This is a genomic window from Streptomyces sp. NPDC043861 (assembly GCF_056435905.1).
The window spans coordinates 114,387-172,057 of sequence record NZ_JBWKDP010000020.1 but is presented as its reverse complement, the minus strand read 5'-3'; the positions used below and the strand labels follow the sequence as shown (position 1 = coordinate 172,057).

Below are 57,671 nucleotides of genomic sequence, written 5' to 3'. Positions count from 1 at the left end.
AAGGGTGTCCAGCTGCTGCTCCATGCGGAGCATGTTGAGGGTGGTGACGCCCAGGATCTGGGTCTCGCCACGCTCGAACAGGGCGGAACCGTGCACCCGCGGGATCGCCTCGACCTCGGCGGCGAGCGTACGGATGTCCGTGACGCCGCGGCCGTCGATGCGCTTCTTCTCCTTGATCACGCGCTCACGGACCAGGGACTTGGTCAGCGAGCGGTAAGCGGCGGAGATCTCCTTCTCGCGGCCCTCGAACTCCGGCAGGAGCTTCTCGGCGGCGAGCGCCTTGACGCGGTCCAGCTCGGCCTCGCGCTCCTGCTTGCCGGCAATGGTGAGCGCCTGGGTGAGCTCGCTCTTGACGGCGGCGGTGAGCGCCTCCAGGACGTCGTCCTGGTACTCGAGGAAGACGGGGAACTCACCGGTCGGCTTGGCAGCCTTCGCGGCGAGGTCCGCCTGGGCCTTGCAGAGGACCTTGATGAAGGGCTTCGCGGCCTCGAGACCGGCGGCGACGACCTCCTCGGTCGGCGCCTCGGCGCCGCCCTTGACGAGCTCGATCGTCTTCTCGGTGGCCTCGGCCTCCACCATCATGATCGCGACGTCGCCGTCCTCCAGGACGCGGCCCGCGACCACCATGTCGAAGACGGCGTCCTCGAGCTCGGTGTGGGTCGGGAAGGCCACCCACTGGCCGTTGATCAGCGCGACACGGGTGCCGCCGATCGGGCCGGAGAAGGGCAGGCCGGCCAGCTGCGTGGAGCAGGAGGCGGCGTTGATCGCGACCACGTCGTACAGGTGGTCGGGGTTGAGCGCCATGATCGTCTCGACGATCTGGATCTCGTTGCGCAGGCCCTTCTTGAAGGACGGACGCAGCGGGCGGTCGATCAGGCGGCAGGTCAGTACCGCGTCCTCGGACGGGCGTCCCTCACGGCGGAAGAACGAACCGGGGATCTTGCCCGCGGCGTACATCCGCTCCTCGACGTCGACCGTCAGAGGGAAGAAGTCCAGCTGGTCCTTGGGGTTCTTGGACGCGGTGGTGGCCGACAGCACCATGGTGTCGTCGTCCAGGTACGCCACGGCGGAACCGGCGGCCTGCTTGGCCAGGCGGCCCGTCTCGAAGCGGATGGTACGGGTGCCGAAGGAGCCGTTGTCGATCACGGCTTCGGCGTAGTGGGTCTCGTTCTCCACCAGCGATATCTCCTCGTATGCGTCCCCCCACCCGTGTGGCGCGGGGACGGTGGCGGAGAAGCGCGCCTTGTGTGCGGGCCGGTCTTCGATCGAAGCACCCGGGTGAATGTCTTCCGGGGGCCACTACCGAGGACCGGCGGCGGAGGGGCGCTCCTCCTCGTCTTCATTGCGTTCTTTACTGCGTTTTCGGGTACTGCGCTGTCACCAGGTTACTGAGGTTCGGCGCAGGACCGCACGTACAGCAAAGGGAGCGGCCCCCTCAGTGTGGGAACCGCTCCCTTCACGGCGTCTTACTTCGCGCCCGCCGCACCGCGGCGGATGCCGAGGCGGTCGACCAGCGTACGGAAGCGCTGGATGTCCTTCTTGGCCAGGTACTGCAGCAGACGGCGGCGCTGGCCGACCAGGATCAGCAGACCACGGCGCGAGTGGTGGTCGTGCTTGTGGGTCTTGAGGTGCTCGGTCAGGTCCGAGATGCGGCGGGAGAGCATCGCGACCTGGACCTCGGGGGAGCCGGTGTCGCCCTCCTTGGTGCCGAACTCGGCCATGATCTGCTTCTTCGTAGCGGCGTCGAGAGACACTCGGTACTCCTCTTGGTGTTCGATGCGCCCGCGAGTGCCCCTGGTCTTGGTCTCAGGGGAACTTCCGTGACTCGGAGGCGAAGGCGCGATGGGCGCTGCTCCCAGCTGGCGCAGAGCCGGGGCTGGGGGCGCGTACACAAACGGCCGTCACACAGCGTACCAGTCCGGATGACCGGCCCGGGACGGGGCCGGTCCTGAGCGGTCCGGAGGAGGCTAGCCGGTCAGGGACCGGGCGGCGTCGAAGACATCCAGGACCGCCAGGCAGAGCGGGACCAGGGAGAGCAGCACCGCACCCTCGGCGAGGTCGAGCAGCCGGCCCCAGAGGGGCGAGAGGCCCTTCCTCGGGATGATCAGGCCGATCGCGACGACCAGCGCGACTCCGGCGGCGACGGCCGCGGAGAGCCAGATGGTACGGATGTCCAGGCCACTCCGGTCCCCGAAGACCAGCAGGTCCTTGACCGAATCGGCCGGGGGGTTCAGGGACAGACCGAGGATGAGCAGGGCGATCGCACCGATTCCGGCCACCAGGGTGCAGGCCACCTGGGAGGTGTAGCGGAAGAGGCGGGCGCGCAGCAGCATCGCGAGGCCCGCGGCGAGCCCGAGGATCCGGCCCCGGACGTCGCCGGAGAAACCGAGGACGGCCGCGGAGCCGATCACGACGCCGGCGCACCCGCAGACCAGGCCGAGCAGCATCTCGTGGCCGCGGCGGGCCTGGGCGGCGATCCGGCCCACGTCGACGGGCCGGGCTGCGGGGAGCTGGTTCGGATCGGCGTGGAAATCCTCCTCGGCCGCACTGCGCGGCGGGGCGTATCCGATGGGCAGCCGGGCGAAACGGGCCGAGAGCCCCGGCAGGAACGCGACCGTCCCGACGGCCACGGGGGCGCAGACCGCCGCGGCCGCGGTCGCGTCGGCCCCGGTGAGGATCGCGACGAAGGTGGCGAGGGTGCCGACGGTCGCCAGGAAGGTGGCGGCGACGAAAGGGGCATCACCGCTCGGGGTGAGCACCACAAGGACGACGGCGGCGACCAGGACGGTCACACAGCCGAGCAGGAACTGCAGCCGGCCGGGTCCCTGACCGGCGACCGCGCCGACGATCCCGGAACCTGCGATCAGCAGCAGCGGGAGTGCGCCGAGGCCGACGGCGACGGCCGTCGCCCGGTCGCCGTAGACCCGGGCGCGGACGCCGGCGAAGGCCGTCAGCAGCACGCCGGCCGCTCCCGCGATGACTCCCGGGAGGCTGTGCATGTCGTGGTGCACGGGGTCGGCGAACCAGAGCACGAAGCCCATGAGGACGAGCAGCAGCACCCCGCCGACGAGTGCTGCGCCGCGCAGCAGGTCGTCGCTCCACAGATGCCGGTCCCGGACGACGGCCGCCGCGACGGCCTCGGACACATCGTCGAAGACCGCGGGCGGCAGCGAACGGGCGAACGGGCGCAGGCTGAGCACCTCGCCGTCGAGCACCTGCTGGGCGGCGAGCGTGCGGGCGCCGTCGAGGACGGTGCCGTCACGGCGGACCAGGTGGTACCCGGTGGGAGTCCCCGAGGACTGCGTCTGACCGGTGAGCCGCAGGATCTCCGGGTAGACGTCGGCGACGGCGAAGTCCTCGGGGAGGGCGACGTCGATCCGGCCGTCGGGCGCCACGACAGTGACGCGGCAGAAGCCCGTCGCTGCGGTCGTACTCACGTGTCAGGACCCCCTGAATGGCGATGGCGCACAGACTGATTCGCGGTTGCGCAGGGTGCGCGGACACCTTATCGGCAGGTCGTGACACCACCGGCCAGTAGGATCACCGTCGCGTGCGGGAGGTCCGCGCAGCAAAGGCGGTCATGGGGGCGCCGGTGCGGAATCCGGCGATGTCGCAGGCGGACCCCGGCTTCCGTCCGTATCCGAGGGATTGATGTTCCGGTGAGCCAGATCGTCGTCAAACGCCCGCCGCGCTCCCTTCCCCCGGACGTTCCCACGGAGGAGCTGGCTCTGAAGCCCCCTCCGGAACTGCCCCGGGGACAGCAGGAATCGGTGCTGATGCAGCTTCTGCCGATGCTCGGCATGGGCTCCTCGGTGGTCTTCTTCTTCATGCCGAACGCCCATCCGTTCATGCGGATCATGGGCGTTCTGATGCTGGTGTCGACTGTCGCGATGGCGATCGCCCAGCTCGTCAGATTCCGCAGGGGCACGCAGGGACGGCTTGCCGATGTCCGGCGCGACTACCTCAAATACCTCGCGCAGACGCGGCGCACGGTGCGCCGGACCGCGCGGGCGCAGCGCGATGCACAGTGGTATCTGCACCCCGCTCCCGACCAGCTGTGGTCGGTGGTGGCCGAGGGCTCGCGGGTGTGGGAACGGAGGATCGGCGACCCGGACTTCGGGCAGCTGCGCATCGGCCTCGGGATCCAGGAGCTGTCGACGCCTCTGATCGCGCCGGACACGGCGCCACTGGACGAGCTGGAGCCGCTGTGCGCGGGGGCGATGCAGCAGTTCCTCGCGGTGCACGGCTCCTTGGACGGGTTGCCGATGACCGTGTCGATGCGGGCGTTCTGCCGCATGACGGTGTCCGGGGAGCCGGAGTCGGCACAGTCGGCGGCCCGTGCGCTGGTGTCGCAGCTGGTGACGCTGCACTCCCCCGAGGATCTGATGGTCGCCGTGGTCGCGGCGCCGGGCGCGGTGGCGCGCTGGGACTGGACGAAGTGGCTGCCGCACACCCAGGTTCCGGGAGAGCTCGACGGGGCCGGTACGAAGCGGCTGTTCAGCGGCGATGCGGGCGAAGTGGAGCAGTTGCTGCGCAGCAGGCTCGACGGCCGGCCGCGGTTCGGCGGGGACAGCCGGCCGGTGCTCGACCAGCCGCACATCGTGGTGGTGCTGGACGGCGGGACGGTGCCCAAGGACTCGCTGTTCGCGGCGGCCGAGGGCCTGCAGGGGGTCACCGTCGTCGAGGTGGTGTCCGGGGAGCCGGACCAGCCTCGGGGCGGGCTTTCGATCGTCGTACGGTCCGGGCGGCTGCGGCTGGAGTCGGGTTCGGGTTCCGGCGGTACGTACGAGGGCGTCGCGGACGGGATCTCGCTGCCGGCGGCCGAGGCGCTGGCGCGGCAGCTCGCACCGCTGCGGATGGGCGGGGGCGACGGCGACGAGCCGCTGCTCGCCAACCTGGACTTCACCGATCTGCTGAACCTGGGCGATGCGGCGTCGTTGGATGTGACGCGCACCTGGCGGCCGCGTTCGACGGCGGAGCGGCTGCGGGTGCCGATCGGTGTCGGCGAGGACGGCCGGCCGGTGATGCTGGACCTCAAGGAGGCCGCGCAGGAGGGCATGGGGCCGCACGGGCTGTGCGTCGGTGCCACGGGTTCAGGAAAGTCGGAACTGCTGCGGACGCTGGTGCTCGGGCTTGCGGTGACGCATTCGTCCGAGACGCTGAACTTCGTGCTCGCCGACTTCAAGGGCGGAGCGACCTTCGCGGGCATGGCGCAGATGCCTCATGTGGCCGCCGTCATCACCAATCTCTCCGAGGACCTGACCCTGGTCGACCGTATGGGCGACGCGATCCGCGGTGAGCTGCAGCGCCGTCAGGAGCTGCTGCGCTCGGCGGGCAACTACCCCCATATCCACGACTACGAGAAAGCACGCGGGGCAGGTGCGCCGTTGGAGCCGCTTGCCTCGCTGGTCCTGGTCATCGACGAGTTCTCCGAACTGCTCACCGCCAGGCCGGACTTCATCGACATGTTCCTCCGGATCGGTCGTATCGGCCGGTCGCTGGGTGTCCATCTGCTGCTCGCGTCGCAGCGCCTGGAGGAGGGCAAGCTGCGCGGCCTGGACACCTATCTCTCGTACCGGATCGGCCTGCGGACGTTCTCGGCCACCGAGTCGCGTACGGCGATCGGCGTGCCCGACGCCTACCACCTGCCCCCGGTGCCGGGCTCCGGCTATCTGAAGTTCGGCACGGAGGTGATGACCCGCTTCAAGGCGGCCTATGTCTCGGGGGTCCACCGTGCGGGCGGGCCGGAACTCTCCGCCGGTCGGCTGCCGATCGAGCGTCGGCCGGCGGTCTTCACCGCGGCGCCGGTACCGGTGGTGTACGCGGCGCCCGACCCGGCGCATCCCTCCGCGTCCCGGGAGAGCGGGGACGACGCGCCTGCGGACACCGTGCTCGATGTGATCGTGCGCCGCCTGGAGGGCCAGGGCGTGCCCGCACATCAGGTGTGGCTGCCGCCGCTGGACCAGGCACCTCCGCTGGACCAGCTGCTTCCGGGTCTCGGGCACACAGCGGACCGCGGCCTGACGGCGACCGAGTACACGCGGCCGGGCGGTCTGGTCGTCCCGCTCGGGCTGATCGACAAACCCTTCGAGCAGCGCCGCGACGTCCTGTACTGCGACTTCTCGGGCGCTGCGGGCCACATGATGGTGGTCGGCGGTCCGCAGTCGGGCAAGTCGACGATGATGCGCACGCTGATCTCGTCGTTCGCGCTCACCCACACTCCGCACGAAGTGCACTTCTACGCACTGGACTTCGGCGGCGGAAGTCTCGCATCGCTGGCGGACCTGCCGCATGTGGGCGGGGTCGCGTCCCGCCTCGATCCCGAGCGGGTGCGACGTACGGTCGCCGAGGTCGCCGGTGTGCTGAACCAGCGGGAGGAGTTCTTCCGTTCACACGCCATCGACTCGATCGCCACGTACCGGCGCAAGCGTGCCTCGGGCGAACTGCCCGGCGGTGCGTGGGGCGATGTGTTCCTGGTCATCGACGGCTGGGGCGGCTTCAGGAACGATCACGAGATGCTGGAGCCGGTCGTCGCGGACATCGCGGCGCGCGGTCTCGGCCACGGAATACATGTCGTCATCACGGCCGCGCGGTACATGGAGGTGCGCGCGGCTCTCAAGGACCAGATGCTGGGCCGGCTCGAGTTGCGCCTCGGGGACGTCATGGACTCCGAGTTCGACCGCAAGGTCGCGGCGAACGTGCCGGCGGGTGTGCCCGGTCGCGGCCAGGTGCCGGAGAGGCTGCACTTCATGGGTGCGCTGCCGAGGATCGACGGCTCGAGCAGCCCGGTCGACCTCGCGGACGGCACGGCGGCGTTCGTGCAGGCGGTGAAGGGGAGTTGGACGGGCGCGGCGGCTCCGGGCGTACGCCTGCTGCCGCGCATGCTGCGCGCGGACCAGCTGCCGAAGGGCTTCGAGTTCCCGCAGCAGGGCATCGCGATCGGCATCGACGAGACCGGCCTGGAGCCGATGTTCGTCGACTTCGAGTCCGACCCGTTCTTCGTGATCTTCGGTGAGAGCGAATCGGGCAAGACGGGGCTGCTCCGGCTCATCGCCAAGCAGCTCTCCGAGCGGTACACGCCGGAGCAGGCACGGATCGTCGTCGGTGACTACCGGCGCACCATGCTGGAGGCGGTGCCCCCGTCGCATCTGCTCGAGTACGCGCCGATGGCTTCGGCGATGCAGATGCACATGGACGCCATCAACACGGTGATGGTGAAGCGGGCCCCGAAGCCGGACATCACCCCGCAGCAGCTTCGCGACCGCAGCTGGTGGAGCGGTCCGCAGCTGTTCGTCCTCATCGACGACTACGAGCTGGTCGCCACGAACTCAGGTAACCCCATGCAGGTGCTCGTGGAGAACCTGCCGTTCGCGAGGGACGTCGGCATCCGCTTCATCGTCGCCCGAAGCGCGGCGGGAGCCTCGCGCGCACTGTACGAACCGTTCATGCAGCGGATGAAGGAGCTCGGGGCACAGGGCGTGGTCCTCTCCGGCGACCCGGGCGAGGGCGACATTCTGGGCCATGTCCGGGCCCGACCGATGCCCCCGGGGCGCGGCACGTTCGTCTCGCGCAAGCGGGGAACGCCACTGGTGCAGCTGGGCTGGCTGCCGGAGCGCTGAGCACGACCGTGAGGGAGTGCACGGGCAACTCCGGCGAACGGTGGGGCCGGACGGTGTTCGAGGCCGTCCTGCCCGGCGCCGGGCAGGACGGCCGGTCACTCGGGCGAGGGCTGCGGGGACGGGGGCTGCGGACGGACCGCAGGGGCCTGGCGTCCATGGAGCCGGCACGCACCGGTTTCCGGTCAAAGCGGGATGGGAGCGTGATGAGCGGCTCGACGTCGACCGTGACCGGTCTCGAGCACGTGGTGGCCACGCGTTTCATCCGATCCGGTACCGGTGATCACCGCTCCCGGGCCGGTGGCCGCCGAGTAGGGTGAATCCGTAGCTCGCTCGCACAACCCGGACTTACCCGGAGGGGATCGCGCATGGCCGACGCCGCCGACAAGGAACGCCAGAAGGAAGAGCTGTACGCGCTCGACATCTCGGACGTCGAATGGCACGGTGCGCCGGGAACGAGCCCGGACGAGGAGCGCGTGGAGATCGCCCATCTCCCCGGCGGAGCGGTGGCGATGCGCTCCTCGCTCGATCCGGACACGGTGCTGCGGTACACGGAGGCGGAGTGGCGCGCCTTCGTACTGGGCGCGCGGGACGGGGAGTTCGACCTCAGATAGGGCGGCCGGAACCTGCAGAGGGAGTACCCGCCGTGCGGTGGGTCCCCCCTCTCGGGCATCCGGATGCCGGCCCGGCCGGGGCTCAGTCCATCAGCATGCGGAAACGGGCGGCGTTGCCCTTGTCGGTGTCCCGGTAGCCCACCACTGACTCGTCGAGAAGCCGGGCGATGCGGGAGAGGTCCTGGTTCATGCCGGCCATGTCCCTGGTGAGGATGTCCTGGCTCTCGCGGTAAGCCAGTTTGGCCTCACCGTCCCAGCTCTCGGCGACACGGTTGACCTGGGTCATCAGGTCCTGCAGCTTCAGGGAGAGCTCCGACGCGGTGAGGCGGACGTCGCCGGCCGCCTGCGTGACGGTGTCGTAGTTGACGGCAGTGGTCATTGCCTTGCTCCTATGTGCCTCTGTGGCGGGATTCAGCGGAGGACGGGGGTCCGGTCGGCTGCGGGCCGCTCAGGCCATGCCGAGGATCGCGCTCCGGCCGGAAGGCGAGTCGTCCATCTTCCGGAAGGCGGCGATACGGTCCTCTTCCTGCTGTGTGAAGCCGTCGGCGCTCATCCGCATGATCTCCTCGAGCTTGACGAGCTGGAGACGCATGCTCTTCAGGCGCTGGTTCACGTGGAACTGAACCCTGTCGTACTCCTGGCTGGCCGCGCCCTGCCAGCCTGCCTGGATGCGGTCCACCACACCGTTGAGGGACGTGATCCGGGCCTGCAACTCGTCGTGAAACTCCTGGATCCGGTTGGCAAGGCCGATCTGATCATCACTGGTTACCTTCAGGTCCTTCGACACCTGTTGCCCCTTCTTCATGCGCAGCGGACGCAAAGCCCTCGACGCCGCCCGCGCCGGGCCCGTGATCCGGGTCCGGTCACTCTAGCCACTGGACACGAGACGATTCCCGCTGCAAATGCTCCGAGGACGCTTGCTCATCGGCCGGTCCGCCGGCGACCGTCCCGCACCACGGTCGCGATGCCGGCGATCACTGCGACCAGCACTCCGCCGATGCCGATCGCGTATGTCGCGTACCGCTCGTCGCGCTCCTGCGGTGTCTCCGAGAGCGTGAGCCGCGCCGGCTCCGGAGCAGGCGGCTTCGGAGGCCCCGGGTCCGGACTCGGGGCCTCGGGAGGGGGGCCGTCGTCGTCCAGTGCGCGGACGGGGTCCACTACACCCCAACCGATGAAGTCGTCACGCCCGTTGACGCCGCGTTCCGCGGTCTGTTCGATCTGGGCGATGATCTGGTGTGCCTTCCAGCGGGGGTACTTGGCACGCAGCAGCGCGGCGACACCGGCGACGTACGGCGCGGAGAAACTGGTCCCGTTGTCGACGCACTGCCCGCCACCGGGAACGGTGGAGACGATGTCCACGCCAGGTGCCGCGACGCCCACGAACTCGCCCGCCTGGGAGAAGGCCGCACGTTCGTTGTTGCGGTCCGACGCGGCGACGGCGAGCACTCCGTCGAAGGCGGCCGGATAGGTGTTCTTGAGCTTTCCGTCCATGCCGTCGTTGCCCGCGGACGCGACGACCACGATGTCCTGCCCGACCGCCCGCGCCACGGCCATGCCGAGATCGGACGCCGGAGTCAGCGCCTGGGTGGTGTCCTGCGAGAGGTTGATGACATCGGCCTTGTGGGCGATCGCATGGTCGATCGCAGCTGCCATCGTGTGGGAGTTGCCGCTGTTCTTCTCGTCGTTCTGGCGGATGGGGATGATCGTCGCCTCGGGCGCAAGGCCGACGAAACCGGTTCCCTCGCGAGGGCGGGCGGCGATGATGCCGGCGACCTTGGTGCCGTGCCCGACCTCGTCGACCGTGCCGTCGGTCCTGCCCCGCCGGCCGTCCATGTCGTCCGCTTCGGGCTCGAGGAAGTCCTTGCCTGCGGAGGCGTCGACGGCGGGCTTCAGCTGCGGGTTGACGTCGTCGACACCGGTGTCGATGACGGCGACGCGGACACCTTTGCCCTGGGTGTCCTGCCACAGTTCGTCGAGGAGCACGCGCTGGAGCGACCAGGGGATGCTCGCGATCTGCTTCTTCATCGGAAAGGTGCACTCCCCGCTGCCGTCGAGCCCGACAGGAGCGGGGAGTTCGTCCGCGCATGCGGCAGGGGGCGCGGACGACAGGGCTGCGAGTGCCGCAGCCGCCAGCAGTGCAGTCTTCCGGTACATCGCCTTCTCCCCCTATGAACCCTGGGGCCGGCGCGCACTGTCGGTGTCGAGCCTCGGGCCCTTCGACAGGAACTCCGACCAGGTGATCGGGACGAGCGTGGGGGTGACGTTCTCGTAGCCGAGACGGACCTGGGCGTTGCTGGGTTCGGGGCGGCCGTCACGCTCCTTCTTCCGGTCACCGGCGGCGGTGTCGGAACGGGCAGCATCACTGTCGCCGTTCGCCCGGACCGCGTACCGCAGCCCCGTGTCCGTCACCAGGAAGAGCGACCCGCCGGGACTCGTCTGCCTGCCCTGGACCTGCCTGTAGAGCAGACCGCTGCCCGGTGTGACATAGGTGCTGGCGCCCCCCGCGGTGATCTCGGCCGGGTACGTGGTGCCCGCCCAGGTGGACAGCGTCGTGCGGCCCTTGTCGTCGACCTTGCGCAGAACGCTGCAGACCGTGTCGCGTGCCCCCGCGCCGCCGGTGGAGTTGACCTGGCGGGGAGGCTCCGACGGCCAGCGCAGCTCCGCGCCGAATACCTCCGACTCCGGCTCGAACGATGCCGCGTCCACGGTCGTGGCCTTGCCGTCCATGTCAAGGGATTCGGTCTCCGGGGAGTTGATGAGCAGCCGCGCGGTGAAGCCCGATACCGGCCGCACCCCTCCGCGCAGCACGACATAGTGCTGCGGCCCGGATCCCGTCTGCGCCAGCAGGACCATGCCCACCCGGTCCTCGGTGCCGGTGAGTCCGCCCCCTGCACCCGCGTCCTCGCCGACCTGACCGGGAATGTCGGGGAAGTGGACCGGACTTCCGGTGTGGAGTGTGGCCAGCCAGTCGTCGGTGACGGACTGCGGATTCCCGTTGCCGAACAGTGCACGGGTGAGGATGTGCCCCTCCGAACCCTTCTCACGCACCGGGTGCTTGGTGCCTCCGGGGTCCACCAGATAGCGGGCACCGTCCTGCCCCTTGACATAGAGGGACTGTCCGCCGGACAGCCGTTCCTTGCCCTCGGTCCTGGAGGCATCGCGTTCGGCGAGGACGAACGTCGCCTTCTGCACGCTGGCACCCTTGCCGCCGCCCGGCTGCTCGCAGACCGCCCAGCGCTTGGGCTTGGCCGCCTCGGAGGCACTGGGGAGACGGTCGGGCGCGTACGGGATGCCCAGGGTCGGCCCGCGGGGAGGTTCGCCGGCGTCGAGTATGTCGTCGCTGACCTGGATCACCTCGAACTCCTGGGGATTCAGCAGCAGTCGGGCGGACGCCAGGTTGAGCACGGGGTGCAGCAGCTTCTTCGTGCCGGTGGTGAGCACCACGTAACGCGTCGTGGATTCCTTGCCCACGATCACTTTGTAGCCGGGCTTGTCCCAGTCCCTGGGCGCCTTGGGCTCGACCATGCCCCAGGCACCGAATCCGGCGACCATGAGTGCGCCGACGACGAGGCTCGGGAGGACGGCACGCAGCGGGCGTGGCGCTCCCTCCTCCGTGCCCGTGGGGGAAGGTCGGAGGAATGCCGCCACCGTGCGCTTCTTCGCGAAGGTGTACGCGTTGAGCTCGTCCCGCCGCGATGCCATGAGTCCCCATCGGTCGAAAAGCCGCAGTCCTCGCCACAGGCCCGAGGCGAGTACTCCCCCGAAGCCGACTGCCGGGCCGGCCCCTACTATGCCCGTTGATCGACGGGGCTCGTGGCGCGGGTAGGGTGATGCCGCCACCCAGGCCCCGGCAGGCCGGGGCGATCGGGACAGAGGGGTTTCTCCATCATGGCTTCCGCGACGCGCACATGGGCAGCCGCTGCCGCGCCGTCCTCGGCCCCTGGCCCCGGATCGTCCCCGCAGCCCCGAACCACAGGGGCGGCGACGTCCTCTCGGGGAACGGTCTCGCCGCGCCCCAAGGCCCGCGCCGGACAACTGGGTTCGTTCCGATTGCAACAACTCGTACTGATCGAGTGCGCGGCGGCGCTGCTGCTCGTCGCCTGGGTCATGGACCCCCTGCTGCTCCTGCCGGCGGGTGTGGTGGCGGCGACGCTGGTGCTGCTGGCTCTGCTCCGCCGTCGCCGGCGCTCGCTCCCGGAGTGGATCTCGACGGTTCTCGCACTGCGCGCCCGGACGCGCAGGGCGGCGTCGTTCGTCCTCCCTCCCGGCACCGAGCCGGGGCTCGCACCCGCCGTCGAGTGCGAGCCGGCGCTCCAGACGTACTCGTACAGCGACCGTGACCGGCGCCCCATCGGAATGATCGGCGACGGTACGTTCCTGACGGCCGTGCTCCGGGTCGAGTCCGACGCGACGGCGCTGCGCCCCGACCGCGGCGCACGACCGCTTCCCGTGGGTCTCGTACAGGAGGCACTGGAGGTCGACGGAATCCTGCTGGAGTCGGCGCAGATCGTGCAGCACACCCAGCCCGCCCCTGCGCCGCATCTGCCGCAGCAGTCGGTGGCCGCGCGGAACTATGCACCGCTGCAGGCACGGAGCGGCGCTCCCTCGGTCCGCATCACCTGGATCGCGCTCAAGCTCGACCCCGAGCTGTGCCCGGAAGCGGTCGAAGCGCGCGGCGGCGGACTGGCCGGTGCGCAGAAGTGCGTGGTGCGGGCGGCGTACCAGCTGGCGAGCCGACTGACCGGTGCCGGGTTCGGTGCAACCGTGCTGACCGAGCAGGAGCTCATCGGGGCCGTCGCGATCTCCACATGCGCCAACCCGTCGGCGACAGCCCGGGCGAGCCGGGCCGATGTGCAGGGACGGCGGACCGAGGAGACCTCGCGCACATGGCGGTGCGACGACCGCAGGCATACGACGTACTGGGTGGGGCGCTGGCCGCAACTGAGCGGCCCCGGGGCCTCGGGCGGTGCGTCGCTGCCGCAGCTCGTCGCGCTGCTCACCTCGCTGCCCGCACTGGCCACGACCTTCAGCCTCACGCTGGGGCACGCCGACCGCCAGGAGGTCACGGTCACCGGGCATGTGCGGATCGCCGCGCGCAGCGACGAGGAACTGGTGAGCGCGCGTCGTGAACTGGAGCATGCGGCGCGCGGGGTGAAGACGGATCTGGTCCGGCTGGACCGTGAACAGCTGCCGGGGATGCTGGCGACGCTGCCGCTTGGAGGTGCACGCTGATGTCGATGTCTTCTTCGGCACCTTCCGCCACACCTGCATCGGGTCCGCCCGGAACCTCCGCGTCTTCTGCGTCCGGCGGGCGCGTCGTGCGGCGGGCGGGCGGGGCAATCGGATCGCGCATCGGGTTCGGGCTGATCGGGCCGCGCCGCGACCGGCACACCATTCCGCTGGATCAACTGGACGCCCTGGCACTGCCGGTGGGCGACGACGGCATGGTGATCGGAGTGGACTCCGACGGGCGGCCGGCGGTGCTCGGCATCAACCGGCCCACACCGTACGACGTCACGCTGATCGGCGGCCTGTGGACGGCACAGGTCATGGCGCTGCGAGCGGCCGCGACGGGTGCGCGGATTGCGGTGGAGACGGGCCGGGCCCCGGCCTGGGCGACTCTGGCGCAGGCCGTCGGCGGCGACCAGCCGTGCATCAGCCTGCATGATGTGGGCCGGATCCCGCCCCAGGGCGCGTCGGCAGGCAGTCCTGTCGTCGTGGTGCGCGACTGCGGGATGCGACCGCCGCGCGGCAGAGTGGGCTCGGGTCCCTGGCAGTCGGTGGTGACGCTGCTGCCGTATCTCAGCCCGGTGGCGCCGAGGCTGATGGAGAAGTCGGCCCTGGTGGGCGTTCAGCGGGTGTCCCCCGACGAGGCCGCAAGGATCGGTTGCGCCATGAACCTGTCGCCCGGCGAGACGGAGGCACTCTCCACTCTTGCTGATGGTGTGACGTTGTGGTGTACGGCAGGTGACCGCCAGTTCGTCATGACGCAGCCCACGGATGCCGAGACCGGTCTGCTGGGTGGCGCGCGCCGGATGGACTGACGGCATTCCATGCGGTTTTGACCGTTTCAGACCCGCCCATGTGTCGTATCTCGGTCGCTTCGTGGCCACTTGAGACCTGGACGTGACGCCGGGGGCAACCCATGGCGGGAGGTCCACCCTGCCGTACTGACGGAGTTGACGATTAGGGTGGGAGTGGGCGCGGCAAGAACCTGCGGGCAGGTGCGCGGCGTCACAAGGGGGAGAGCCGGGCGGCGGATCGCACGACGGTTACGGTCGCCCCCCACCCACGACGGCACAAGGGTGCTCGACCACAGGAGGCAAAGTGAACGGCGATCGGGACGAGATCCGCGGGGGCTGGAACACACCCGGCGACGATCAGTCCGACGCGGAGCCCGCGGAGATGTCGGGTGAGTTCACCATCGATTACACCCCGCCGGCCTGGTACACGCAGAACGCGTCGGGGGACTCGGGGGTGGGTACGCCCGCAGGCACGGGGACAGGAGCACAAGGCGGAACGCTCCCGCCGCCGTCGGGCGCACCTGTCGGGGTGCCCGGGCTCCCCGCGGGGAGCGGCTTCGAGCCCAACTGGGCGCCTGCGCAGCCTGCGCCCGCCTCGGCGCCCGCCCCTGCGGCCACTGGTCCCTCGAGTCCCGTTGCTCCCGCCGCCGCGGCCGAGCACGGGACCGGTGCGTCCCAGCCGTTCGGGGGCGGGGACCTGGAGAGCGGTGCCACGATGCGCTTCTCCCCCGCCGCCCTGAAGCGCGAGATCGCCGAACGCGAAGCCGCTGACGCTGCCGACGCCCAGGCGCCCGGCGGGGCGGGCACACAGGATGCCGGTACGCAGGCCGGGGAGACCGCGACCACGGAAGCCGATCCCACAGAGGCCGCAGACGGAACGGCCGGGACAGAGGAAACGGACGAAGCGGTCGACGCCGCGACCGCGGCGGACACCCCGTCGGCCGAAGCCACGTCGGACCACGCGGACAACGGGGACCACGCGGACCCCCGGGATGCCGACGAGCCCCAGGCAGCCGAAGGACCCGAGGACGCTGCAGTCGGGGTGATCACGAACGCAGACGAGCACGCGCACGATGCCGGGAGCACGAGCGCGAATGCGCCCGTGGAGGGGGATTCCGCCCCCGAGGACGCGGTACCGGACGCGGAGGGGAACGCGGTGGTGGAGCCGGCCGACGCCGTGCCCGCCGACGCGCCTTCGGACGCCGTTCCGCAGGACGCGCCGCCCGTTCCGGCCCCGGCCCAGCCGTGGTCTCCCCCGCCGGTCGCACAGGGAACCGGCCTGCCGCCTCTGCCGCCCGCGTTCCAGCCCGCCGGGCCGATCGCCGCGCCGCAGTGGCCCGCGCCGGCGCAGGACACCGCCAGGCCCGCTCTCCCCGCGCAGGAGACCGCCAGGCCCGCTCTCCCCGCACCGGCGGCAGACACGGGTCCTCGGCCGGGTGAGGCTCCGAGCCTGCCCGCACAGCAGGGTGGGTACGGCTTCCCCCAACCCGGACAACCGGGCCACCCCACAACCCCAGCACCCCAAACACCCAACCCGCCCGCACCACACAGCGGATACGGCTTCCCCCAACCCGGACAGCCAGGCCACCCCACAACCCCAGCACCCCAAACACCCAACCCGCCCGCACCACACAGCGGATACGGCTTCCCCCAACCCGGACAACCGGGCCACCCCACAACCCCAGCACCCCAGGTACCGAACGCACCGCACCTGCCACCGGGGAGTCCGCAGGGAGCGCAGCCGGGAGCGCCCGTGCCCCCGACGGCGACTGGGCCCGGCCCCCAGTTTCCGCAGCCCGGCATGCCCGCGCCCGGGGCGCCGAATCTCCCCGCACAGCAGGGTCACGGTCAGCCACAGCCGCCGGCGCCCGCTGCTCCCGTCGACCCCAGGACCGGCGCGGCCTGGCCCACGCCCGTCACCCACGACCAGCGTGAGCGTTCCGTACCGGGCGCGCCGCTCGGGTACACCGCGGCCGTCGAGCTGTCCTCCGACCGCCTTCTGCGCAACAACAAGCAGAAGGCCAAGTCGAGCCGCAACCCGTCCGGTGCAGCTGCCCGCTTCAAGCTCGGCGGCAAGAAGGAGGAGGCGGAGCGGCAGCGCAAGCTGGAGCTGATCCGCACCCCGGTGCTGTCCTGCTACCGGATCGCGGTCATCAGCCTCAAGGGTGGCGTCGGCAAGACCACGACGACCACCGCGCTCGGCGCGACCCTCGCCACCGAGCGGCAGGACAAGATCCTTGCGATCGACGCCAACCCGGACGCCGGCACGCTCGGCCGCCGCGTGCGCCGCGAGACCGGGGCGACGATCCGCGATCTGGTGCAGGCGATCCCGTATCTGAACTCGTACATGGACATCCGCCGCTTCACCTCGCAGGCGCCCTCCGGACTGGAGATCATCGCCAATGACGTGGACCCGGCCGTCTCCACGACGTTCAACGACGAGGACTACCGGCGCGCGATCGACGTACTGGGCAAGCAGTACCCGATCATCCTCACCGACTCCGGCACCGGCCTGCTCTACAGCGCGATGCGCGGGGTGCTGGATCTCGCCGACCAGCTGATCATCATCTCCACCCCGTCGGTGGACGGCGCGAGCAGTGCGAGCACCACGCTGGACTGGCTCTCGGCCCACGGCTATGCGGAGCTTGTGCAGCGCTCGATCACCGTCATCTCGGGAGTCCGGGAGACCGGAAAGATGATCAAGGTCGAGGACATCGTGCAGCACTTCGAGACCCGCTGCCGCGGTGTCGTCGTGGTGCCCTTCGACGAGCATCTCTCGGCCGGCGCCGAGGTCGACCTGGACATGATGCGCCCCAAGACGCGTGAGGCGTACTTCAACCTGTCGGCGATGGTGGCCGAGGACTTCGTACGGGCACAGCAGGCACAGGGCCTGTGGACGTCGGAGGGCCAGGGTCACCAGCCTCCGCATCTGGCGCCGCCGATGCCGGGTGGCCAGCCGCCCCACGGTCAGCCCGTGCCCGGCCAGCCGTACGCCCCGAACCCGCAGCAGCCCTACCACGGTGGACAGCAGCCCTACGCCGGCCAGCCACCGCACGCCGGACAGCAGCCCTATCCTCCGCAGCCGCAGCCCGGTGCCCAGCAGGGCTGGCACCAGTCACCGCCGTCCCAGGCGCAGTCGGCGGACGGTCCGGCCGGCGCGCCCCCGGCAACACCTGGCGGCCACGGTCAGCCCGAGCCGGGCCGGCCCGGTCTTCCCGGCGCCCCCGTGCCGCCCGCGGGTCAACCCCATCCGCAGTATCCGCAGCAGCCCCCGCAGGCGCCGCCAGCGCCTCAGCAGTAGGGCGTCAAGGGTATGGACCAATGAGGGCCCGCACCGATCTCCTCGGTGCGGGCCCTCCCGCATTCCCGCAGCCCACAAGGGGGTTTGACGCCCCGCCAGGGCATCGTTGACATGTCTAGACCGCGCTGATAAATCTCGCTTCACCAGTGGGCGCCCACTGAAGATCCACGTGCCTTCTCCGAGCGAGCAACGACGCGAGGTCAACGTCTCATGGTCACCAACGCTCCATCACGCAGCGCACGGCAGCACCACCCGATCGTACGAATCCTCCTCGCCTCCGGTGTCGCCGCCTCCGCCCTGGTGGCCACCCCTCAGCCCGCACAGGCGGGCCATGCCGGCGAGCACGACGACAAGAACGGCGGCAAGTACGTCCTCACCGTCGCCGTGTCGCAGAGCGTGGACTCGCTGAGCCCGTTCCTTGCACAGCGACTCCTCTCCACCAGTCTCCATCGGCTGATGTACGACTATCTGACGAACTATGACGCCAAGGATGCCCGCCCCATTCCGGGCCTGGCCACGGAGTGGAGCACGTCGCCGGACAAGCTGACGTGGACGTTCAAGATCCGCAACAACTCCACCTGGTCCGACGGCAGGCGGGCCACCGCCGAGGACGCCGCCTGGACGTTCAACAAGATGATGGCGGACGAGAACGCGGCCACCGCCAACGGCAGCTTCACCGCCAACTTCAGGAAGGTCACGGCCCCCGACCCCGGGACGCTGGTGATAGAGCTGAAGAAGCCGCAGGCCACGATGGCCGCGCTCGATGTCCCGATCGTGCCCAAGCACATCTGGCAGAAGGTCGGCGACTTCTCGAAGTTCAACAACGACAAGCAGTTCCCCGTGGTCGGCAACGGACCGTACGTCCTGACCGACTTCAAGGTCGATCAGTACATCAAGCTCAAGCCGAACAAGAGCTTCTGGCGCGGTGTGCCGAAGTTCCACGATCTGGTGTTCAAGTACTACAAGGACGGAGACGCGGCCGTCGCGGCGCTGCGGAAAGGTGAGGTGTCCTTCGTCTCGGGTCTCACCCCCGCCCAGGCCGCCTCGCTCAAGTCCGCGGCCGACGTGAAGGTCAACGACGCACCAGGGCGCCGCTTCCTCGCCCTCGCGGTCAATCCCGGCGCACGGTCGAAGGACGGGGGGAAGTTCGGCAGCGGCCACCCGGCACTGCGCGATCCGTCCGTACGCAAGGCGCTGTTCCACGCCGTCGACCGCAGGACCATCGTCGACAGGGTCTTCCAGGGCCATGCCGTGGAGGGCGAGGGCTACATCCCGCCGCGCTTCACCTCGTACTTCTGGAAGCCGACTGCCGAACAGAAGATCGACTACGACCCGGAGAGGGCGGCCGCGCTGCTCGATGGGGCCGGGTACAGGAAGAACGGCAGCGGAAAGCGCGTCGGCAAGGACGGCAGACCACTGGACTTGCGGATCCTCTGCCACGCCACGGACCCGAACGACAAAGCCATCGGCAAGTACCTCCAGGAGTGGTGGGGCAGGCTCGGCGTGGGGCTCGAGGTCAACTGTCTCGACAATGTCTCCGACCCCTGGGTCAAGGGTGACTACGATCTGGCGTTCGACGGCTGGTCGGTCAACCCCGACCCGGATTTCGTCCTCTCCATCCACACCTGCGGCGCACTGCCCGCCACACCGAAGGACACCGGCGCCACCGACAACTTCATCTGTGACAGGACGTACGACGAGCTGTACGCGAAGCAGGCGGCGGAGTACGACACGGCCAAACGGGCCCACCTTGTCAAACAGATGGAATCGCGGCTGTACGACACCGGGTACATGAACGTCATGGCCTATCCGAACGCCGTCGAGGCGTACCGCACGGACCAGATCGAATCGATCACGACCATGCCGGAGGCCGCCGGCAACATCTACGGCCAGGACGGCTACTGGAGCTGGTGGTCCGCCGAGCCGGCCTCCGCGGCGCACGGCGGGTCCCCGGCGGGCAGGTCATCGGCCCCCGTGACCGTCGTCGTCGGCGCGGCCGCGGGCGCGCTTGCGGCCGTCGCCCTCGGCATCCTCGTCAGCAGGCGTCGTCGTGCCACCGCGGACGACCGTGAATAGCCGATGAGCAGCACCGCGAGCACCACGACCGAGGACGAGGGCGCGGCGGAGCGGGCGCCCCGGCCCCCGGAGACCCGCACCGCCCGCGGGGGCCGTACGACCCCCTATCTCGGGCATGTGGCGGGGCGGCTGGGCGGTGCGGCCGTGTCGCTGTTCGCCGTCCTCGTCACCAGCTTCTTCCTCTTCAGGATCGTCCCCGGTGACCCGGTCAAGGCCATGACGCACGGAATGCCCACGTCGGCCGAGCAACTGGCCACACTGCGCCATCAGTTCGGACTCGATCTGCCGTTGTGGCGTCAGTTCGCCGACTACTGCACGGGTGCGCTGACCGGCGACCTCGGGACGTCGTACCAGTTCCACGCGCCCGTCGGCGAGCTCATCGCCCACAAGCTCCCCGCGACCCTGCTGCTCACCGGCGTGGCCGTGGTGATCTACTCGGCGCTCGGGCTCTGGCTGGGCACCCGGTCGGCCTGGCGGCACGGCGGCCTCGGGGACCGGCTCAACACGGGGGTGGCGCTGGCCCTGTGGTCCGTGCCCTCGTTCTGGCTGGGACTGCTGCTGATCATCGTCTTCTCGGTGGGCGTCGGTCCGGTCCCCGGGATGTTCCCGACCGGCGGCATGGATTCCGGCAGCACGACCGGCTTCGCCCATGTGATCGATGTGGCGCACCACATGGTCCTGCCGGTGCTCACCCTGGTGGCGGTGGGATATGCGCAGACGCTCCTGGTCATGCGGTCCTCACTGCTCGACGAGATGGGCAGCGACTATCTGACGACGGCGCGGGCCAAGGGGTTGCGGGACGACGCGGTGCGCCGTCGGCACGCCGTGCCGAACGCTCTGCTGCCGACCGTGACGATGGTGTTCATCAACCTGGGTCATGTCGCGGCGGGTTCGATCCTGGTGGAGACGGTGTTCTCCTGGCCCGGCCTCGGCGGGCTCTTCTACCAGGCGCTGAGCGTGCCCGACCTGCCGCTCGTCCAGGGACTGTTCGTGGTGTTCGCGGGGGCGATGATCCTGATGAATCTGCTCGCCGATCTGCTCTATCCGCTGCTCGACCCGAGGGTGGGCCGATGACGACGACTCCGACCGCCCCGGCGCAGGGCGCGGGCTCACTCGTACGGACGCGCCGCCGGGAGTCGGTGGCCCGTTTCTGGCGCCGGTACCGCACCCACCGGGCGGGGGTCGCCGGGCTGGCCGGGCTTGCGCTTCTCGTCCTGATCGCCCTGGCCGCACCGCTGCTCGTCGGCAGCGGTGTCCAGAGCGTGACCCATGCTCCCGGAGCAGCCCTGGAGCCGCCGAGCGCCGAGTTCCCGCTCGGGACCGACCAATTCGGGCGCTCCCTGCTCGGCCTGCTGATCTGGGGAGCACGGATCTCGCTCACCGTCGGGCTGCTCGCCGCCACACTGTCGGTGGCCATCGGCACCCTGGCCGGGATCATCGCGGGCCACTACGGCGGCTGGTTCTCGACCGTCGTCATGCGCATCACCGACTGGTTCCTGGTGATGCCGACGCTGGTCCTGGCGATCGTGCTGGCGACGGTGATGTCGCGAAGCGTGTGGACGGTGATCGTGGCGATCGGTGTCACCTCGTGGCCGACGACGGCGCGGCTGGTGCGCGCGCAGACGATCGCGGTCGAGTCGCGCCCGTACATCGAGCGGGCGAGGGCCCTCGGCGGTGGACACGGGCACATCATGGCCCGGCATGTGCTGCCGAACGTGATGCCCCTGGTACTCGCACAGACGACGCTCGGCATCTCCAGCGCGATCCTGACCGAGGCGACGCTCGCCTTCCTCGGGCTCGGCGACCCGACCGTGGTGTCATGGGGCGGAATGCTCCAGGACGCGCGCGAGGCGGGAGCCGTGTCCTCCGGGCACTGGTGGTATCTGGCGCCCCCCGGCATCGCGATTGCGCTGGTCGCGCTCGCGTTCACCCTGTGCGGGCGGGCCGTCGAGTCCGTACTCAACCCGAAGCTGGGGGTCACCCGGTGAGCACGGGGCACCTTCTCGAGGTCAGGGACCTCCATGTGACGTACGGGACGGGGGCCCTTGCCGTCCCTGCCGTTCGGGGTGTGGATCTGTCGGTCGCCACCGGCAGCAAGCTCGGCATCGCGGGCGAGTCGGGATGCGGGAAGTCGACGCTGGCACTGGCGCTGCTGCGGCTGTTGCCGGCGTCGGCCCGGCTGTCCGGCGAGATCCTGCTGGCCGGTGAGGACGTCCTCACCATGAGGTGGGGGCGGCTCCGGGCCGTGCGCTGGGCGGGGGCGTCGGTCGTCTTCCAGGGGGCGATGCACTCATTGAACGCAGTCCACCGGATCGGGGAGCAGATCTCGGAGCCGCTGCTGGTGCACGGGCGGACGACACCGGGCGCGGCGCGCCGGCGCACCGGCGAGCTGCTGGAACAGGTCGGGCTGCCCGCGGCACGGGCGGAGGCCTATCCGCACGAACTGTCCGGCGGCCAGCGGCAGCGGGTGATGATCGCAATGGCGCTCGCCTGTGAACCACGGCTGATCGTCGCCGACGAACCGACGACGGCACTGGACGTCATGATCCAGGCCCAGATCCTGCGGCTGATCGAGCAGTTGGTCGCCTCCCAGGGCATCAGCCTGCTGATGATCAGCCACGATCTCGCGGTGCTCGCGGAGACCTGCGACCGGCTCGCGGTGATGTATGCGGGGAGGGTGGTGGAAGAAGGCCCGGCACGCGAGGTGTACGACGCGGCGGAGCATCCGTACGGCCGGGCCCTCTCGGCGGCGTTCCCCCGCATCGGGGACACGGCCTCGCGACGTGCCCCGCGGGGACTCCCGGGCGACCCGCCCGACCCGGCGGCGCTGCCTGCCGGTTGTGCGTTCCACCCGCGGTGCCCCGTCGCACTGGACGAGTGTGCGGAGGACGACCAGGAACTGCGCGACGCGGGGGCGGGCCGACGGGCGGCTTGTGTGCACACGGGGGCGGCGGTTCAAGGGTGACGAGCATCGAGGAGTCCGCCATGACGACATCCCCGCTCCTTTCGGCCGCCGGGCTGCGGGTCGCGTTCCCGGGGCGCCGGGGCGCTGCGGCGGCACGGGCCGTCGACGGTGTCGATCTGGACATCGCCGCCGGGGAGATCGTCGCGCTCGTCGGCGAGTCCGGATGCGGCAAGACGTCGCTCGCCCGGACGCTGCTCGGGCTGGTCGAGCCGGCGGCGGGGCGGGTGACGTTCGGCGGTGCGCCACTGTCGTACGGGGCGCGGGCCCTGAAGGCGTACCGCAAGCGGGTCCAGCTGGTGCTCCAGGATCCGAGCGGCTCCCTCAATCCGCGGCACACGGTGTACGACGCGGTGGCCGAGGGCCTGCGGATCCATGGCCACACGGGCGACGAGCGCGCCGCGGTCGCGGAGGCGCTCGCGCGGGCGGGGCTGCGTCCGCCGGAGCGCTTCTTCCTCCGCTACCCGCACGAACTGTCGGGCGGCCAACGCCAGCGTGTCGTCATCGCGGGCGCGCTGGTCCTCCAGCCGGAGCTGATCGTCGCGGACGAGCCGGTGGCGTCGCTGGACGCCTCCGTGCGGGGCGAGATCCTGGCCCTGCTGCTGCGTCTGCGGGACGAACTGGGTCTCTCCGCACTGGTCGTGACGCACGACCTGGGTCTGGCATGGAACATCGCGGACCGGGTCGCCGTGATGTACCTGGGCCGGATCGTGGAGACGGGTTTCGTGGAGGAGGTCCTGACGGCGCCCCGGCACCCCTACACCCGCGCCCTCCTGTCCGTGCTCCCCGAGTCCGCGGTGCCCCCCGTCGTCCTCGCCGGTGAGCCCCCGGACCCCTCGCGCATCCCGGCGGGGTGCCGCTTCCATGCGCGCTGCCAGATCCTCGCCTCGGGTGAGGCGGAGAGCACGGGTGTCGCCGCCCGCTGTCGCACGGAGGACCTGCCGGTCCTCCCCGGATCCGGGGCCGGCGGGGTGGCCTGCCACTGGGCGGCGGCACTCTGAGGAACGCCTTGCATGCCTGTCGCCGTGGGCGGGCCAGCGGCCGCACGGCGCCAGGAAATCCGCCCTCGAACGCCGGACGGGCGGACCGCAGCCCGCGCACGGGGACGGCCCGGAGCTACGCGTCGTGCGCCGCGGTCAGTTCCCGGGCCCGCTTCACGTCCGCCGCGATCGCCTCCAGCAGCGCCTCGATCGACTCGAACTTCTCCTGGCCACGGACGTAGGCGAGGAAGTCGACGGACACGTGCAGCCCGTACAGATCGAGCCCGACGCGGTCGATCGCATACGCCTCGACCGTGCGCTCCGTGCCGTCGAACTGCGGGTTCGTGCCGACGGAGATCGCAGCGGGCATACGCTCGCCGTTCGCGGTGAGCCAGCCGGCGTAGACCCCGTCCGCGGGGATCGCGGTGTGCGGAAGGGTCTCGACGTTCGCTGTGGGGTAGCCGAGTTCGCGGCCGCGCTGGGCGCCGCGGACGACGATGCCCTCGACGCAGTGGGGGCGCCCCAGGATCTCGGCGGCGCCGTCCATGTCGCCCTCGGCGACGAGGCGCCGGGTGAGTGTCGAGGAGAACGGCTCGCCACCGCCGGCTTCGCCTCGCACGTACAGGTCGACGACCTCGACCCGGTAGTCGTAGGTACGGCCGAGCTCGGTCAGGAAGTCGACGTTCCCGGCCGCCTTGTGGCCGAAGCGGAAGTTCGGGCCCTCGATCACCGTGCAGGCGTGCAGCTTGTCCACCAGCACCTTCACGATGAAGTCCGCGGGCGACAGCCTCGAGAACTCGGCCGTGAAGGGGAGGATCAGCACCGCGTCCACGCCGAGCTCCGCCATCAGCTCCGCGCGCCGATGGTGCGGGGCCAGCAGCGGCGGATGGCTGCCGGGCCGGACGACCTCGCTCGGGTGCGGATCGAAGGTGACGACGACCGACGGCACTCCGAGCTCACGGGCGCGTTCCACGGCCCGCCCGATGATGAGCTGGTGACCCCGGTGCACGCCGTCGTAGGAGCCGATGGTGACGACGCTGCGCCCCCAGTCCTGGGGGATGTCCTCCAAGCCACGCCAGCGCTGCACTGTGACCGCTCCTCGCCCGAAGCCGGTCCGAAACCGAACCGAACCTGTGTACGTGATTACCGATTACGCAGGTCTAAGACTGCCATGCCCGCGGTCCTCGATTGTCATCGGCACCGCACTCCCGGTACCACCGTCGGCAGGGACGGAGCGATCCGGCGCTCCTGAGAAGTGCACAGGCCGAACGCGCCCCCCAGTGCTCCCTCGGTTCACTCCCGAGCGCCTGCTCGATGGGGTGAATCCGGCCTCCGTGGCGGACAGACCCTTTCCGAGGGGGATCGTGGAGCGGGCAGCGGCTGTGCCCGCTCCACGGTGGGAGCCGGCCCGGGGCCCGGGGGCCCCGGGTGTCAGACGAAGACCGCGACGCTCTTCGCCTTGCCCTTCTGCTGCTCGACCAGGGCGAGGAACCGGTCCTCCGGCCCGAAGACCGCGACCGGGCCCGTCGTGTCGTACGCCGGCATGTCCAGCCGCACGCCGTTGACGAGCAGCCGTGCCCGCTTCTCGTCGACGTCCCAGCGAGGGAACGCGGCCGCTGCGGCCTCGCCGATCGGCATGACCGTCAGCTCCTCCTGGAGTTGGTCGAGCGTCTTCGCCGAATCCAGCTTGTAGGGGCCGACACGGGTGCGGCGCAGCGCCGTCAGATGCCCGCCGACTCCGAGCCCGGCGCCGAGGTCACGGGCGAGTGCGCGGATATAGGTGCCGGAAGAGCAGACGACGGAGACGACCAGGTCGACGACCGGGGTCCCGTCATCGGCGGCTGCCTCGCGGACGTCGTACACCTGGAAGGAGGAGACGGTCACCGGGCGGGCCGGGATGTCGAACTCCTCGCCGCCACGCACCCGCGCGTACGAACGCTTGCCATCGATCTTGATGGCGCTGACCTTGGACGGCACCTGCATGATGTCGCCCGTCAGCTGCGCGACGCCCTTGTCGATGGCCTCGCGGGTGACCCCGGAGGCGTCGGCGGAGGAGGTGATCTCGCCCTCGGCGTCGTCCGTGATCGTGTTCTGGCCGAGCCGGATCGTACCGAGGTACTCCTTCTCGGTCAGCGCGAGATGGCCGAGGAGCTTGGTGGCCTTCTCGACGCCGAGGACGAGCACGCCGGTGGCCATCGGGTCGAGGGTGCCCGCGTGCCCGACCCGGCGGGTCCTCGCGATGCCGCGCATCTTGGCCACGACGTCGTGCGACGTGAAGCCGGACGGCTTGTCGACGATGACCAGACCGTTCTGGGGACCCTTTCCGGCGCCGGCCGGAGGAGTCCTGTTCTGCTGTGTCATGCGGAGGCTTCGTCCCCACCCGTGGGAGCGGACGTGTCATCGGCCTCCGGCTTGCGGTACGGGTCGGCGTCGCCCGCATAGTTCTTGCCCGTCGACGCCTCGCGGACCTCCTCGTCCTTGGCCCGCGCCCGGTCCAGCAGATCGTCGATCGTGCGGGCGTTGTCCGGGAGGGCGTCGGGTACGAAGGTCAGGGTCGGCGTGAAGCGGACCCCGGTCTGGCGGCCGACCTCGGAGCGGAGCACGCCCTTGGCGGACTCCAGCGCCGCGGCGGACGCGGCACGCTCCTCGTCGTCCCCGTAGACCGTGTAGAAGACCGTGGCCTCCCGCAGGTCGCCGGTGACCCGGGCGTCCGTGATGGTGACGAAGCCCAGCCGCGGATCCTTGATTCGCCGGTCCAGGGTCTCCGCGACCACGACCTGGATGCGATCGGCCAGCTTGCGGGCCCGCGCGTTGTCGGCCACCGGTCCATCTCCTCTTTCTGCTTACGTTCAATCGTCGTCGCCGTGCAGCCGTCGTCGTACCGACAGCAGCTCGACTTCGGGCCGGGCGGCGACCAAGCGCTCGCACCGGTCCAGTACGTCTGTGAGGTGCCCCGGGTCCCCCGAGACCACCGCAAGACCGATCTCGGCCCTGCGATGGAGGTTCTGCCCGCCCACTTCGGCCGCACTCACCGCATATTTGCGCTGGAGTTCGGCGACGATCGGACGGACGACGGAGCGTTTCTCCTTCAACGAACGAACGTCGCCGAGGAGCAGATCGAAGGACAGCGTCCCCACATACATGTATGTCCGGATGTCCCGCCGGTACGGGTTCGGCAAATGCCCTGCCCGCTCTTGGCAGGGACATCAAAACCGTACACGCAACGGCCGGGGCCGATCGACGGGATTACGTCCCGCCGACCGGCCCCGAACCGGCTGCTGTGCGTCAGCCGCGCTGCGTCAGCCGCGAGGCTTCTCGCGCATCTCGTACGTCGCGATGACGTCGTCCACCTTGATGTCGTTGAAGTTTCCGAGGTTGATACCGCCCTCGAAGCCTTCGCGGATCTCGGTGACGTCGTCCTTGAAGCGACGCAGACCCTCGATGTTGAGGTTCTCCGCGATGACCTTGCCGTCGCGGATGAGGCGCGCCTTGGTGTTGCGCTTGACCTCGCCGGAGCGGATGAGCACACCCGCGATGTTGCCCAGCTTGGACGAGCGGAAGACCTCGCGGATCTCCGCCGTGCCGAGCTCGACCTCTTCGTACTCCGGCTTGAGCATGCCCTTGAGGGCCGCCTCGATCTCCTCGATCGCCTGGTAGATGACCGAGTAGTAACGGACGTCCACACCCTCGCGGTCGGCCATCTGCGTGGCACGCCCTGCGGCGCGCACGTTGAAGCCGATCACGATGGCGTCGGAGCCGGTCGCCAGGTCGATGTCCGACTCGGTGACCGCACCGACACCGCGGTGCAGGACCCGGATGTCGACCTCTTCGCCGACGTCGAGCTGGAGCAGCGAGGACTCGAGGGCCTCGACCGAACCGGACGCGTCGCCCTTGATGATGAGGTTGAGCTGCTGGACCTCGCCCGCCTTGAGCACCTTGTCGAGGTCCTCGAGGGACACCCGGCGGGTGCGCTTGGCGAACGCGGCGTTGCGCTCACGGGCGGCACGCTTCTCGGCGATCTGGCGGGCCGTGCGGTCCTCGTCGACGACCAGGAAGTTGTCGCCGGCGCCCGGGACGTTGGTGAGACCCAGGACGAGGACGGGGGTCGACGGACCCGCTTCCTCGACGTTGGCACCGCGGTCGTCGAGCATCGCACGGACACGGCCGTACGCGTCGCCGACCACCATCGTGTCGCCGACCCGCAGGGTGCCTCGCTGGACCAGGACGGTCGCGACGGCACCGCGGCCGCGGTCGAGGTGGGACTCGATCGCGATGCCCTGCGCGTCCTGCTCCGGGTTGGCACGGAGGTCCAGGGCGGCGTCCGCCGTCAGGACCACGGCCTCCAGCAGGCTGTCGATGTTCAGGCCCTGCTTGGCGGAGATGTCGACGAACATGGTGTCGCCGCCGTACTCCTCGGCCACCAGGCCGTACTCGGTCAGCTGACCGCGCACCTTCGTCGGGTCCGCACCCTCGACGTCGATCTTGTTGACCGCGACCACGATCGGCACGTCGGCCGCCTTGGCGTGGTTCAGCGCCTCGATCGTCTGGGGCATCACACCGTCGTTGGCCGCCACCACGAGGATCGCGATGTCGGTCGACTTGGCACCGCGGGCACGCATGGCCGTGAACGCCTCGTGACCCGGGGTGTCGATGAAGGTGATCGCACGGTCTTCGCCGTTGACCTCGGTACGAGCCTGGTACGCACCGATGTGCTGCGTGATACCGCCGGCCTCACCCGCGATGACGTTCGTCTTGCGGATGGCGTCCAGCAGTCGGGTCTTACCGTGGTCGACGTGACCCATGACGGTCACGACCGGCGGACGGGAGACGAGCAGTTCCTCGCCGCCCTCGTCCTCGCCGAACTCGATGTCGAAGGACTCGAGGAGCTCGCGGTCCTCCTCCTCCGGGCTGACGATCTGAACCGTGTAGTTCATCTCGTTGGCCAGCATCTCCAGCGTGTCGTCGGACACGGACTGGGTCGCGGTGACCATTTCGCCGAGGTTCATCATCACGGCGACGAGCGACGCCGGGTTGGCGTTGATCTTCTCCGCGAAGTCGGTGAGCGACGCACCGCGCGACAGACGAATGGTCTCGCCGCTGCCGCGAGGCAGCATCACACCGCCGACCGACGGGGCCTGCATGGCCTCGTACTCCTGGCGCCTCTGCCTCTTCGACTTACGGCCACGACGGGCCGGTCCGCCGGGACGGCCGAAGGCGCCCTGCGTGCCACCACGGCCGCCGGGACCGCCCGGACGTCCGCCGAAGCCGGGACGGCCACCGCCGCCACCGAAGCCGCCGCCACCGCCACCGGGACGAGGGCCGCCGAAGCCGCCGCCGCCACCACCGGGACGACCGCCGCCGCCGGGACCGGCCGGACGGCCGGCGAAGCCGCCGCCGCCACCACCGGGACGACCGGCACCGCCGGGACGGCCACCGGGACCACCGGGGCCACGACCGCCGGGGCCGCCGCCGGGACGCGGGCCGGCAGCGGGACGCTGCGGCATCATGCCCGGGTTCGGACGGTTACCGCCGGGACCGCCGGGACCGCCGGCAGCGCGGGGCGCCTGCGGACGGGGCATGCCACCCGGAGTCGGGCGAGGACCGCCCTGACCGGCGCCCTGGGGACGGGGACCGCCCTGACCGGCGCCCTGGGGACGCGGGCCGCCGGGCGCACCCGGGCCACCGGGACGCGGGGCGCCGCCCGGACGGGGCGCCTGCGGGCGCGCCATACCGGTGGAGCCACCAGAGGTGAACGGGTTGTTGCCGGGACGCGGACCCGCAGGACGGGCACCGCCCGGACGCGGGGCCTGACGCTCGCCACCGGGACGCGGGGCGCCGGGACGGGCACCGCCACGCTCGCCCTGGCCCGGGCGGGCAGCAGGACGCGGGCCGGGAGTGGCACCGGGCCGGGGACCGGCGGCCGGAGCAGCCGGAGGCGCGGTGAACTCGGGCGCGGCCGGAGCGGCCGGAGCCGGCTTCGGTGCGGCCGGGGGCTTGGGGCCCGGAGTCGGCCGCGGGCCGGGGGCCGGGGCCGCGGGAGCAGTCTTGGGAGCCTCGGCGGCAACCGGCTTGGGGGCCGGGGCGCCGGGCTTGGGGGCAGCTGGACGTGCCGCCTGCGCCGGGGAGGGCGCAGCAGGCTTCGCGGGCGCCGCCTTGCGCGGTGCCGCGGGCTTCCCTGCAGCGCGCTTCGCGGGGGATGCCCCGGAGCCCTGCTGGAAAGCATCAGTCAATTTGCGTACAACCGGCGCCTCGATCGTCGAGGACGCCGAACGGACGAATTCACCGAGTTCTTGGAGCTTGGCCATGACGACCTTGCTCTCCACGCCGAACTCCTTGGCGAGTTCGTATACCCGGACCTTAGCCACTTCGCTCCTTTTAGGTCCGGGTTACCGCCGGACCGTTGCTACTTCATGGGCGTACTCATCGCGTACTCATCGAGTGCTCATCGCAATCTCGACCTACTTCCAACTCGCGAGGTACCTGACCGCATGGGGTTCCGTGCGGTACTGCTTCCTACTTCTTACGGTGCCGCCTGAGCTGCCGCCTCCTCGACGGCGCGGCGTACGTCCGCGGTATCGAGCGGTCCCTGGACCCTGAGGGCCCTCGGGAACGCCCGGCGGCGGACCGCCAGGTCGAGACAGACCGAGGCGGGGTGCACATACGCACCCCGGCCGGGCAGCGTACCGCGATGATCGGGGACACATTCGCCCTCGACCGCCACGATGCGCAGCAGATCGCTCTTGGCCGCTCGCTCCCGGCATCCCACGCAGGTTCGCTCAGGGCATGCGCGGGCATGCGTCCGACCAGACACGACTAAGTCTACCTCCCCGTACCGACCTCACCCCTTTGGGGCAAGAATCGAACAGTTGATGGCTCAAAACTCTCGGCGACTGATGGCTCAAAACTCTCGGCGACGTCCCGTGTCCGAACGGGTACCCGCCGTGACCCGTTCAGCCGCCCGCCGGGACCGCCGCCGGAGGGGCGTCAGTCCTGCTCGGAGGCCTGCTCAGGCGCCTGCTCGATGTCCGGGCGGATGTCGATGCGCCATCCGGTGAGACGGGCCGCGAGACGGGCGTTCTGCCCTTCCTTGCCGATCGCCAGGGAGAGTTGGTAGTCCGGCACCGTCACCCGTGCGGAGCGGGCACCGAGGTCCACGACCTCGACCTTGGAGACCCGCGCCGGGGACAATGCATTGGCGACCATCTCGGCCGGATCGTCCGACCAGTCGACGATGTCGATCTTCTCGCCGTGCAGCTCGGCCATGACATTGCGCACGCGCCCGCCCATGGGCCCGATGCACGCGCCCTTGGCGTTGAGGCCGCTCCTCGTCGACCGGACGGCGATCTTGGTCCGGTGCCCGGCCTCGCGGGCGATGGCCGCGATCTCCACCGAGCCGTCGGCGATCTCCGGGACCTCGAGGGCGAAGAGTTTCTTCACCAGATTGGGATGCGTCCTCGACAGGGTGACGGACGGACCGCGCACCCCCTTGGCCACCCGGACGACGTACGTACGCAGTCGCAGACCGTGCGTGTACTCCTCGCCCGGCACCTGCTCCTGCACCGGCAGGATGGCCTCCAGCTTGTCGTCCAGCCGGACCAGGACGTTCTTCGGGTCCTTGCCCTGCTGGACCTGGCCGGCGACGACATCGCCCTCTCGGCGGGCGTACTCGCCGAAGGTCACGTCGTTCTCGGCGTCCCGGAGCCGCTGCTGGATGACCTGGCGGGCCGTGGACGCGGCGATCCGCCCGAAGTCGTGCGGGGTGTCGTCGAACTCGCGGGGCTCCTGGCCCTCCTCGAGCTCGGACGGGTCCTCCTTCGCCCACACGGTCACGTGCCCGTTCTCACGGTTGAGCACGACACGTGCATGGCGGCGGCTGTCCGGCGTGCGGTGATAGGCGATGAGGAGGGCCGACTCGATCGCTTCGACCAACAGGTCGAAGGCAATCTCCTTCTCCTGTGCCAAGCCCCTCAGGAGCTTCACGTCGATGTCCACGGCTACGCCTCCTCTTCTTTCTGAATGCCGTTCTTGTCCTTGCGGTTGAACTCGATCTCCACACGTGCCTTGGCGATCTCGCCGAAGGCGACCCGGCGAGTGGTGGGCTTGCGCCCCTTCACACCCGGCACCTCGAGATCGAGGCCCTCGTCGTCCAGGTCGAGGATCCGTGCGACCAGCTCACCGGCCGGCTGCCCGTCCTGGGTGATCAGGTGGAACCTGGCCAGGCGGCCCTTGGCGCGTAGGTAGTGGCGGGGCTCCCGGAGGGGGCGCTCGGCCCCCGGCGACGTCACTTCGAGCTGGTACTCGCCCTCGCCCATGGCGTCGGTCTCGTCGAGCTTGTCGGAGATGACACGGCTCAGCTCGGCACAGGCGTCGAGATCGACGCCTTCCTCGGAATCCACGACGACCCGGAGCACACGGCGGCGGCCGGCCCGGGACAGCTCGATCTCTTCCAGATCCAGATCCGCGGCGCTGACGAGCGGTTCGAGCAGTCCGCGCAGCCTCTCGCTCTGGGTGGTGCTCATCCGGGTGACTCCTCGGCCGCGTGTGCTGTTGTGGGTTTCGTCGTGTGTCAGCACAAAGGGTATCCGGTCCCGGGGGGTGTTGCCGTCCACCCTCGGCTGACCCGCAGGTACGCTCGCCTGCGGTGATCGGAGCGAGCCCCGTCGTGCGGACCGGGCCGGACCAGGGAGCGGGGTCTGACGCGTGCGGATGCAGGGCGGAGGAGGGAGACATGGCAGGGCCATGCCGACCGACGACAGCGCGGCAGATGCGCATGCGGGAGCACGTACGGGCACGACACGCAGGCAGGCCCTCATGGCAACGGGTGCAGCGGCCGCTGCCGCCGTGCTTGCGGGGTGCTCGGAGGACACCGTGCCCGCAGGACGACGCACGGCACCTGGCGCGGTCTCGGCCGAGACCGCGCTGCGGCGGCGCAGCACGGCGGCGAGCCAAGAGCTGCTCGGACGGTACGACGCGGTCCTGAGCGCCCATCCCGGGCTGGCACAGCGGCTGGCGCCCCTGCGGGCCGCGGTGGCGCGGCACGTGGAGGCGCTGGCACCGGTGACACCGCCCGCGCGGGGGACCGCGAGCGCGTCCGCATCCGCATCCGCGGCGGGTCCGGGCCCGAAGGCCGGCGTGGCATCGAGCGCGAGCGCCGCCCCGGCAGTGAGCCACGGCGCGAAGCCCGGCACGAGCGCCGCCCCCTCCGCACCGTCCGCGCCCGCCGATGCCCGTACCGCCGTACGAGAACTCGCGGCGGCCGAACGGCGTATGGCGGACGCCCACACCGCCGCTCTGGTCGGCGCACCGCCCGAGTACGCCCGTCTGCTGGCCTCGGTCGCCGCGGCCGGAGCCGTGCACGCGTATCTGCTGACGAAGGGGGCCCGCTCGTGAGCACGCTGAACGCCGCACAGGCCGCGCTCGCCGCAGAGCATGCCGCTGTGTACGGGTACGGCGTCGTCGGCGGCAAGGTGGGCTCCGGCCGGCGGGCCGAAGCGACGTCCGCGTACGCGGCGCACCGCGCTCGGCGCGACACGCTGGAGCGGACGATCCGTGATCTGGGCGGGGAGCCGGTCGCGGCGGACGCCGCGTACGTACTGCCGTTCCCGGTGCCGGACGCGGCCGCTGCGGTACGCCTCGCCGCGGTGCTGGAGGACCGGGTCGCGGGCGTGTACTCCGACCTCGTACGTGCCGCCAGGGGCCCGCTGCGGCGCGAGGCGGCAGGGGCGCTGCGCGAGGCGGCGGTACGGGCCGTTCGCTGGCAGGGCACCGGCGTAGCCTTTCCGGGGCTCGCCGAGCGGGCGACCGGTCAGTGAAGGGGAACGACGCACGCATGGGTTTTGAACCGCCCCCGCGTCTGGTGCGGGCGCTCGGCGAGAACGACTGGCTCGGGCAACTGCCCGGACTTCTCGAGGCGGCGGTCGCCCGGCACGGACTGGCCGTCGAGCGGGTGACCGCTCCCGGCGGGCGGAGCAGCCTGGTCGCCCTCGTACGGCAGCGGGACGGCTCGCCCGCGGCGCTCAAGCTCGTCCCGCCCTCCGCCGGAGCCGGGGAGGAACGGGTCGCGCTGGAGCACTGGAACGGCTTCGGGTCGGTGCGGCTGCTGGATGCCTCCGAGGGGGCGCTCGTGCTGGAGCGCCTGCATCCCGAGGTGTCGGTGCGGTCGCTGCCGGAGGCGAAGGCGCTGCTGGAGGCGGCGGGGACGGTGCGCAGGCTCTGGGTCGAGCCGCCCGGAGGGCATCCCTTCGAGACGGTGGCCGAGCGTACGGCCCGCCAGGCGGAGGCTCTTTCGGCGCATGCCGACACGGCGCCGCCTGCGCTGGTGGCCGCGGCGCTGGGGGTGCGCGAGGAGCTGACGGCAGGGTCCTCCCCCGAGCTCCTTCTGCTCCACGGCAACTTCCGGCAGAGCAAGGTCCTCGGGGGCGACCGTTCGCCCTGGCTGGCGGTGGGGCCGGAGCCGGTCGTCGGAGAGCGTGCGTACGACCTGGCCCGGCTGGTCCGCGACCGCGTGGAGGACCTCGTCGCGACCGCCTCCGGCCCGGCGTCCACACGACGGCGGGTCAACCGTCTTGCCGACTCCCTGGACGTGGATCCGGACCGGCTGCGCGGATGGACGCTCTTCCGGGCGGTGGAGTCGGGCATCCGTGCGATGGCATCGGGCCGCGTCGGCGAGGCGGAGCTGACGCTCGAGTTCGCGGGGTGGCTGTAGCCGCCGCTGCGCGTTGCGGGGCCGCGGGCGTGCGCGTGCGTGCGGGTGTGGGCGGGTACCTGTCGCCTCTGACCTGGATGGCCGGACGGACCGGGCCGCCGGACGGCGAGGATCGTCGGGTCGCCCGGTGCCGGGTCCGTTGCCGTGGGGATCTGCTCGGAACGCGTATCAGGGACGGCGGCAGGATCCAGGGCGCGGCCTCTGCCCACCGCTTCGGCCGGCTCTCGGCTTGCCGCTGCCGCATCGCAGGTCGCGCTCGGGGGCCGGCCACGGCCCCCGGGCCGCGGACGGGGCAACCCCGCCCTGGCGGCCCCGCCAGGGCGGCTGCGCCCATCGGTTACGGCGGGACCGAACCCGCACGGAGGCACGGAGGTGTCCCGTGCCGGGACGGAGTGACCGGCCGTGACCGATCACCCCACCGGGGCTGGGGTCGGAGCCCACGCGGAGCGTGGGCGACCGACGACAACGCGGCGAGCGTGCTTGCCGGGCCCGCGAGCCCGGCAAGATCCAACGAGAGGCCCTAGCCCAGAACGCGGGCGATGGCCTCGGCGACCGGGAGCTCCTCGCGAGCGCCCGTGCGGCGGTCCTTCAGTTCGACGATGCCCTCGGCCGAACGACGGCCCGCGACCAGGATCTGGGGCACACCGATGAGTTCCGCGTCCGTGAACTTCACGCCCGGGGAGACACCCGCGCGGTCGTCCACCAGGACACGGGCGCCCGCCTCGCCCAGCTTTTCCGCGACGTCGAGCGCGAGCTCGGTCTGGAGCGCCTTGCCCGCGGCGACGACGTGGACGTCCGCCGGCGCGATCTCGCGCGGCCAGCACAGGCCCTGCTCGTCCGCGTGCTGCTCGGCGAGGGCCGCGACCGCGCGCGAGACGCCGATGCCGTAGGAGCCCATGGTCACGCGGACCGGCTTGCCGTTCTGGCCCAGGACGTCGAGCTGGAACGCGTCCGCGTACTTGCGGCCCAGCTGGAAGATGTGGCCGATCTCGATCGCGCGGTCGAGCTTCAGCCCGGTGCCGCAGGACGGGCACGGGTCGCCGTCCTCGACCACGACCACGTCGAGGTGGTCGTCGACCTCGAAGTCACGACCGCAGACGACGTTCTTCGCGTGCGTGTCCGCCTTGTTCGCGCCGGTGATCCACGCCGTGCCCGGCGCGATGCGCGGGTCGGCGATGTAGCGGACCTTGTCCAGTCCCTGCGGGCCGACATAGCCGCGGACCAGGTCGGGCCGGCCTTCGAAGTCCTCCGCGGTGACCAGCTCGACCACGGCCGGGGCGAGATGGTCGGTCAGCTTGCCGAGGTCGACCTCGCGGTCGCCGGGAACGCCGACCGCGACGATCTCGCCGTCCACCTTGACCAGCAGGTTCTTCAGCGTGGCGGACGCCGGGACACCGAGGTGCTCGGCGAGCGTTTCGATGGTCGGGGTGTCGGGGGTGTCCAGCTCCTCGACCGGGCCGTGCTCCGCGGCCTCCACGGCAGGGGCCTTGAACGTGACGGCCTCGGTGTTCGCGGCGTAGTCGCAGGAGGGGCAGTACACGAAGGTGTCCTCGCCCGCGGGTGCCGGTGCCAGGAACTCCTCGGACGCCGAGCCGCCCATGGCGCCGGAGACGGCGGAAACGATGCGGTGCTCCAGGCCGAGACGCCGGAAGATCTTGATGTAGGCCTCGCGGTGGAGCCGGTAGGACTCGGCCAGACCCTCGTCGGAGGTGTCGAAGGAGTACGAGTCCTTCATCTGGAACTCACGGCCACGCAGGATGCCCGAGCGCGGACGCGCCTCGTCGCGGTACTTCGTCTGGATCTGGTACAGGATGACCGGCAGGTCCTTGTACGAGGTGCACTGGTCCTTCACCAGCTGGGTGAAGATCTCCTCGTGCGTCGGGCCGAGCAGGTAGTCCGCGCCCTTGCGGTCCTTGAGGCGGAACAGCTCGGCGCCGTACTCCTCCCAGCGCCCGGTGGCCTCGTACGGCTCCTTCGGCAGCAGTGCGGGCAGGAGGACCTCCTGGCCGCCGATCGCGTCCATCTCCTCGCGCACAACCCTGGCGACGTTCTCCAGCACGCGCATGCCGAGCGGCAGCCAGCTCCAGATCCCGGCGGCGTTGCGGCGGACGTAACCGGCGCGGACCAGGAGTTTGTGGCTGAGCGTCTCCGCGTCGGCCGGGTCGTCGCGCAGTGTCTTGACCATCAGACGGGACATGCGCTGGACCTGGGCTGCCATGGGTTATCTCCTGCGTGCAAGAAAGGGTGATGTGCAGGAGGTTAGCCGGGCGGTCCCGATGGGCGGAAATCAGTTCCCGCGCCGGAGCGGCAGCGGCGCCCCCATCACCGCATACGGCTTGGGTGCGCTGGGGAACAGGACCTGGCGGGCCAGGTCCTGGTAGCCCAGTGTCCGGTACAGCCCGCGCGCCGGGCTCTCGACGTCGATGGCGGAGAGGATGGAGCGGGGCTGGGCCGCCGCGTCCGTGATGGTCGTGATCAGGGTGCGGCCGATGCCCCGCCCCTGGTACTCGGGGTGCACATGGAGTTCGGTGATGACGAAGGAGTCGTCGAGCCAGCGGTCGTAGCCGCCCCTGCGGAGGTACGGCTCGACGACCGTGGACCACCAGTGGGTGCGGTCGTTCGGCATGCCGTAGACGAAGCCGACGAGCCGGCCTTGGGAGGTCGTCGCACCGAAGGCGCACGCGCCCGGATAGAGCAGGTGCCGCAGCACGATGTGGCGGCGGATCGCGATCTCGTCGTCGCTGAGTCCGAAGGCGATGGCCTGCACGGCGAGCGCGTCGTCCACGCGTGCTGCGAGGTTGACGGGTCCGACGGCGACATCCTGTTCCATGGCGGGCACCCTACTTCGCCCCGAACCGGTCAGAACAGCACGCTCATGAAGGCGCCCACCTCGCGGAAACCGACGCGGCGGTACGCCGCACGAGCGGCAGTGTTGAAGTCGTTGACGTACAGGCTGACGACGGGCGCCACATCGGCGAGGGCATAGCGGAGCACCGCGGCCATGCCGGTCTCCGAGAGTCCCCGGCCACGGAACTCGGGGGCGACCCAGACGCCCTGGATCTGGCATGCCTGAGGGGTGGCCGCACCGATCTCGGCCTTGAAGACGACCTTGTCGTCGTCGATGCGGGCGAAGGAGCGCCCGGAGCCGACGAGTTCGGCGACCCGTGCCTGGTAGAGCAGTCCGCCGTCACCGGCGAGCGGGGAGACCCCCACCTCCTCGGTGAACATCGCCACGCAGGCAGGCATGATCACCTCCATCTCGTCCTTGCGGATGCGGCGCACATACGGGTCGGGGGCGACGTCCGGAGGCATGGTCTCGGTGACCATCAGCGGCTGGTGGGCGCGGACCTCACGGGCGGGTCCCCAGCTGGGCTCGAGCAGCCGCCACAGCAGATCGGTGGATTCGGCCGGACCGACGATGGAGGAACAGCGACGGCCGGTCCTGCGGGCGCGGTCGGCGAAGGCGCGTACCGCGTCGGGTGTCGCGCAGATCGGGACGAGGTTGGCCCCCGAGTAGCAGAGCGAGCGGAGCCGTCCCTCCTCGTACCAGCCCCACATCTCGCCGCCCAGGCGCCAGGGGTCGAGCCCGGCGACCTGTACGCGGGACGTGACGAAGGCATTGTGGACGGGCTCGCTCTCGAGGACGGCGAGCGCGGCGCCGAGGTCGTCGGGGTCGAGGACCCGGCTGGTGGTCTGCGTCAACACGAGGGCCGCTCCAACACTCCTTCGGGGCGGATCTTCTTCCTGCCCGCGCTCGCCGTGTGCCAGGTCGGCACCGGTCACGGCCTGGTCTGCTGATCTCCGCACTGTACCCGGAGATGCTTTGCGGCACCGCATGCGAACAGGGACCGGACCCCTGCTGGGGCCCGGTCCCTGGCGGAAAGCGATGGGTCAGCCGATGGACACCTGCGGCTCGCCCGAGGCGATGCCGTCCTTCTCCATCTGCTCGGCGATCTTCAGCGCCTCTTCGATGAGGGTCTCGACGATTTTCGACTCGGGAACGGTCTTGATGACCTCGCCCTTGACGAAGATCTGGCCCTTGCCGTTGCCCGACGCGACGCCGAGGTCGGCCTCACGGGCCTCGCCGGGGCCGTTGACGACGCAGCCCATGACGGCGACGCGCAGCGGGACCTCCATGCCGTCGAGGCCGGCCGTGACCTCGTCCGCGAGCTTGTAGACGTCGACCTGGGCGCGGCCGCAGGACGGGCAGGAGACGATCTCGAGGCGGCGCTGGCGGAGGTTCAGGGACTCGAGGATCTGGATGCCGACCTTGACCTCCTCGGCGGGAGGCGCGGAGAGCGAGACCCGGATGGTGTCGCCGATGCCCTCGCTGAGGAGGGCGCCGAAGGCGACCGCCGACTTGATGGTGCCCTGGAAGGCCGGACCGGCCTCGGTGACGCCGAGGTGCAGCGGGTAGTCGCACTGGGCGGCGAGCTGACGGTAGGCGTTGACCATGACGACCGGGTCGTTGTGCTTGACCGAGATCTTGATGTCGTGGAAGTCGTGCTCCTCGAAGAGCGAGGCTTCCCACAGTGCCGACTCGACGAGCGCCTCGGGGGTGGCCTTGCCGTACTTCTGGAGCAGCCGGCGGTCCAGGGAGCCGGCGTTCACACCGATGCGGATGGGAGTGCCGGCGTCCTTGGCCGCCCTGGCGATCTCCTTGACCTTGTCGTCGAACTGCTTGATGTTGCCCGGGTTGACCCGGACCGCCGCGCAACCCGCGTCGATGGCGGCGAAGACGTACTTCGGCTGGAAATGGATGTCGGCGATCACCGGGATCTGCGACTTCCGGGCGATCGTGGCGAGCGCGTCGGCGTCGTCCTGGGTGGGGCAGGCGACCCGGACGATCTGGCAGCCGGACGCCGTCAGCTCGGCGATCTGCTGCAGGGTGGCGCCGATGTCGGAGGTCCGCGTCGTCGTCATCGACTGGACCGACACGGGGGCGTCTCCGCCGACGGCGACCGAGCCGACCTGGATCTTGCGGGTGATCCTCCGGTCGGCGAGCTTGGTCGGAACGGACGGCATTCCGAGAGAAATCGCGGTCATCTGCTGTGCAACCCCAAGGTGTGGATCGAGGTCCCGAGATCGGCGGGCTCCAGCCTTTGAGGTTACGCCACGGGCATCGGCCCGGGCACACCGCGGCGGGCGTGGCTCCCGAGGAGCGGGTGGCCGGGCACCCAGTGTGCCCGGCCACTGCGAACGGTTCGTTGCTAGGAGATTTTCACCGGGTTGACGATGTCGGCGACCAGGACGAGGAGCGTGAAACAGATGAAGATTCCTGCCACCACATAGGCGACCGGCATCAGTTTCGCGACGTCGAACGGTCCCGGGTCGGGCCGCCGGAACAGCCTGGCGACATTTCGCCGTACGGACTCCCACAGCGCGCCCGCGATATGGCCGCCGTCGAGCGGGAGCAGCGGCAGCATGTTGAACAGGAACAGCGACAGGTTGAAGCCTGCGAGCAGCATCAGGAACGTCGCGATGATGTTCGGCGTGGGTGCGTCCAGGTTGAGCACCTCACCGCTGATGCGTGCGGCGCCGACGACACCGACAGGCGAGTCGTCCTTGCGCTCACCGTCTCCGAAGGTGGCGGCCCAGAGGTCGGGGACCTTGGTCGGGAGCGAGAGGATCGACTCGACGCCGTTCTCCATCATGTCGCCCATCCGGTCCAGGGACTGGCCGAAGGTCTGCGGCACGATCTCGGTCCTGGCGGCGAAGCCGAGATAGCCGGCCCGGACGAACTCGTGGGGGACGACCTCGCCGTCGTCGTCCTTCTTCGCGACCAGGTTCTCCCGCAGCGTGGCCTGGAGCACCTTCTCCTCGCCGCCGCGGTCCACGGTGATGGTGGCGGGGCCGATGGTCCCGCGGATACGGCCGGACAGATCCGTCCAGTCCTTGACCGGGACCCCGTTGAAGGCCACGATCCGGTCGTCCTTGAGCAGGCCGGCCGCCGCCCCAGGGGACACGGGGTCGGACTTCTTGCAGGTGTCCCGATCCTCGCTCTGCGGGATGACGCACTGCTGGACGCCTGCGACCTGGGTGGTCTGGGTCTGGAAGCCGAACGACATCGAGACACCGAGGAAGATCGCGACGGCCAGCACGAGGTTCATGAACGGGCCGGCGAACATCACGATGACGCGCTTCCACGGCTTGCGCGTGTAGAAGAGGCGCGTCTCGTCGCCGGGCTTCAGCTCTTCGAACGCCGCCGAGCGGGCGTCCTCGATCATGCCGCGCCACGGCGAGGTGGAGCGGGCCTCTATGCGGCCGTCCTCCCCCGGCGGGAACATCCCGATCATCCGGATGTAGCCGCCGGCCGGGATGGCCTTGATGCCGTACTCCGTCTCGCCCTTGCGCCGCGACCAGATGGTGGGGCCGAAGCCGACCATGTACTGGGGCACGCGGATGCCGAAGAGCTTGGCGGTCGAGAGGTGGCCGAGCTCGTGCCAGGCGATGGAGAAGAGCAGCCCTACGGCGAAGAGCAGAATGCCGAGGACCGTCAACAGAACCGTCATGCGCGAGCCTCCGCTGTCGCCTTCGCTGTCCGTGCGGCCTGTCCGGCCAGTTCCCGGGCGCGGGCACGCGCCCACGTCTCCGCCTCGAGGACGTCCGGGACCGTCAGCGAGGTTCCCCGGACATCCCGGTGCTCGCCGACGACTGCCGTGACCGTATCCATGATTCCGTTGAACGGCAGCCGTCCCGCGAGAAACGCGTCCACGCATTCCTCGTTCGCGGCATTGAACACCGCCGGGGCTGTGCCGCCGCGTTCTCCGACATACCGGGCGAGTCCGACGGACGGGAACGCCTCAGTGTCGAGCGGGAAGAACTCCCAGCTGGAGGCCTTCGTCCAGTCGAACGCAGGTGCGGCGTCCGGCACCCGCTGCGGCCAGCCGAGGCCAATGGCGATCGGGCCGCGCATGTCCGGCGGGGTGGCCTGGGCGAGCGTCGAGCCGTCCGTGAACTCGACCATGGAGTGGACGTACGACTGCGGGTGGACGACGACCTCGATGCGGTCGAAGGGGATGTCGTAGAGGAGGTGCGCCTCGATGACCTCCAGGCCCTTGTTGACGAGGGTCGCGCTGTTGACCGTGATCACCGGGCCCATGGCCCAGGTGGGGTGCGCGAGGGCGTCCTCGGGGGTGACGGAGGCGAGCTCGGCCCGGGTGCGGCCGCGGAAGGGGCCGCCGGATGCCGTGACGACGAGCTTGCGGACGTCGGCGCGGGTGCCGCCGGCCAGGGCCTGGAACAGCGCGGCGTGCTCGGAGTCCACGGGAATGATCTGGCCGGGCCTGGCGAGCCCCTTGACCAGCGGGCCTCCGACGATCAGCGACTCCTTGTTGGCGAGCGCGAGCGTGCGGCCCGCCTCGAGGGCGGCGAGGGTGGGGGCGAGACCGATGGAGCCGGTGATGCCGTTGAGCACGGTGTGGCACGCGGATGCGGCGAGCTCGGTCGCCGCATCCGGGCCGGCGAGGATCTCCGGGAGCGGCTCTCCCGTTCCGTACCGGGCCCGGAGGGCCTCCCTGAGCGCGGGTACGACGTCCTCGCGTGCCACGGCCACCGTGCGGACCCCGAGCCGGTGCGCCTGCTCGGCGAGCAGTTCCACCCGGCCGCCGGCGGCGGAGAGGGCGGTGACGCGGAAGCGGTCGGGGTTGCGCAGGACCAGATCGATGGCCTGCGTACCGATGGACCCGGTGGAGCCGAGGACGACGACGTCCCGGCGTCCTTCGACGGGATCGAAGGTGATGTGCGGGTCGGCGAGGGGGGATGGGCTGTCGCTCATGCCCCCCATTGTTGCCGCATCCGCTGTGGGCCCCGACAGGGTGCCCCTATGCGCCCTTCATGTGCTGCGCGGAGAACTTCTCCCACTGGGCGGTGATCACGTCTTCCGGGACACCCCCGATGTCCTTGGTGTCCGTGATCTCGGCACGGAAGGAGAGGGTGGTGGAGCCCGAGCGGACGACCGTGAGGTACTCGTAGAGCTTCAGCTTCCCCTTCACGTCCAGGATCGTGAAGCGAAAGGACTTCGCCTCGTCGCCGACGGCCGGAGCCCTGACCGGCTCCACCTTCAGATACTTCGCCTTTGCTATGGCGCGGATCTCGGTGAACCCGGCGGTGCACTCCTTGCCCGCCCTGCCGAGCGCCTTCATCACGCCCGCGGCGGCCTCGGGCCCGTAGCTGCGCAGTTGCACGGCGACGGTGGTGCCGGTCATCTCGTCGGGGACGTCGACCTTCCGGTGGACCTCGGCGGCAGGGCTGTACGGGGTGGCGCCCTTCGCGAGGCTGACCAATGGCTGGCAGGCGGCGGGGTCGGCGCGGTAGTCCTCACCGAGAGGGGTGCCGAGAGTGAACTCGGACGCGGTGTACCTGCCCACCTTCTCGCCGTCGGTGAAGGCGACCGCGGTGAGTTGCTGCTCGGTGAGCGCTCCCGGGGTGGCCGGGCCGGGAGCCCCGGTGGAATCCGCTCCGCGCGTGCCCTTGGCGCCGGGTTCGTCGTCCCCGGCGCCGGCGCAGGCGGCGGTGCCGATGAGTACGGCACCCACGAGAGCAGCAGCGGCGACCGCGCGCCGGACCGGACGGCTCGACCGGGCCGTCCTGCTGCCCCGACCGCTCAGGCGCCCCAGGCTCTCCTCGTTGTCCACCCCGAACATCCTTGTCCCGTCTCCTGGTTGTTGGTGATCGCTGCACGATTGTGGTGCATGGGGCGTTCGGAGTCACGGCGTATCGGTTGCAACTGCGTTGCGGTCGGAAAGAAGCCCGAAGGTCCGGTGGAAGCCGGGGAAGGTCTTGCGTACGCAGCCGGGGTCGTCGTACGTCATCCCCGGCGCGCGCAGTCCGGTGACGGCGAACGACATCACGATGCGATGGTCGCCGCGGGTGGCGATCTCGGTGGCGCGCGGTGTGCCGGGCAGGATCTCGATCCAGTCGGGGCCGGTCGTGACGGTGATCCCGAGGCGGCGGAGGTTCTGCGCGCAGGCCTCCAGCCGGTCGCACTCCTTGACCCGGGTGTTGGCGACGTCCTCGATCCGCACCGGCCCTTCGGCGAAGGGCGCGATGGCGGCGAGGGTCGGCATCGTGTCCGAGATGTCGCGCATGTTGACGGTGAGTCCGTGGAGCCTGCCGGTGCCGCGGACGGTGGTGCCGACGGGGGTGATCTGCACCTCTGCACCCATGGTCCGCAGCACCTCGGCGAAACGCAGGTCCCCCTGGAGGGCGCCGGTGCCCAGGCCCGGCACCGTGATCTCGCTCCCCGACCGGAGGGCCGCGGCGGCGAAGAAGTAGCTCGCCGTGGAGGCGTCCGGCTCGATGGCGTACGTGGTGGCGCGGTAGCCACCGGGCGGGACGACGAAGGTGTCGCCCTCGCGGACGGTCTCGACGCCGAAGGAGCGCATCATCGCAAGGGTGATCTCGACATACGGGGCGGACACGAGATCCGTGACGGTGATCCGCAGGCCCTCTTCGGTGAGCGGGCCGAGCATCAGCAGCGCGGTCAGGTACTGCGACGACTGGCCCGCGTCGAGGGTGAGTTCGCCTCCTTTGATCCCGCGCGCCACGATGCGCAGGGGGTGGTGGCCCTCGGCCTCCTCGTGGCGGAGGTCCACCCCGAGAGTGCGCAGTGCTTCGCCGAGCGGGCCGAGCGGGCGGCGGCGCATCTGCGCCGAGGCGTCGAAGCGGTAGGTGCCGTGACCGGCGGATGCGAGCGCGGGGAGGAAGCGGGCGGTGGTGGCGCCGTCGCGGCAGTGGACGTCGGCGGAACCGGCCCGGGGGCCCGCCGGACGGCCCTCGACGTGCCAGATGCCCTCGGCGCGCTGCGTCCGGTAGCCGAGGCGGGCCAGGCCCTCGGCGAAGCCCTCGGTGTCGTCGGAGACGAGCGGACGCAGGAGGGTGCTGGTCCCGTCGGCCGCGGCGGCCAGGAAGAGCGCGCGGGCGGTGACGGACTTGGAGCCGGGGATCTCGATGACGGTCACGGCGCCATCCTGCCGCCGTGACGCGGCGGTCGATCCCCGCGTCCACGGTGTGGACGCGGACACACCGCGGTGCGGGGTACCGGTTCATCGGAACCCCGCACCGCGGGCCGGCCGGGTCAGCGGATGGGACGGTGGACGTTCTCCCGTTTGGCGGGACCCGCAGTGGCGTCCGCGATCCAGGGGCCCTCGCCGCTGGGGTCGATGACGCCCTCCTCCAGCCAGGTGTAGCTCCCTGCGAGGACGCCGTTGACCATCCTGCGGTCGAGGTCGTCCGTGTTGCTCCACAGGCGGCCGAACAGTTCCTCGACGCGGATGCGGGACTGCCGGCAGAAGGCATCGGCGAGCTGGTACGCCTCGCGGCCGTGATCGCCCGTCAGCCGCAGGTGTTCGGCCCGTACGCATGCCGCGCTCATGGCGAAGAGCTCGGCGCCGATGTCGACGATCCGGCCGAGGAAGCCCTGCTTGGTCTCCATCCGTCCCTGCCAGCGGGACATGCCGTAGAACGTCGAGCGCGCGAGCTTGCGTGCCGAACGTTCCACGTACCTCAGATGGGTGGAGAGGTCGGCGTGCCCGCTGCGGTGGAACTCGGCGTAGGAGCGCGGGAGCTGCCCCGGACCCGCGACGAGTTTCGGCAGCCAGCGGGCGTAGAAGGCCGTCGCCTGTGCGCCTGCCCTCGCCTTGTCGCCGAGGGACTTGTCCGGGTCGATGATGTCGCCCGCGACCGCGAGATGTGCGTCGACCGCCTCCCGGGCGATCAGCAGATGCATGATCTCGGTCGATCCCTCGAAGATGCGATTGATCCGCAGGTCGCGCAGCATCTGCTCGGCGGGCACGGCACGTTCGCCGCGCGCCGCGAGTGACTCGGCCGTCTCGAAGCCCCGGCCACCGCGGATCTGGATCAGCTCGTCCGCCATGAGCCAGGCCATTTCGGAGCCGTACAGCTTGGCGAGCGCCGCCTCGATCCGGATGTCGTTGCGGTCCTCGTCCGCCATCTGGGACGAGAGGTCGACGACCGCCTCCAGGGCGAAGGTGGTCGCCGCGATGAAGGAGATCTTCGACCCGACGGCCTCGTGCCTGGCGACCGGCTTGCCCCACTGCTCACGGACGGCCGACCATTCGCGGGCGATCTTCAGGCACCACTTCCCCGCGCCGACGCACATCGCCGGCAGTGAGAGCCGGCCGGTGTTCAGCGTGGTCAGGGCGATCTTGAGGCCCGCGCCCTCGGGGCCGATACGGTTCGCCGCCGGGACCCGGACCTGGTGGAAACGGGTCACGCCGTTCTCGAGGCCGCGCAGGCCCATGAAGGCATTGCGGTTCTCGACCGTGATGCCCGGGGATGTCGCCTCGACGACGAAGGCGGTGATGCCGCCCTTGTGGCCCTCGGACTTCGGCACCCGGGCCATGACGACCAGGAGGTCGGCGACAACGCCGTTCGTGGTCCAGAGCTTGACGCCGTCGAGGACGTAGTCGTCGCCGTCCGGCACGGCCATGGTCGCCAGACGCGCCGGGTCGGACCCCACGTCCGGCTCGGTGAGCAGGAAGGCGGTGATGTCCGTGCGGGCGCACCTCGGCAGGAACGCGTCCTTCTGCTCCTGCGTACCGAAGATCTTCAGGGGCTGCGGTACGCCGATGGACTGGTGGGCGGAGAGCAGCGCCCCCACGGCCGGGCTGGCCGAGCCCACCAGGGCCAGGGCTTTGTTGTAGTACACCTGGGTGAGCCCGAGACCGCCGTACTTGGGGTCGATCTTCATCCCGAGTGCGCCGAGTTCCTTCAGCCCGCTGATCACCTCGTCGGGGATCCTGGCCTCGCGCTCGATGAGGGCGCTGTCGATCCTCGTCTCGCAGAAGTCGCGCAGTTTGGCGAGGAACTGCTCGCCGCGCTGGACCTCCTCGGGCGAGGGCATCGGATGGGGATGGATCAGATCGAGCCGGAAGCGGCCCAGGAAGAGTTCCTTGGCGAAGCTGGGCTTGCGCCAGCTCTGCTCGCGTGCGGCCTCTGCGACCTGCCGGGCTTCCCGCTCGGAGACCTTGGGCACGGTTTGCGGTTTGGATGGGGCGGACATGAGGGACTCACCTCGCCGCTTCGTCGGGGGCGGCCGCGCGGACTTACCGCGCGGTGCTACTCGTCCGTATCTACCCGATCCCGGACCACCTCACCAGTCCTGCGGCGCACCCGGGTGTATCGGATGCAAACGTGCTCACCGGGACATACGAAGACGGCCGGAGCCCCCGCACAGTGGGCTCCGGCCGTCGGCTCCGGCGGTACTACAGGGCCAGTCCGGTGAGGACGAGCACCCGCTCGTACGTGTAGTCGTCCATCGCGTACTTGACGCCCTCTCGGCCCACGCCGGACTGCTTGACGCCGCCGTACGGCATCTGGTCGGCGCGGTAGGACGGGACGTCGCCGACGATCACGCCGCCGACCTCGAGTGCCCGGTGGGCGCGGAACGCGGTCTGCAGATCGCGCGTGAAGACGCCGGTCTGCAGACCGAACTTGGAGTTGTTCACCTCGGCGAAGGCATCGGTCTCGCTGTCGACCCGGTGCAGCGTCAGGACCGGTCCGAAGACCTCCTCGCAGGCGAGGGTCGCGTCGGCCGGCAGGTCGGCGATCACGGTCGGCGCGTACGCGGCACCGTCGCGCTTGCCGCCGGTGAGCAGCTTGGCCCCGCCGGACACGGCCTCCTCGACCCATGCCTCGACGCGCTTGGCGGCGTCCTCGCTGACGAGCGGGCCGACATCGGTGGCGTCGTCCGACGGGTCACCCGTGCCCTGCTGCTCGACCGCGGCGACGATCTTCGGGACGAGCCGGTCGTAGACCGACGCGTCGGCGATGACGCGCTGCACGGAGATGCAGGACTGGCCGCCCTGGTAGTTGGAGAAGGTGGCGATACGGGTCGCCGCCCAGTCCAGGTCCTCCTCGGAGGACCAGTCGGCAAGGACCACGGCCGCGGCGTTGCCGCCGAGCTCCAGGGTGCAGTGCTTGTGCGGCACGGACTCCTGGATGGCGTAGCCGACCTTGTCCGAGCCGGTGAAGGAGATCACGGGCAGGCGCTCGTCCTTGACCAGGGCGGGCATCGACTCGTTGAGCACCGGCAGCACGGACCAGGACCCGGCAGGCAGCTCGGTCTCGGCGAGCAGCTCGCCGATGACGAGGCCGGAGAGCGGGGTCGCGGGGGCGGGCTTCAGGATGATCGGCGCACCGACGGCGATGGCCGGGGCGATCTTGTGGGCACACAGGTTCAGCGGGAAGTTGAACGGCGCGATACCGAGGACCGCGCCCTTCGGGAAGCGGCGGGTGAGCGCGAGACGGCCCTGGCCACCGGCGTCCGTGTCGAGGCGCTGGGCCTCGCCGCCGTTGAAGCGACGGGCCTCCTCGGCCGCGAAGCGGAACACGGAGACGGCGCGGCCGACCTCGCCGCGGGCCCACTTGATGGGCTTGCCGTTCTCGGCGGAGATCAGCCGGGCGATCTCCTCGGTGCGCTCGACGAGACGCTTCGACACATGGTCCAGGGCCGCGGCGCGGACATGGGCGGGCGTCGCGGCGAACTCGTCCACGACGGCGTGCGCTGCAGCGACGGCCTCCTCGACCTGGGCATCGGTCGGCACGGAGACCGTGCCGACGACCCGGCCGTCCCAGGGGGACGTGACGTCGAAGGTCGTCTCGCCGGTGGCCTGGCGGCCGGCGAGCCAGAAGGCGTGGGTGGCTGCCTGAGTTCCGTTTGGCATGTGCGGTCCCGGCCCTTCGGAAGTAGTGCGGTGGCTTCTCACTCAAACGGTAGGGCGATACGTCCGCGATCGCGTTTGTCCGGGGTGGAGTGGTCGGCGTGGCGTGCCTGCCGGTTTGGCGTGTGCGACCGTGGCGGCCACCGGCCGGCCCGGGTCAGCGGCGGCGTTCCGTACTGACGATCAGGCCCACACCTGCCACGACGACGGCGCCGCCGACGGCGATCGGCCAGGTCAGCTGCTCGTCCAGGACGAGCGCGCCGAGGAGGACGGCGACGACCGGGTTGACGTACGCGTAGGTGGCGACGAGCGACAGCGGCGCGGAGCGCAGCAGCCAGGCGTAGGCGGTGAAGGCGATCAGCGACCCGAAGACGATGAGGTAGGCGAGTGCGGCCCAGGAGCGGGCGGACACCTCGCCGAGCACGAAGCCGTGCTGCTCTCCCCGGCCGAGGCCGACCAGCAGACAGCCGAGGCCCGCCGTCAGCATTTCGTAGGCGCTCGCCGCGAAGGGGTTGGCGGGCATCGGGACACGGGCGGAAGCGAAGGAACCGACCGACCACATGACGGTCCCGGCGATCACCGTGAGGACACCCCACAGGCGCACCTCACCGCTCAGACCAGGCAGGGTCAGCACGGCGAGGCCCGCGAGCCCGAGCAGCACTCCGCCGTAGGCGCCGATTCCGGGCCGTTCGCCGAAGACCCGGCGCAGCACCACGACCCACGCGGGGACGATGGCGACAAGGAGCGCGGCCAGCCCGGAAGGTACGGCGGTCTCGGCGAGGACGACGAGCCCGTTGCCGCCGACGAGGAGCAGCACGCCGACGACCGCGGCGGAGACGAGCTGGGCGGGGGTTGCCTTCAGCGCAGAGGGCCCCTGCCGCCAGGCGACGATCGCGGCGAGGATCAGTCCGGCCGTGACGAAGCGTCCGCCGGCGGACAGGAACGGAGGCATCGTCTCGACGACGATGCGGATTCCGAGGTACGTCGACCCCCAGACGACGTACACGATGGCGAGTGCGGCCCAGACGGCTCCGGATATCCGGCGCCGTGACGGGTCCGGAGCGACGGTGATGCGGGTGTCTTCGACCGCCGGGGCGCCGGCGCGGGGAGCAGGTTGCGTCATCGGTCCTTCTCGTCCTCGTCTCTCGGACGGGTGGTGGGCGCCTCCCCGTCGATGAAGATCACGAAGCAGGACCCTAAGGAGTTGAGCAACCGAACACCAGGATTTGTGCCCGAGTTCGGGCAGCAGGAAGGGAAATTCTTCCGGCAGTGACACTCGGGGCACTCGGGGCGTGCCTCGCTCCGGGGGCCGGCGGGGGCTATTCCTCCCGGTGCCCGTGCTGCTCCGCCGGCTCCGGCAGCGGCCCCGCCGTTGCCTTCAGCGCCAGCCAGAGCTCCATGCGCACGTCCGGGTCGTCGAGGGAGCGGCCCAGGATCTCCTCCACGCGGCGCATGCGGTAGCGCAGGGTGTGCCGGTGGACTCCCAGATCGGCGGCTGCCGCGTCCCACTGGCCGTGGCGCGAGAGCCAGGCACGCAGCGAAGCGACGAGATCACCGCGGCCCGTCGCATCGTGTTCGTACAGGGCACGGAGCATTCCGTCGGCGAAGGCCCGGACGGCGTCGTCGGCGAGCAACGGCAGTACCGAGCCCGCCGCGAGCTCCTCGTGCTCGACCAGGGCACGGCCACGGCGGCGGGCGACCGACAGGGCCTGTTCGGCCTGCTTGTACCCCGATGCGGCGGCGATCGGGCCGGCCGGGGCGGACATGCCGACGACGATGCCGGCCTCTTCCGCCTCGCGCTCCGCGGAGGACTCGCAGGCGGCCACGACGGCTCCCCCGTCGGCGGCGAGGACGACCAGACGGTCGTCGCCCTCGGGGACGGTCAGCACCGTCTCGCCGGACCGCGATGCAGCCGACTCGAGCGATTCGGCGAAGGCGTGGACGGGATGCTCGGCCGCCGGGTCCGGATCGCCCGCCGGCTCGGCGATCAGCAGCCGGAAGGGGGCGTCGAGGAGCTCGCCGTACAGATCCCCCGCCACAGCCCGGGCGTGGTCCGGCTGCCCGGAGAGCAGCATCCGAAGGACCGCCGCACCGAGCCGCTGCTCGGCGGCCTGCAGCGAGCGGGAGCGCTCCGTCGTGAGGGTCAGCAGGGCGATCGCGGAGTGCACGGCGTACCGCTCGGCCGTGCCCGGCGGGGCGCCCGTACCGACGGCCAGCACGCCCCGCACCCGTCGGCCGGTGCCCAGCGACTGGAGTTCGACGCGGTCTTCCGTGCCGCCGACGACCGCGCTCGCGGGCGCGGGCCGCTCTCGCAGCCGCTCGACATCGGTGGTGAGCCTGGCCGCGCGCCGGGTGGCCCAGTCGGGCGCGGCCGCAACGACGGCGCCGGTCGCGTCGTAGAGCGCGGCCCAGCCGTCGACATGGGCCGCGAGCTTGGCGAGAAGGGCGGCCGGGCCTTCCGCGAGCGCGGCGCGGGTCAGCTCGCGCTGGGCCTCGAAGCCAGCGGTCACGGCCCGGTACTGGTCGGCCGCCATGGCGGCCGACACGGCCTTGCTGATGGCGAGGAAGGGCGTTCGGCGGGGAACCTCGAGCAGCGGGAAGTCCTCGGCCCGGGCCGCTTCCAGCAGCGCTTCGGGAATGTCGTCGTAGTTGACGCCGACGGCGAAGCCGAGCCCGACGACGCCCGCGCCGGCCAGCCGCCGTACATAGCGGCGCATCGCCTCGTGGTCGCCGGCGTCCAGCGTCATCGCGGTGACCAGGAGCAGCTCACCGCCCTCCATGTAGGGCACGGGATCGGCGAGCTCGCTGACATGCGCCCAGCGCACGGGCGTCCCGAGGCGGTCCTCGCCGGCGCGCACGGTCAGTTTCAGTGCGGAGTGCTGGACGAGCGAGGCAAGGGTGACCGGCATGGGACCGCGGACTTTCGGCAGAGGGGTGAGGCGGCTGTCGAGTTTTTCGCCGTCCCGTATGAACGGCATACCTCGATTCTGCCAGGACGTACGGGTGCGCGAGTCACATCCCCATGAGTCGGCGCCGGACCGCGCCGGCTGTCGTCTCAGTTGCGCAGATCCACGAGCAGCGGTGGCGTGTGCTCGCCGCGCACCGTCGTGAGCGACAGCACGGCGTGCCCGGCCGGCACGGAGTGCGCCAGTTCGGACGCCGACCAGCGCTCCCGCTCCACCTCACGGACCGTCACTGCCTCCGCGGTCGCATTCTTGCCGGTCACCAGGCGCCGCATGAAGTGCATCGCCTTGGTCAGCGGTTCGTCCGAGATGATCTGCCGGTTGGTGATGTCCCTGGTCTGCACCCATTCGGTGCCCCAGGTCTCCGCGAACCGCCCGCCGTCCCAGGGCGCGAGCCCGGCGAAGGCCATCCGGCAACCGACCGCGCCCAGCAGCGGGCCGCGAAGGGGCTCGGCCACGTCCTCCAGCGTCCGCAGGGCAAGCACCACCCCCGCGTGGGCGGAGCGCAGCCGCTGCACTGCTCTGACGGAGTCCGCGGTGACCGTGTACGTGGCGTCGTCCAGGACGAGGCAGGCGAAGAGCGAGCGGTCGGAGCGGGCGAGCGCGGCATCGGTGAACTGCGCGAGGACGAGCCGGGCGATGATCCGGGACGCCTCGGCGTGGCCGCGCTCGGGCAGATCCACCCGGACCCGCAGAGGATGCTCGATGGCGCGCAGCGAGAACTGCCGACCGGGCTCGCCGGTCCGGAAGAACTGCGCGAAGGCGGGCCGATCGAGGAACGCGATCCGTTCGGCGAGCAGCACACCGACGTCGTCGGCACGCTCCGACCCCCGCCGGCGTGCATCGAGTTCCCGCAACTGCGCCGCGTCCCCCGAAGCCTCCAGGGCAGCGCGCAGTGCGGCGAGCGCCCCGGGCGCGCCGCCGACGAGTTCACGCAGATCGGGCACGGCCGGGAAATGGCCGTGGACGCTGCGGTACGGCCCGATGAGCTGGGCGAGCGCGGTGGCGGCGCGCCGGCAGTCGGTCGCCAGATCGCCGACGAGTGCCTCGGCGAGGACGCGGGCGGCCTCATCGGGGTCGTCGGCGCCGCCGTACAGGTCCAGGTCGTGCGTCGACTCGGGGCGCCCGAGAGCGATGACCAGGTCGAATGCATCATCGGGAGCGAGCGCCGTGCCGTGGGAGGTGACCGCGACGACGGCGGCCCGGTTGGCGAGCGCCTGCAGACACAGCGCTTCGACGACGGGCCGTACGAGCCGCACGGTCTTCCCGGACCCGGACGGCCCGACGGCGAGCAGCGATGTCCCGAGCAGGGCGGGCTCGAGGGCGACGCCGGTGGTACGGCGGGCGTAGGGATTGCGGGGGTGGTCGGCGGCGGTGCCGATTCTCACCTGTCCCGTGGCGAGATCGTGGACGGCACTGCGGACGGGCAGATCCCTGACGCCCGAGGGGTGGGCACAGGCGGCGGGGCCGTCGCTGCGGACGGCGTCGGTGAAGGCGGGCAGCCGTTCGGGCCGGGTGCGCACGCCCTGCCAGGCGCGCCGGATCCGGGCGTAGTCGACATCGCCGAGCGCTCCCTTCCGCGTCGCCTCGGCGAGGGTGCCGGCCACATCGTCGAGCCCGGCTGCACGCAGCTCGGGCCAGTCGGCGGGGTCCTCCTTGGGCGGGGGCGGCGGCGCGGGCTCGTCCCGCCTGCGGGCATACCGGCGCCAGATCTCCGGCAGGTGCCCGATCCGGGCGAAGAAGACCAGCAGACCACCGCCGACGAGGGCGTAGTAGACGTAGCTGGCCGTGGCCCAGAGCGGCGGGTCGGCACGCCAGGACTCCGGGGTGAGGACGAGCAGCGGCCAGATCCAGTAGCGGCCCAGATAGCCGTTCCACAGCAGCGACCACAGCAGCCAGCCGCTGAGCAGCGCGATGAGCGCTCCCGAGAAGAGCCGCCGGGCCGGGATCAGCTCCGGCTCCTGCTGGGGTCGCGGCCGGTGGCCGAGGCGCCAGATGCCGGGCTCGGCCCGGGGCCGGGGCGTACGCAGCCAGTCGGCGACGGATCCGCCGCCGACCGGGGCGTGCGAGGGGACCGGGGGGAAGGCCGGCGGCATCGGCGGAGGTCCTGCCGGGCGCGGCACGGGGCCGGCGGCATCGTTGCCCGTACCGAGTGCGTCATATGTGCCGTCTGTGTCCGTGCCCATGAACCCCTGCCCCCTGACCAGCCAGGACCGCGTCTGTGCCACCGTCAATCTAGTGGCAGGCGGCGGGGAGTTCAGCGATCCGGCAACGCGCGGGCCCCCTGGCGGTGATACGGGCGGGACAGCGCGCCCGAGCGTGCCCACGGCGCATTGCTCTATGTCCGTGACGGACAACGACACGCCCCCACCACTCCCGAACGGAGCATGCCGGACCCCCTGAACCGGACCTAGCCTGCGAAGAAAGCAGAAGTGCGTCCGAAAAGACACCCCAGGAGCCCTCATGACCGACATCCCGCAGGAGCGCCGCGTCGTCACCGCCATCCCCGGCCCGAAGTCGCAGGAGCTGCAGGCCCGTCGTCTCTCCGCGGTCGCGGGCGGCGTGGGCTCCGTGCTGCCGGTGTTCACCACCCGCGCCGGCGGCGGCATCATCGAGGACGTCGACGGCAACCGTCTGATCGACTTCGGCTCCGGTATCGCGGTGACCTCCGTGGGCGCCTCCGCCGAGGCGGTCGTACGCCGTGCCTCCGCGCAGCTGCAGGCCTTCACGCACACCTGTTTCATGGTCACGCCGTACGAGGGCTACGTCGAGGTCTGCGAGGCCCTCGCCGAGCTGACCCCGGGCGACCACGCCAAGAAGTCCGCGCTGTTCAACTCGGGTGCCGAGGCCGTCGAGAACGCGGTCAAGATCGCCCGTGCGTACACCAAGCGCCAGGCGGTCGTCGTCTTCGACCACGGCTACCACGGCCGTACGAACCTCACGATGGCGCTGACCGCCAAGAACATGCCGTACAAGCACGGCTTCGGCCCGTTCGCGCCCGAGGTCTACCGCGTCCCGGTCGCCTACGGCTACCGCTGGCCCACCGGTCCGGAGAACTGCGGCCCCGAGGCCGCCGCCCAGGCCATCGACCAGATCAGCAAGCAGGTCGGTGCCGAGAACGTCGCCGCGATCATCATCGAGCCGGTCCTCGGCGAGGGCGGCTTCATCGAGCCGGCCAAGGGCTTCCTCCCGGCGATCGTGAAGTTCGCCAACGACAACGGCATCGTCTTCGTCGCCGACGAGATCCAGTCCGGCTTCTGCCGCACCGGCCAGTGGTTCGCCTGTGAGGACGAGGGCGTCGTCCCGGACCTGATCACCACCGCCAAGGGCATCGCGGGCGGTCTGCCGCTCGCCGCCGTCACCGGCCGTGCCGAGATCATGGACGCCGCGCACGCGGGTGGCCTGGGCGGCACCTACGGCGGAAACCCGGTCGCCTGTGCCGGTGCGCTCGGCTCCATCGAGACCATGCGCGAGCTGGACCTCAACAGCAGGGCCAAGCACATCGAGGAGGTCATGAAGGGTCGCCTCGCCGCGATGCAGGAGAAGTACGAGATCATCGGCGACATCCGCGGCCGCGGCGCGATGATCGCCATCGAGCTGGTGAAGGACCCGGCCACCAAGGAGCCGAACCCGGAGGCAGCCGGCGCGCTCGCCAAGGCCTGCCACGCCGAGGGTCTCGTCGTCCTTACCTGCGGCACCTACGGCAACGTGCTCCGTTTCCTGCCGCCGCTGGTCATCGGTGACGACCTGCTGGGCGAGGGCCTGGACATCATCGAGGGTGCGTTCGCCGGTATCTGACCCCCGTCTCAGGGGGTGACCCCCAGTAATCGCGCGTTCTCTGTGAAGAAGGTGTGGGGGGCCAATGGCGGGATGGAGTTCCGGCTGTCGGTCCCCCTCCTGCTGCCGTACGGTTTCCGCAGATGAGAGAAACACCGCGCTCGCAGGTAACTGCGGGCGATACCGGGCCGGAGCCTCCCCAGCCCCGTCCGGGCCGTGCCCTCGCGCACAATGCCGGAGCCTCTGGCTCCGGAACTCCTCACCGATCGGATGGCCGCCCGCCCCAAACCCCCCGGGGCGCGCGGTGTGCCGGTCCTGTCGGCCGCCCCGGAACCACCCCCCCTGTTCCGGGGCGGCCGGCGTTTCTCCTGACGCTGTGCGCCCTCCTTTTCGCACTGATCACCTGGCAGGTGGCCACGGACGGCCCACTGCGCGCACTGGACGAACGCCTCGGCCGTACGGTCGTCGGTGACGGCCCCTCGGGGTTCACCGAGTTCCTCGCCGACCTCGGCAACATGCCCGTCGCGCTGCCGGTCCTCGCGGCATCCGCGGCGTACGCGGTGCACCGCCACCGGCGTGCCGAGGCTCTCGCGGCGGTCCTCGCGATGGCGCTCGTCCCGGCGCTGGTCGCGCCGCTGAAGGCGCTCACAGACCGGCCGGGTCCGCTGACGGCCGAGACCGGCTACTTCCCGTCGGGACATGCAGCAACGGCCATGGTGGCGTACGGCGCCGCGGCGCTGATGCTGACCGGACGGCCGCGGACCCTGGGGCTCGTGACTGCCGCCCTGCTGACGTCCGGCACCGGCGTCGGGCTCGTCCTGCGCGGCCATCACTGGCCGCTCGATGTGCTGGGCAGCTGGTGCCTGTGCACGATCCTGCTCGTCGCCGCATGGGCGGCACCGCGAACCCGGCGGGTCCGGCGCCGGCCGGAGGCCCGGGCGCCGGCGTCCGGATCGCAGGTCGCTCCGGACACCGGCGGACCGAGGCCGTGAGGTCCGGTGCCGCCGTGGGTCAGCTGTCGAAGCCCAGCCCGAGCCGGTCCATCGCCTTCAGCCAGACATTGCGCCGCCCGCCATTGGCGTCCGCGCGGGCGAGCGACCACTTGGTGATGCCGATACCGGCCCAGGCGACCGGCTCCGGCGGGAACGGCATCGGCTTCTTCCGCACCATCTCCAGCTCGGTGCGCTCGGTGCGCTCGCCCGCGAGCAGATCGAGCATCACATCGGCGCCGAAGCGCGTCGCCCCCACACCGAGCCCGGTGTACCCGGCGGCGTACGCCACCTTCCCGCCGTGAGCCGTGCCGAAGAAGGCGGAGAAGCGCGAACAGGTGTCGATGGCACCGCCCCAGGCATGGCTGAAGCGCAGCCCCTCGAGCTGTGGGAAGCACTCGAAGAACTGGCCCGCCAGCTTCAGGTACGTCTCGGGCCTGTGGTCCATCTCGGCGGTGACCTTCCCGCCGTACGGATAGATCGCGTCGTAGCCGCCCCAGAGGATGCGCCGGTCGGCGGTGATCCTGAAGTAGTGGAACTGGTTGGCGCTGTCGCCGAGCCCCTGACGGTTCTTCCAGCCGATCGAGTCCAGCTGCGCGGGCGACAGCGGCTCGGTCGTCATCGCGTAGTCGTACACCGGCACGGTGTACGAGCGGACGCGCCTCAGCAGGGACGGGAAGACATTGGTACCGAGCGCCACCCGCCGCGCGAAGATGCGCCCGTACGAGGTGCGGACGGCCATCTCGGCGCCGGACGGGGCGAGTCCCACGGCGCGGGTGTTCTCGTAGATCCGTACGCCGAGACCGAGACACGCCTGTTTGAGGCCCCACGCGAGCTTTGCCGGGTGCAGCATGGCGACGCCTTTGTGGTCCCACAGCCCGCCGAGGAAGGTCGGTGAGTCGACCTCCGCCCGCACGGAGTCCCGGTCCAGCAGCTCGATGCCGTCGGTGAAGCTGAGGCGTTCCGCCGCCGCGTACAGCTCGGTGAGCTCTTCGAGCTGGTAGGGCTCGGTGGCGACATCGATCTCGCCGGTGCGCTCGAAGTCGCAGTCGATGCCGTACTTGGCCACGGCGGTCTCGATGGCATCGAGATTCCGCGCGCCCAGCTCCTCGAGCCGGGCCATTTCGTCCGGCCAGCGGGCGAGCCCGTTGACGAGGCCGTGGGTGAGCGATGCTGCGCAGAATCCACCGTTGCGGCCCGAGGCGGCCCAGCCCACCTCGCGGCCTTCGATCAGGACGACATCCCGCCCGGGGTCGCGCTCCTTGGCGAGGAGCGCGGTCCACAGTCCGCTGTAGCCACCGCCGACGACGAGGAGGTCGGTGCGTTCGTCGCCGGTGAGGGCGGGCAGGGCGGCGGGCTTGCCCGGGTCTTCCAGCCAGAAGGGGACGGGCTGGGCGTCGGAGAGCGATGAGGCAAAGGTCATGGCAGCTGGGGCCATGGTTTCCACTCCTTCAGGGCTTGCTCAGGTCCTACTTTGCTGCTGCGGTCTTCTTCCGCCGGCCGGCGACGACCTGGCCGGCGACCACGACGACGACGGCGATGGCGAACATGGCCGTACCGATGACATTGATCTGGACGGGCGTACCGCGCTGGGCCGAACCCCACACGAACATGGGGAAGGTGACGGTGTTGCCGGAGTTGAAGTTGGTGATGATGAAGTCGTCGAACGAGAGCGCGAAGGCGAGCATCGCGCCCGCCGCGATACCGGGCGCCGCGATCGGCAGCGTCACCCGCAGGAACGTCTGTACGGGGCCCGCGTAGAGGTCCTTGGCGGCCTCCTCCAGCCTCGGGTCCATCGACAGCACACGCGCCTTGACGGCCACCACCACAAAGCTGAGGCAGAACATGGTGTGCGCGATCAGAATCGTCGTGGGACCGAGCTCCGCCCCCAGGTTGAGGAAGAGGGTCAGCAGCGAGGCGGCCATGACGACCTCGGGCATCGCCATCGGCAGGAAGATCAGCGAGTTGATCGCGCCACGT

Annotated in this window: 45 protein-coding genes (2 of these 45 cut by a window edge); 15 read left to right on the top strand and 30 right to left on the bottom strand. The window is 70.7% G+C overall.

Annotation, left to right across the window (positions count from 1 at the left end; translation table 11 throughout):
• The 3 genes from AC068D_RS33880 to eccD all read right to left on the bottom strand — a co-directional run.
• Window positions 1-1,176, bottom strand: partial view of a polyribonucleotide nucleotidyltransferase gene (locus tag AC068D_RS33880; RefSeq protein WP_478826967.1) — the 5' portion only. The gene continues 1,056 nt to the left of window position 1, outside the view; only the first 1,176 of its 2,232 coding nucleotides appear in the window; it begins with the start codon at window positions 1,174-1,176; the stop codon falls past the left edge of the window.
• Between the two features lie 290 nt (window positions 1,177-1,466).
• Window positions 1,467-1,754, bottom strand: a complete 288-nt coding sequence (gene rpsO / locus AC068D_RS33875; protein ID WP_322725099.1) for a 30S ribosomal protein S15 — start codon at window positions 1,752-1,754, stop codon at window positions 1,467-1,469.
• Window positions 1,755-1,967: 213 nt separating this feature from the next.
• A complete protein-coding gene (gene eccD, locus AC068D_RS33870; protein ID WP_478826966.1) occupies window positions 1,968-3,437 on the bottom strand; it encodes a type VII secretion integral membrane protein EccD in 1,470 nt (489 codons plus the stop codon).
• A 222-nt stretch (window positions 3,438-3,659) separates the two neighbouring features.
• On the opposite strand from eccD, the gene eccCa reads away from it, so the two are divergent.
• Together eccCa and AC068D_RS33860 are read left to right on the top strand one after the other, a co-directional pair.
• Window positions 3,660-7,619: a type VII secretion protein EccCa gene (eccCa, locus tag AC068D_RS33865; protein ID WP_478826965.1), complete on the top strand. Its 3,960-nt coding sequence runs from the start codon at window positions 3,660-3,662 to the stop codon at window positions 7,617-7,619.
• Between the two features lie 365 nt (window positions 7,620-7,984).
• Entirely contained in the window at window positions 7,985-8,230 is a 246-nt protein-coding gene (locus tag AC068D_RS33860) for a DUF397 domain-containing protein (RefSeq protein ID WP_478826964.1), read from the top strand.
• An 82-nt stretch (window positions 8,231-8,312) separates the two neighbouring features.
• Here the strand turns inward: AC068D_RS33860 and AC068D_RS33855 are convergent, their stop codons facing one another.
• From AC068D_RS33855 to eccB, 4 genes are all read right to left on the bottom strand, one after another.
• The gene (locus AC068D_RS33855; protein ID WP_478826963.1) at window positions 8,313-8,609 is read right to left on the bottom strand and encodes a WXG100 family type VII secretion target; all 297 of its coding nucleotides are present in this window, start codon (window positions 8,607-8,609) and stop codon (window positions 8,313-8,315) included.
• Between the two features lie 69 nt (window positions 8,610-8,678).
• Window positions 8,679-9,017, bottom strand: coding sequence for a WXG100 family type VII secretion target (locus AC068D_RS33850; protein WP_478826962.1), 339 nt, complete (start codon window positions 9,015-9,017; stop codon window positions 8,679-8,681).
• Window positions 9,018-9,151: 134 nt separating this feature from the next.
• The gene (gene mycP / locus AC068D_RS33845) at window positions 9,152-10,384 is read right to left on the bottom strand and encodes a type VII secretion-associated serine protease mycosin (RefSeq protein ID WP_478826961.1); all 1,233 of its coding nucleotides are present in this window, start codon (window positions 10,382-10,384) and stop codon (window positions 9,152-9,154) included.
• Window positions 10,385-10,396: 12 nt separating this feature from the next.
• On the bottom strand, window positions 10,397-11,932 hold the full coding sequence (gene eccB, locus AC068D_RS33840) for a type VII secretion protein EccB (RefSeq protein ID WP_478826960.1): 1,536 nt from the start codon (window positions 11,930-11,932) through the stop codon (window positions 10,397-10,399).
• 186 nt (window positions 11,933-12,118) lie between these two features.
• Here eccB and eccE point away from each other — a divergent pair, with 186 nt between their 5' ends.
• From eccE to AC068D_RS33800, 8 genes are all read left to right on the top strand, one after another.
• On the top strand, window positions 12,119-13,462 hold the full coding sequence (gene eccE, locus AC068D_RS33835) for a type VII secretion protein EccE (RefSeq protein ID WP_478826959.1): 1,344 nt from the start codon (window positions 12,119-12,121) through the stop codon (window positions 13,460-13,462).
• Window positions 13,462-14,274 (top strand): hypothetical protein, encoded by an 813-nt coding sequence (locus tag AC068D_RS33830; protein ID WP_478826958.1) that lies wholly within the window; start codon window positions 13,462-13,464, stop codon window positions 14,272-14,274. Before eccE ends, AC068D_RS33830 begins: the two co-directional genes overlap by 1 nt.
• Window positions 14,275-14,557: 283 nt before the next feature.
• The gene (locus tag AC068D_RS33825) at window positions 14,558-17,554 is read left to right on the top strand and encodes an SCO5717 family growth-regulating ATPase (protein ID WP_478826957.1); all 2,997 of its coding nucleotides are present in this window, start codon (window positions 14,558-14,560) and stop codon (window positions 17,552-17,554) included.
• Between the two features lie 210 nt (window positions 17,555-17,764).
• The gene (locus tag AC068D_RS33820) at window positions 17,765-19,630 is read left to right on the top strand and encodes an ABC transporter substrate-binding protein (RefSeq protein WP_478826956.1); all 1,866 of its coding nucleotides are present in this window, start codon (window positions 17,765-17,767) and stop codon (window positions 19,628-19,630) included.
• A gap of 3 nt (window positions 19,631-19,633) precedes the next feature.
• Window positions 19,634-20,704, top strand: a complete 1,071-nt coding sequence (locus AC068D_RS33815) for an ABC transporter permease (protein ID WP_478826955.1) — start codon at window positions 19,634-19,636, stop codon at window positions 20,702-20,704.
• Window positions 20,701-21,618: an ABC transporter permease gene (locus AC068D_RS33810; RefSeq protein WP_478826954.1), complete on the top strand. Its 918-nt coding sequence runs from the start codon at window positions 20,701-20,703 to the stop codon at window positions 21,616-21,618. The genes AC068D_RS33815 and AC068D_RS33810 overlap by 4 nt, the downstream gene beginning before the upstream one ends.
• The gene (locus tag AC068D_RS33805) at window positions 21,507-22,595 is read left to right on the top strand and encodes an ABC transporter ATP-binding protein (RefSeq protein WP_478826953.1); all 1,089 of its coding nucleotides are present in this window, start codon (window positions 21,507-21,509) and stop codon (window positions 22,593-22,595) included. The genes AC068D_RS33810 and AC068D_RS33805 overlap by 112 nt, the downstream gene beginning before the upstream one ends.
• Before the next feature lie 20 nt (window positions 22,596-22,615).
• Window positions 22,616-23,593, top strand: coding sequence for an oligopeptide/dipeptide ABC transporter ATP-binding protein (locus AC068D_RS33800; protein WP_478826952.1), 978 nt, complete (start codon window positions 22,616-22,618; stop codon window positions 23,591-23,593).
• A gap of 115 nt (window positions 23,594-23,708) precedes the next feature.
• Here the strand turns inward: AC068D_RS33800 and AC068D_RS33795 are convergent, their stop codons facing one another.
• The 8 genes from AC068D_RS33795 to rimP all read right to left on the bottom strand — a co-directional run bounded on the left by AC068D_RS33795 (window position 23,709) and on the right by rimP (window position 32,091).
• Window positions 23,709-24,659 (bottom strand): bifunctional riboflavin kinase/FAD synthetase, encoded by a 951-nt coding sequence (locus tag AC068D_RS33795; RefSeq protein WP_478826951.1) that lies wholly within the window; start codon window positions 24,657-24,659, stop codon window positions 23,709-23,711.
• A gap of 344 nt (window positions 24,660-25,003) precedes the next feature.
• A complete protein-coding gene (gene truB, locus AC068D_RS33790; RefSeq protein WP_478826950.1) occupies window positions 25,004-25,933 on the bottom strand; it encodes a tRNA pseudouridine(55) synthase TruB in 930 nt (309 codons plus the stop codon).
• Window positions 25,930-26,394: a 30S ribosome-binding factor RbfA gene (rbfA, locus tag AC068D_RS33785; protein ID WP_478826949.1), complete on the bottom strand. Its 465-nt coding sequence runs from the start codon at window positions 26,392-26,394 to the stop codon at window positions 25,930-25,932. Before rbfA ends, truB begins: the two co-directional genes overlap by 4 nt.
• Window positions 26,395-26,421: 27 nt before the next feature.
• Window positions 26,422-26,715 carry a DUF503 domain-containing protein gene (locus AC068D_RS33780; protein WP_478826948.1) on the bottom strand — a complete coding sequence of 98 codons (294 nt, stop codon included), beginning with the start codon at window positions 26,713-26,715 and terminating at the stop codon, window positions 26,422-26,424.
• 156 nt (window positions 26,716-26,871) lie between these two features.
• Window positions 26,872-29,937, bottom strand: a complete 3,066-nt coding sequence (gene infB, locus AC068D_RS33775) for a translation initiation factor IF-2 (RefSeq protein ID WP_478826947.1) — start codon at window positions 29,935-29,937, stop codon at window positions 26,872-26,874.
• A gap of 155 nt (window positions 29,938-30,092) precedes the next feature.
• Window positions 30,093-30,383 (bottom strand): YlxR family protein, encoded by a 291-nt coding sequence (locus AC068D_RS33770; protein WP_478826946.1) that lies wholly within the window; start codon window positions 30,381-30,383, stop codon window positions 30,093-30,095.
• Between the two features lie 173 nt (window positions 30,384-30,556).
• Window positions 30,557-31,564 carry a transcription termination factor NusA gene (gene nusA, locus AC068D_RS33765; RefSeq protein WP_478826945.1) on the bottom strand — a complete coding sequence of 336 codons (1,008 nt, stop codon included), beginning with the start codon at window positions 31,562-31,564 and terminating at the stop codon, window positions 30,557-30,559.
• 2 nt (window positions 31,565-31,566) lie between these two features.
• Window positions 31,567-32,091 carry a ribosome maturation factor RimP gene (gene rimP / locus AC068D_RS33760; protein ID WP_478826944.1) on the bottom strand — a complete coding sequence of 175 codons (525 nt, stop codon included), beginning with the start codon at window positions 32,089-32,091 and terminating at the stop codon, window positions 31,567-31,569.
• Window positions 32,092-32,383: 292 nt separating this feature from the next.
• Between rimP and AC068D_RS33755 the strand changes: the two genes are divergently transcribed.
• The 3 genes from AC068D_RS33755 to AC068D_RS33745 are packed head-to-tail and all read left to right on the top strand — an operon-like array spanning window position 32,384 to window position 34,277.
• Entirely contained in the window at window positions 32,384-32,962 is a 579-nt protein-coding gene (locus AC068D_RS33755) for a hypothetical protein (protein ID WP_478826943.1), read from the top strand.
• Complete coding sequence (locus AC068D_RS33750; RefSeq protein WP_478826942.1) at window positions 32,959-33,384, top strand: ferritin-like domain-containing protein; 426 nt, start codon at window positions 32,959-32,961, stop codon at window positions 33,382-33,384. Before AC068D_RS33755 ends, AC068D_RS33750 begins: the two co-directional genes overlap by 4 nt.
• 17 nt (window positions 33,385-33,401) lie before the next feature.
• Entirely contained in the window at window positions 33,402-34,277 is an 876-nt protein-coding gene (locus tag AC068D_RS33745; RefSeq protein ID WP_478826941.1) for an aminoglycoside phosphotransferase family protein, read from the top strand.
• Between the two features lie 520 nt (window positions 34,278-34,797).
• Here AC068D_RS33745 and AC068D_RS33740 read toward each other — a convergent pair.
• The 13 genes from AC068D_RS33740 to AC068D_RS33680 all read right to left on the bottom strand — a co-directional run bounded on the left by AC068D_RS33740 (window position 34,798) and on the right by AC068D_RS33680 (window position 53,111).
• Window positions 34,798-36,495: a proline--tRNA ligase gene (locus AC068D_RS33740; protein ID WP_478826940.1), complete on the bottom strand. Its 1,698-nt coding sequence runs from the start codon at window positions 36,493-36,495 to the stop codon at window positions 34,798-34,800.
• Window positions 36,496-36,564: 69 nt separating this feature from the next.
• Window positions 36,565-37,107, bottom strand: coding sequence for a GNAT family N-acetyltransferase (locus AC068D_RS33735; RefSeq protein WP_478826939.1), 543 nt, complete (start codon window positions 37,105-37,107; stop codon window positions 36,565-36,567).
• A 29-nt stretch (window positions 37,108-37,136) separates the two neighbouring features.
• Window positions 37,137-37,982: a GNAT family N-acetyltransferase gene (locus AC068D_RS33730; protein WP_478826938.1), complete on the bottom strand. Its 846-nt coding sequence runs from the start codon at window positions 37,980-37,982 to the stop codon at window positions 37,137-37,139.
• Window positions 37,983-38,168: 186 nt separating this feature from the next.
• A complete protein-coding gene (ispG, locus tag AC068D_RS33725) occupies window positions 38,169-39,323 on the bottom strand; it encodes a flavodoxin-dependent (E)-4-hydroxy-3-methylbut-2-enyl-diphosphate synthase (protein ID WP_478826937.1) in 1,155 nt (384 codons plus the stop codon).
• Between the two features lie 164 nt (window positions 39,324-39,487).
• A complete protein-coding gene (locus AC068D_RS33720) occupies window positions 39,488-40,789 on the bottom strand; it encodes a M50 family metallopeptidase (protein ID WP_478826936.1) in 1,302 nt (433 codons plus the stop codon).
• Window positions 40,786-42,054, bottom strand: a complete 1,269-nt coding sequence (gene dxr / locus AC068D_RS33715) for a 1-deoxy-D-xylulose-5-phosphate reductoisomerase (RefSeq protein ID WP_478826935.1) — start codon at window positions 42,052-42,054, stop codon at window positions 40,786-40,788. The genes AC068D_RS33720 and dxr overlap by 4 nt, the downstream gene beginning before the upstream one ends.
• Before the next feature lie 46 nt (window positions 42,055-42,100).
• Window positions 42,101-42,913, bottom strand: coding sequence for a hypothetical protein (locus AC068D_RS33710; protein WP_478826934.1), 813 nt, complete (start codon window positions 42,911-42,913; stop codon window positions 42,101-42,103).
• A 72-nt stretch (window positions 42,914-42,985) separates the two neighbouring features.
• Entirely contained in the window at window positions 42,986-44,239 is a 1,254-nt protein-coding gene (aroA, locus tag AC068D_RS33705) for a 3-phosphoshikimate 1-carboxyvinyltransferase (RefSeq protein WP_478826933.1), read from the bottom strand.
• A 116-nt stretch (window positions 44,240-44,355) separates the two neighbouring features.
• Complete coding sequence (locus tag AC068D_RS33700) at window positions 44,356-46,302, bottom strand: acyl-CoA dehydrogenase family protein (RefSeq protein ID WP_478826932.1); 1,947 nt, start codon at window positions 46,300-46,302, stop codon at window positions 44,356-44,358.
• 202 nt (window positions 46,303-46,504) lie between these two features.
• Complete coding sequence (locus tag AC068D_RS33695; RefSeq protein WP_478826931.1) at window positions 46,505-47,965, bottom strand: aldehyde dehydrogenase family protein; 1,461 nt, start codon at window positions 47,963-47,965, stop codon at window positions 46,505-46,507.
• Window positions 47,966-48,119: 154 nt separating this feature from the next.
• Window positions 48,120-49,085, bottom strand: coding sequence for an EamA family transporter (locus AC068D_RS33690; protein WP_478826930.1), 966 nt, complete (start codon window positions 49,083-49,085; stop codon window positions 48,120-48,122).
• A gap of 196 nt (window positions 49,086-49,281) precedes the next feature.
• A complete protein-coding gene (locus tag AC068D_RS33685) occupies window positions 49,282-50,871 on the bottom strand; it encodes a PucR family transcriptional regulator (protein ID WP_478826979.1) in 1,590 nt (529 codons plus the stop codon).
• Between the two features lie 146 nt (window positions 50,872-51,017).
• Complete coding sequence (locus AC068D_RS33680; protein WP_478826929.1) at window positions 51,018-53,111, bottom strand: type IV secretory system conjugative DNA transfer family protein; 2,094 nt, start codon at window positions 53,109-53,111, stop codon at window positions 51,018-51,020.
• Between the two features lie 277 nt (window positions 53,112-53,388).
• On the opposite strand from AC068D_RS33680, the gene gabT reads away from it, so the two are divergent.
• Together gabT and AC068D_RS33670 are read left to right on the top strand one after the other, a co-directional pair.
• Window positions 53,389-54,723, top strand: coding sequence for a 4-aminobutyrate--2-oxoglutarate transaminase (gabT, locus tag AC068D_RS33675; RefSeq protein WP_478826928.1), 1,335 nt, complete (start codon window positions 53,389-53,391; stop codon window positions 54,721-54,723).
• 389 nt (window positions 54,724-55,112) lie between these two features.
• Window positions 55,113-55,694, top strand: a complete 582-nt coding sequence (locus tag AC068D_RS33670) for a phosphatase PAP2 family protein (protein ID WP_478826927.1) — start codon at window positions 55,113-55,115, stop codon at window positions 55,692-55,694.
• Between the two features lie 19 nt (window positions 55,695-55,713).
• Here the strand turns inward: AC068D_RS33670 and AC068D_RS33665 are convergent, their stop codons facing one another.
• A complete protein-coding gene (locus tag AC068D_RS33665) occupies window positions 55,714-57,129 on the bottom strand; it encodes an NAD(P)/FAD-dependent oxidoreductase (protein WP_478826926.1) in 1,416 nt (471 codons plus the stop codon).
• A gap of 31 nt (window positions 57,130-57,160) precedes the next feature.
• A protein-coding gene (locus AC068D_RS33660) for an ABC transporter permease (protein ID WP_478826925.1) crosses the window boundary here: on the bottom strand, window positions 57,161-57,671 show its 3' portion. Its footprint extends 287 nt past the window's final position; only the last 511 of its 798 coding nucleotides appear in the window; its start codon lies beyond the right edge, outside the window; it ends in the stop codon at window positions 57,161-57,163.

Bases quoted from the DNA above. Each gene is read 5' to 3' on its own strand.
- AC068D_RS33860 (WP_478826964.1), top strand. From the start codon at position 7,985: ATGGCCGACGCCGCCGACAAGGAACGCCAGAAGGAAGAGCTGTACGCG.
- AC068D_RS33855 (WP_478826963.1), bottom strand. From the start codon at position 8,609: ATGACCACTGCCGTCAACTACGACACCGTCACGCAGGCGGCCGGCGAC.
- mycP (WP_478826961.1), bottom strand. From the start codon at position 10,384: ATGTACCGGAAGACTGCACTGCTGGCGGCTGCGGCACTCGCAGCCCTG.
- eccB (WP_478826960.1), bottom strand. From the start codon at position 11,932: ATGGCATCGCGGCGGGACGAGCTCAACGCGTACACCTTCGCGAAGAAG.
- eccE (WP_478826959.1), top strand. From the start codon at position 12,119: ATGGCTTCCGCGACGCGCACATGGGCAGCCGCTGCCGCGCCGTCCTCG.
- AC068D_RS33830 (WP_478826958.1), top strand. From the start codon at position 13,462: ATGTCGATGTCTTCTTCGGCACCTTCCGCCACACCTGCATCGGGTCCG.
- AC068D_RS33820 (WP_478826956.1), top strand. From the start codon at position 17,765: ATGGTCACCAACGCTCCATCACGCAGCGCACGGCAGCACCACCCGATC.
- AC068D_RS33815 (WP_478826955.1), top strand. From the start codon at position 19,634: ATGAGCAGCACCGCGAGCACCACGACCGAGGACGAGGGCGCGGCGGAG.
- AC068D_RS33810 (WP_478826954.1), top strand. From the start codon at position 20,701: ATGACGACGACTCCGACCGCCCCGGCGCAGGGCGCGGGCTCACTCGTA.
- AC068D_RS33800 (WP_478826952.1), top strand. From the start codon at position 22,616: ATGACGACATCCCCGCTCCTTTCGGCCGCCGGGCTGCGGGTCGCGTTC.
- truB (WP_478826950.1), bottom strand. From the start codon at position 25,933: ATGACACAGCAGAACAGGACTCCTCCGGCCGGCGCCGGAAAGGGTCCC.
- AC068D_RS33780 (WP_478826948.1), bottom strand. From the start codon at position 26,715: ATGTATGTGGGGACGCTGTCCTTCGATCTGCTCCTCGGCGACGTTCGT.
- rimP (WP_478826944.1), bottom strand. From the start codon at position 32,091: ATGAGCACCACCCAGAGCGAGAGGCTGCGCGGACTGCTCGAACCGCTC.
- AC068D_RS33755 (WP_478826943.1), top strand. From the start codon at position 32,384: ATGGCAACGGGTGCAGCGGCCGCTGCCGCCGTGCTTGCGGGGTGCTCG.
- AC068D_RS33745 (WP_478826941.1), top strand. From the start codon at position 33,402: ATGGGTTTTGAACCGCCCCCGCGTCTGGTGCGGGCGCTCGGCGAGAAC.
- AC068D_RS33740 (WP_478826940.1), bottom strand. From the start codon at position 36,495: ATGGCAGCCCAGGTCCAGCGCATGTCCCGTCTGATGGTCAAGACACTG.
- AC068D_RS33735 (WP_478826939.1), bottom strand. From the start codon at position 37,107: ATGGAACAGGATGTCGCCGTCGGACCCGTCAACCTCGCAGCACGCGTG.
- ispG (WP_478826937.1), bottom strand. From the start codon at position 39,323: ATGACCGCGATTTCTCTCGGAATGCCGTCCGTTCCGACCAAGCTCGCC.
- AC068D_RS33720 (WP_478826936.1), bottom strand. From the start codon at position 40,789: ATGACGGTTCTGTTGACGGTCCTCGGCATTCTGCTCTTCGCCGTAGGG.
- dxr (WP_478826935.1), bottom strand. From the start codon at position 42,054: ATGAGCGACAGCCCATCCCCCCTCGCCGACCCGCACATCACCTTCGAT.
- AC068D_RS33700 (WP_478826932.1), bottom strand. From the start codon at position 46,302: ATGTCCGCCCCATCCAAACCGCAAACCGTGCCCAAGGTCTCCGAGCGG.
- AC068D_RS33695 (WP_478826931.1), bottom strand. From the start codon at position 47,965: ATGCCAAACGGAACTCAGGCAGCCACCCACGCCTTCTGGCTCGCCGGC.
- AC068D_RS33690 (WP_478826930.1), bottom strand. From the start codon at position 49,085: ATGACGCAACCTGCTCCCCGCGCCGGCGCCCCGGCGGTCGAAGACACC.
- AC068D_RS33685 (WP_478826979.1), bottom strand. From the start codon at position 50,871: ATGCCGGTCACCCTTGCCTCGCTCGTCCAGCACTCCGCACTGAAACTG.
- AC068D_RS33680 (WP_478826929.1), bottom strand. From the start codon at position 53,111: ATGGGCACGGACACAGACGGCACATATGACGCACTCGGTACGGGCAAC.
- gabT (WP_478826928.1), top strand. From the start codon at position 53,389: ATGACCGACATCCCGCAGGAGCGCCGCGTCGTCACCGCCATCCCCGGC.
- AC068D_RS33665 (WP_478826926.1), bottom strand. From the start codon at position 57,129: ATGGCCCCAGCTGCCATGACCTTTGCCTCATCGCTCTCCGACGCCCAG.